37 protein-coding genes (1 of these 37 running past the window's edge) are annotated in these 57,671 nt (G+C 42.2%); 23 read left to right on the top strand and 14 right to left on the bottom strand.

Features of this window, described 5'->3' with window-relative positions; genetic code table 11:
• Positions 1-17 carry the 5' portion of a CHAD domain-containing protein gene (locus tag Q3A68_RS17925; RefSeq protein WP_302902496.1) on the bottom strand. The gene continues 772 nt to the left of window position 1, outside the view, so the window shows 17 of its 789 coding nt (coding positions 1-17); its start codon is at positions 15-17; the stop codon falls past the left edge of the window.
• 181 nt (positions 18-198) lie between these two features.
• On the opposite strand from Q3A68_RS17925, the gene Q3A68_RS17920 reads away from it, so the two are divergent.
• From Q3A68_RS17920 to Q3A68_RS17900, 5 genes are all read left to right on the top strand, one after another.
• Entirely contained in the window at positions 199-2,922 is a 2,724-nt protein-coding gene (locus tag Q3A68_RS17920) for an Ig-like domain-containing protein (protein ID WP_302902495.1), read from the top strand.
• Between the two features lie 52 nt (positions 2,923-2,974).
• The gene (locus Q3A68_RS17915; RefSeq protein ID WP_302902494.1) at positions 2,975-3,379 is read left to right on the top strand and encodes a DUF1761 domain-containing protein; all 405 of its coding nucleotides are present in this window, start codon (positions 2,975-2,977) and stop codon (positions 3,377-3,379) included.
• A gap of 202 nt (positions 3,380-3,581) precedes the next feature.
• Positions 3,582-5,453, top strand: coding sequence for a DUF6600 domain-containing protein (locus tag Q3A68_RS17910; RefSeq protein ID WP_302902493.1), 1,872 nt, complete (start codon positions 3,582-3,584; stop codon positions 5,451-5,453).
• Positions 5,454-5,627: 174 nt separating this feature from the next.
• Complete coding sequence (locus Q3A68_RS17905; RefSeq protein WP_302902492.1) at positions 5,628-6,491, top strand: aldo/keto reductase; 864 nt, start codon at positions 5,628-5,630, stop codon at positions 6,489-6,491.
• Positions 6,492-6,796: 305 nt separating this feature from the next.
• On the top strand, positions 6,797-7,582 hold the full coding sequence (locus Q3A68_RS17900; RefSeq protein WP_302902491.1) for a hypothetical protein: 786 nt from the start codon (positions 6,797-6,799) through the stop codon (positions 7,580-7,582).
• A 58-nt stretch (positions 7,583-7,640) separates the two neighbouring features.
• Here Q3A68_RS17900 and Q3A68_RS17895 read toward each other — a convergent pair whose 3' ends face one another.
• Complete coding sequence (locus Q3A68_RS17895) at positions 7,641-7,931, bottom strand: YciI family protein (protein ID WP_302902490.1); 291 nt, start codon at positions 7,929-7,931, stop codon at positions 7,641-7,643.
• Between the two features lie 135 nt (positions 7,932-8,066).
• Between Q3A68_RS17895 and Q3A68_RS17890 the strand changes: the two genes are divergently transcribed.
• The 3 genes from Q3A68_RS17890 (at position 8,067) to Q3A68_RS17880 (ending at position 10,670) form a co-directional block, all read left to right on the top strand.
• Complete coding sequence (locus tag Q3A68_RS17890) at positions 8,067-9,242, top strand: galactokinase (RefSeq protein ID WP_302902489.1); 1,176 nt, start codon at positions 8,067-8,069, stop codon at positions 9,240-9,242.
• 77 nt (positions 9,243-9,319) lie between these two features.
• Entirely contained in the window at positions 9,320-9,853 is a 534-nt protein-coding gene (locus Q3A68_RS17885; protein WP_302902488.1) for an RNA methyltransferase, read from the top strand.
• Between the two features lie 139 nt (positions 9,854-9,992).
• A complete protein-coding gene (locus tag Q3A68_RS17880) occupies positions 9,993-10,670 on the top strand; it encodes a YdeI/OmpD-associated family protein (RefSeq protein ID WP_302902487.1) in 678 nt (225 codons plus the stop codon).
• A 100-nt stretch (positions 10,671-10,770) separates the two neighbouring features.
• Here the strand turns inward: Q3A68_RS17880 and Q3A68_RS17875 are convergent, their stop codons facing one another.
• On the bottom strand, positions 10,771-12,249 hold the full coding sequence (locus Q3A68_RS17875) for a glutamate synthase subunit beta (RefSeq protein WP_302902486.1): 1,479 nt from the start codon (positions 12,247-12,249) through the stop codon (positions 10,771-10,773).
• 6 nt (positions 12,250-12,255) lie between these two features.
• Positions 12,256-16,779: a glutamate synthase large subunit gene (gltB, locus tag Q3A68_RS17870; RefSeq protein WP_302902556.1), complete on the bottom strand. Its 4,524-nt coding sequence runs from the start codon at positions 16,777-16,779 to the stop codon at positions 12,256-12,258.
• Positions 16,780-17,183: 404 nt separating this feature from the next.
• On the opposite strand from gltB, the gene Q3A68_RS17865 reads away from it, so the two are divergent.
• From Q3A68_RS17865 to Q3A68_RS17805, 13 genes are all read left to right on the top strand, one after another.
• Positions 17,184-17,687 (top strand): D-glycero-alpha-D-manno-heptose-1,7-bisphosphate 7-phosphatase, encoded by a 504-nt coding sequence (locus Q3A68_RS17865; protein ID WP_302902485.1) that lies wholly within the window; start codon positions 17,184-17,186, stop codon positions 17,685-17,687.
• 91 nt (positions 17,688-17,778) lie between these two features.
• Positions 17,779-19,293: a hypothetical protein gene (locus tag Q3A68_RS17860; RefSeq protein ID WP_302902484.1), complete on the top strand. Its 1,515-nt coding sequence runs from the start codon at positions 17,779-17,781 to the stop codon at positions 19,291-19,293.
• 34 nt (positions 19,294-19,327) lie between these two features.
• Positions 19,328-20,572, top strand: coding sequence for a DUF2264 domain-containing protein (locus Q3A68_RS17855; RefSeq protein WP_302902483.1), 1,245 nt, complete (start codon positions 19,328-19,330; stop codon positions 20,570-20,572).
• Between the two features lie 237 nt (positions 20,573-20,809).
• The gene (gene hisG / locus Q3A68_RS17850; protein ID WP_302902482.1) at positions 20,810-21,661 is read left to right on the top strand and encodes an ATP phosphoribosyltransferase; all 852 of its coding nucleotides are present in this window, start codon (positions 20,810-20,812) and stop codon (positions 21,659-21,661) included.
• A gap of 68 nt (positions 21,662-21,729) precedes the next feature.
• Positions 21,730-23,013, top strand: coding sequence for a histidinol dehydrogenase (hisD, locus tag Q3A68_RS17845; protein WP_302902481.1), 1,284 nt, complete (start codon positions 21,730-21,732; stop codon positions 23,011-23,013).
• Between the two features lie 4 nt (positions 23,014-23,017).
• Positions 23,018-24,064: a histidinol-phosphate transaminase gene (gene hisC / locus Q3A68_RS17840; RefSeq protein WP_302902480.1), complete on the top strand. Its 1,047-nt coding sequence runs from the start codon at positions 23,018-23,020 to the stop codon at positions 24,062-24,064.
• The gene (gene hisB / locus Q3A68_RS17835; protein ID WP_302902479.1) at positions 24,061-25,209 is read left to right on the top strand and encodes a bifunctional histidinol-phosphatase/imidazoleglycerol-phosphate dehydratase HisB; all 1,149 of its coding nucleotides are present in this window, start codon (positions 24,061-24,063) and stop codon (positions 25,207-25,209) included. The genes hisC and hisB overlap by 4 nt, the downstream gene beginning before the upstream one ends.
• Before the next feature lie 84 nt (positions 25,210-25,293).
• On the top strand, positions 25,294-25,884 hold the full coding sequence (gene hisH / locus Q3A68_RS17830; RefSeq protein ID WP_302902478.1) for an imidazole glycerol phosphate synthase subunit HisH: 591 nt from the start codon (positions 25,294-25,296) through the stop codon (positions 25,882-25,884).
• Between the two features lie 4 nt (positions 25,885-25,888).
• Complete coding sequence (locus Q3A68_RS17825; protein WP_302902477.1) at positions 25,889-26,638, top strand: 1-(5-phosphoribosyl)-5-[(5-phosphoribosylamino)methylideneamino]imidazole-4-carboxamide isomerase; 750 nt, start codon at positions 25,889-25,891, stop codon at positions 26,636-26,638.
• A complete protein-coding gene (gene hisF, locus Q3A68_RS17820) occupies positions 26,635-27,399 on the top strand; it encodes an imidazole glycerol phosphate synthase subunit HisF (RefSeq protein WP_302902476.1) in 765 nt (254 codons plus the stop codon). The genes Q3A68_RS17825 and hisF overlap by 4 nt, the downstream gene beginning before the upstream one ends.
• Before the next feature lie 20 nt (positions 27,400-27,419).
• Positions 27,420-28,007: a bifunctional phosphoribosyl-AMP cyclohydrolase/phosphoribosyl-ATP diphosphatase HisIE gene (hisIE, locus tag Q3A68_RS17815; RefSeq protein ID WP_302902475.1), complete on the top strand. Its 588-nt coding sequence runs from the start codon at positions 27,420-27,422 to the stop codon at positions 28,005-28,007.
• 59 nt (positions 28,008-28,066) lie between these two features.
• Complete coding sequence (locus Q3A68_RS17810; protein WP_302902474.1) at positions 28,067-28,978, top strand: WD40 repeat domain-containing protein; 912 nt, start codon at positions 28,067-28,069, stop codon at positions 28,976-28,978.
• A 91-nt stretch (positions 28,979-29,069) separates the two neighbouring features.
• The gene (locus Q3A68_RS17805) at positions 29,070-31,403 is read left to right on the top strand and encodes a S9 family peptidase (protein WP_302902473.1); all 2,334 of its coding nucleotides are present in this window, start codon (positions 29,070-29,072) and stop codon (positions 31,401-31,403) included.
• A gap of 141 nt (positions 31,404-31,544) precedes the next feature.
• On the opposite strand, the gene Q3A68_RS17800 is transcribed toward Q3A68_RS17805, so the two are convergent.
• The 4 genes from Q3A68_RS17800 to Q3A68_RS17785 all read right to left on the bottom strand — a co-directional run bounded on the left by Q3A68_RS17800 (position 31,545) and on the right by Q3A68_RS17785 (position 39,499).
• Positions 31,545-32,717, bottom strand: coding sequence for a glycoside hydrolase family 130 protein (locus Q3A68_RS17800; RefSeq protein ID WP_302902472.1), 1,173 nt, complete (start codon positions 32,715-32,717; stop codon positions 31,545-31,547).
• 85 nt (positions 32,718-32,802) lie between these two features.
• Entirely contained in the window at positions 32,803-34,131 is a 1,329-nt protein-coding gene (locus Q3A68_RS17795; RefSeq protein WP_302902471.1) for a vanadium-dependent haloperoxidase, read from the bottom strand.
• 20 nt (positions 34,132-34,151) lie between these two features.
• The gene (locus tag Q3A68_RS17790; RefSeq protein WP_302902470.1) at positions 34,152-36,185 is read right to left on the bottom strand and encodes a kojibiose hydrolase; all 2,034 of its coding nucleotides are present in this window, start codon (positions 36,183-36,185) and stop codon (positions 34,152-34,154) included.
• A 2-nt stretch (positions 36,186-36,187) separates the two neighbouring features.
• Positions 36,188-39,499, bottom strand: a complete 3,312-nt coding sequence (locus Q3A68_RS17785; protein ID WP_302902469.1) for a VCBS repeat-containing protein — start codon at positions 39,497-39,499, stop codon at positions 36,188-36,190.
• A 253-nt stretch (positions 39,500-39,752) separates the two neighbouring features.
• Here Q3A68_RS17785 and Q3A68_RS17780 point away from each other — a divergent pair, with 253 nt between their 5' ends.
• Entirely contained in the window at positions 39,753-40,697 is a 945-nt protein-coding gene (locus tag Q3A68_RS17780) for a GyrI-like domain-containing protein (RefSeq protein ID WP_302902468.1), read from the top strand.
• A 41-nt stretch (positions 40,698-40,738) separates the two neighbouring features.
• Here the strand turns inward: Q3A68_RS17780 and Q3A68_RS17775 are convergent, their stop codons facing one another.
• From Q3A68_RS17775 to susR, 4 genes are all read right to left on the bottom strand, one after another.
• Positions 40,739-44,044 carry a VCBS repeat-containing protein gene (locus Q3A68_RS17775; protein ID WP_302902467.1) on the bottom strand — a complete coding sequence of 1,102 codons (3,306 nt, stop codon included), beginning with the start codon at positions 44,042-44,044 and terminating at the stop codon, positions 40,739-40,741.
• Between the two features lie 81 nt (positions 44,045-44,125).
• Positions 44,126-45,661: a RagB/SusD family nutrient uptake outer membrane protein gene (locus Q3A68_RS17770; protein ID WP_302902466.1), complete on the bottom strand. Its 1,536-nt coding sequence runs from the start codon at positions 45,659-45,661 to the stop codon at positions 44,126-44,128.
• Between the two features lie 19 nt (positions 45,662-45,680).
• Positions 45,681-48,692 (bottom strand): SusC/RagA family TonB-linked outer membrane protein, encoded by a 3,012-nt coding sequence (locus Q3A68_RS17765; protein WP_302902465.1) that lies wholly within the window; start codon positions 48,690-48,692, stop codon positions 45,681-45,683.
• Between the two features lie 680 nt (positions 48,693-49,372).
• Entirely contained in the window at positions 49,373-51,001 is a 1,629-nt protein-coding gene (susR, locus tag Q3A68_RS17760) for a SusR family glycan utilization regulator (protein ID WP_302902464.1), read from the bottom strand.
• Positions 51,002-51,273: 272 nt separating this feature from the next.
• On the opposite strand from susR, the gene treA reads away from it, so the two are divergent.
• On the top strand, positions 51,274-52,839 hold the full coding sequence (gene treA, locus Q3A68_RS17755) for an alpha,alpha-trehalase TreA (protein WP_302902463.1): 1,566 nt from the start codon (positions 51,274-51,276) through the stop codon (positions 52,837-52,839).
• 23 nt (positions 52,840-52,862) lie between these two features.
• Here the strand turns inward: treA and Q3A68_RS17750 are convergent, their stop codons facing one another.
• Positions 52,863-53,831, bottom strand: a complete 969-nt coding sequence (locus Q3A68_RS17750; RefSeq protein WP_302902462.1) for a PorP/SprF family type IX secretion system membrane protein — start codon at positions 53,829-53,831, stop codon at positions 52,863-52,865.
• A gap of 36 nt (positions 53,832-53,867) precedes the next feature.
• Positions 53,868-57,671 (bottom strand): cadherin-like beta sandwich domain-containing protein (locus Q3A68_RS17745; RefSeq protein WP_302902461.1); only part of this gene is annotated, 3,804 nt, incomplete at its 5' end.

Raw genomic sequence — 57,671 nt, 5'->3', positions numbered from 1 at the left:
TCTTTTTTCTTCTTCATTTATCCAAAATCCTCAACGTAACATTTCTACTGCGTCTACACTTTATTTTTGAGGTATACGTTAGATTTTCCGTACTGTTACCGGTAACAATTGTAAAAAAATGTTAAACCCGGGCCTTATTTCATGGCCTCTTGCCTGAAATAGCTATATTTAGCCGGCACCTTTGATACACCAATTTTGATGAATTTAAGAAAATTTTTACTTGTTCTGTTAACGTCACTTACTATCATGCATTTTGCGGCTTTTGCACAGCGCGATAGTATTCCACTGACTACCATTATAGCCAAAACCCAAAAACTAACTAACGATCGTCCTGTCGAAAAGGTTTATATCCATTTTGATAAACCTTATTACGCCGTAAACGATACGATCTGGTTTAAAGCTTATGTCACCGTTGACTTGCATCAGCCAACTACACTAAGCAAGATTTTATATGTGGATTTTATTAACGAAGGACAGTTACCCAGAGAATTAAAACTGCAAATTGTAAATGGTATAGCAATCGGTTCTCTTATCCTGACACCTGATTTTGCTAAGCGTGGAAATTTTCATGTAAGAGCTTATACGCGCTGGATGCGCAATGCTGATCAGGCTTACTTTTTTAACAAAACGATCACCGTTGGAGCCAATAATCCTGGCCTGGTATTACCGCGTATTACTTTCAAAAACTCGATATCCGAAAAAGTTGATAAAATAAACGCAGAAATAGTTTACAAAGACGAAGATGGCAAACCCTATGCGAATAAAAAGGTGAGTTGGAAGGCACTAAATGATGATGGCACAATAAGCAAAGGGAAAGGCGAAACCAATCAAAACGGAGTGGTGAGTATCAGTTTCACGAGTGAAAAGCCCGCTGAATTAAATTCAAGCACCATCAGCGCAGATCTCGAGCTGGAAGACAAGAAGACCGTCACAAAGGTCTTCCCGATACAATTAACTCCACCGGGCATTGATGCCCAGTTCTTTCCTGAAGGAGGTTATCTGATCAGTGGCATCAGATCAAGAGTAGCATTTAAGGCAATCAAACCTGATGGCCTGGGGATTGATTCAAAAGGGACCATTGTTGATAATAATGGTACTGTGGTGGCTAATTTTGAATCGCAGCATTTGGGTATGGGGGCATTTGCCCTGACACCGGAGAATGGCAAAACCTACAAAGCCAATTTTACCTTTGCCGATGGCTCGCAGAGCAGTTTTGATCTGCCCAACGTGCGCGCTGAAGGAATTAACCTGTCTGTAAACAACAATGCGAAGGATAGCCTAAGTATAAAAATAACGACCAACGAGGGATTTTTTCAGAAGAACCGGGGCCGGACATTTTATGTTATGGCTCAAAGCGGCGGCGTGGTATGTTATGCAGCACAAACAGTATTACAAAATATCAGTTATTCAGCTACCATAGCAAAAAGTAAATTCCCGACAGGTATTTTACAGATCACTATTTTCTCGTACAAAGGTTCGCCATTAGGCGAGCGGGTAGTTTTTATTCAGAATAATGATCAGCTTAATCTTAGCATGAAAACCGATCAGTCTGCGTATTCACGCAGGCAAAAAACGCGGGTGCTTGTATCAGCTAAAAATAAAGTATTACCTTCTGAGGGAAACTTTTCAGTATCAGTAATCAATGAGTCAATTGTACCTTATGACGATGACGATGCCCCTAATATATTAAGCCAGCTGCTTTTATCATCTGACCTAAGGGGCTATATCGAAAAACCCGGCTATTATTTTAATCATCATGATGACAATAGTATAAATGATCTTGACGTCCTAATGCTAACACAAGGCTATCGTCGCTTTACCTATAAAAATTTATTGGCAGACAAAATTCCCCCGATAGCCTTTTTACCAGAGCAAGGTATAGCGATCTCAGGTATCCTCCGTAATAATACGGGCTTACCCATAGCCCGGGGCAATATTCGCTTATTTATTCCTGATAAGGCTTACTCTACACAAACCGTTACCGATGCGAATGGCGCATTCAGGTTTCCGAATGTCCTTGTTTCTGATACATCAAGCATAAAAATCACAGCACGCGATAATCCAAACAGTAGCAGCCTGATGCTTAGTATAGATCCATTAGTCGCCCCGCCTTCTACAGTATACATTAATCCGGTCGGCGAGATAACCAATATCGACAGTACCCTTCGCCCCTATTTACAAAATAATAAAAAACAACTAAATGTACCACGAGTACTGGAGGGCGTGGTTATCAAGGCCAAACCGAACATTAAAAAAGTCAGTCATGCAGATTATAGTAGTTTAACCGGATTAAGCATGCTGGCTGATCACGAAATTCCCGGCGATAGGTTTAAAGATTGCAACTCTTTTAGCGATTGCCTGGTAGGCGCTGGCCTTGGATTAACTTATGACAACAATAATTTTTACATTACAAGAGAATACAATGGTGGTAAAAGAACTCCGGTTGCCTATTATGTTAATGGTATGCCGGTAGATTTTAGTTATTTGTACAATGTTGACCCGAAAATGGTGGAGTCTGTTGAAATATTTAACAATGACGGCTTTACAAACATTAATAGAACTACAGGAACAAGTGGCGTTTTAGTGGTGAATATTAAAAAAATACCTAAAGGCGAAAAAATATCGAAGGATGAGCTATTGGCTATGCTGCCAAAAAACAATGAAATAGAGTTTATACCTGGTGGCTATAGCACTGCCCGTACATTTTATTCGCCAAAATATGAAAGTACTTCAACCAATTCGGCAGGTAGTGATTTCCGCAGCACCATATACTGGAACCCTGTTATAGTAACAGACAAAGCTGGTAATGCAGCCTTTGAGTTCTTCAACTCTGACGGAACAGGAACCTACAAGGCCATTATCGAAGGCATTGATAAAGACGGCAATATTGGCCGCTATGTTTACCGTTATAAGGTTCAATAGTTTAGATAAATTTTCATAAATTTATTTAAACTTAAATTAAACCTTTAAACAAATGAACTTCTCTCTGATCAACTGGCTCGCAGTGATTGTTGCGGGCCTCTCCGCTTTTGCGGTAGGTGGTGTCTGGTATTCGCGCCCAATTTTTGGTAATGCCTGGATGGTAGACAGCAACCTATCTGAGGAACAAATAAAGCAGGGTAACAAAGGCAAGATATTCGGTTTCACTCTTATTTTCTCACTGCTTATGGCTGTAAATCTTGCTATGTTCCTGGCTGACGCGAAGACGACAGCCTCATGGGGTGCTACCGCAGGTTTCCTTGCCGGGATATGGACGTTTTGCGCCATTGCCATTCACAGTTTATTTGAGCTCAAAGGCTGGCGCCATATTTTCATTAACGGCGGGTACAGCATTGTTTCGCTAACACTAATGGGGCTTATTATTGGCGCCTGGAGGTAAACGCGATATTATATTCAATTGATATTCAAGAAGCTATATGGCACCTAATGCTATATGGCTTTTTTTTGCTCCAAGCTAAATATCTATGCGTAAATTATATATTAAAATATCTTGTTAATATTGTTGGCATATAGCTTAAACTAATTGAACCAGCAATTGTCATACTTATAAATTTCATAAGTATATTTTAGCAATTACAATCATGAAAAAGATATTATATATAGTAATACCGGCTGCCATATCACTGGCGGGCTGTTCGGCAATGGTGCAAACCAGTGCCTATTCGCCTCCACCGCAACCGGTATACAACGACAATTTTGATAATACAAACTATCAAACGGACCAGGTATTTTATGATGAACTCGCTCCTTACGGTACCTGGGTAAATTACCCTGACTATGGCTACGTATGGGTTCCGGATGCAGGACCTGATTTCAGGCCCTATGCTACCAATGGCTACTGGGTATACAGCGACTACGGCTGGACCTGGGTTTCAAACTATATCTGGGGCTGGGCTCCATTCCACTATGGGCGCTGGTTTTATGACGACTATTATGGCTGGGCATGGTTACCCGGTCACGAATGGGCACCTGCATGGGTTACCTGGGGTAATTACAATGATAATTTTTGCTGGGCGCCTATTGCCCCGCGCGTAAGCATGAACGTAGTAGCAAGCGGCCAGTGGATGCCTGCCGCCAATAGTTGGAACGTCGTACAAGGTAGACATATGACCCAGGTAAACGTGAACAACTATATTCAGCACAATACTACAATCATCAACAACATTACCATTGTTAATAATGTAAACAATTACAATGCTAATAATAACCGCCCCGGTAACAATAATGGAGGTTACCGATATAACCGTGGGCCGCAGGTAGGCATGGTAGAAAACGCAGCGCACACTAACATACAAGCAGTAAGGATAACCAATAATACAAGGCCTGGTGCACAGGTTTTGTCAAACAACCAGCTTTCAGTTTACCGTCCGGCTATTCAGCAGATCCCTGCGCAGGGAAATAATAATAATAATAATAATAATAATTACAGTAGACCTGCACCAAGACATGTAGAAGCTTACAGGCCTGGTAATGACCCTAACAAGATGAACAAGGACGAAAGGTTTAACAGGGGTAATGGTAACCAGAACCCGCAACAGAACCCTAATCAGCAGCCGAACAGTCCGCAGCAGGATCCAAGGTTTAACAGAGGTAATGGCAACCAGAACCCTCAACAGAACCCTAATCAGCAGCCAAACAATCCGCAGCAGGATCCAAGGTTTAACAGAGGTAATGGTAACCAGAACCCGCAACAAAACCCTAATCAACAGCCGAACAGTCCGCAGCAGGATCCAAGGTTTAACAGAGGTAATGGTAACCAGAACCCTCAACAGAGCCCTAATCAGCAGCCGAACAATCCGCAGCAGGATCCAAGGTTTAACAGAAGTAATGGTAACCTGAACCCGCAACAGAACCCTAATCAGCAGCCGAACAATACGCAGCAGGATCCAAGGTTTAACAGAGGCAATGGCAACCAGAACCCGCAACAAAACCCTAATCAGCAGCCAAACAATCCGCAGCAGGACCCAAGGTTTAACAGAGGCAATGGCAACCAGAACCCTCAACAGAACCCTAATCAGCAACCAAACAATCCGCAGCAGGACCCAAGGTTTAACAGAGGCAATGGCAACCAGAACCCTCAACAAAACCCTAATCAGCAGCCGAACAATCCGCAGCAGGACCAAAGGTTTAACAGAGGCAATGGCAACCAGAATCCTCAACAAAACCCTAATCAGCAGCCAAACAATCCGCAGCAGGATCCAAGGTTTAACAGAGGTAATGGTAACCAGAACCCGCAACAGAACCCTAATCAGCAACCTAACAATCCTCAGCAGGATCAGAGGTTTAACAGGGGTAATGGCAACGGGCAACAGCCTGGACAGAATTTAAACCAGCGACCAGCAAATCAGAATACGATACCGGGCTTCAATCCGAATGCGCCCAGGAACCGTCAGCAACAAATTAAACCAGACACGGGTAAAAGAGGTCGGCCCGCACCAATAATAAAAAGCTAAATGCAAAAAAGAAACCCGGTTGATCAGCCGGGTTTCTTTTTTGTAATGAGATTTCTCAGAAATGTAATTTTTTTTATGGCACATCTAATCCTGAATTAGCAATGAGGAATTTCCACCTTTGTATCCGAACATTTGTGCATACTGGCTGTTAGAAATTTATAAAACCATTTAATCATGTCAGATACAGCAACAACATTCAGCAAAGAGTTTACCATTGGTGGAGATTTAACTGTCAATCGCCTTGGGTACGGAGCAATGCGGATCACCGGAAAAGGTATCTGGGGACCACCAAAAGACCACAACGAAGCTATAAAGGTTTTAAAAAGAGCCATTGAGCTTGGTGTTAATTTTATTGATACAGCGGATAGTTACGGGCCACATGTATCTGAAGAATTGATAGCAGAGGCCTTGTATCCTTATCCCAAAGGCCTGGTAATAGCGACCAAAGGCGGGTTGTTAAGGACCGGGCCGGATCAATGGCCGGTAAATTCACATCCCGAGCACTTAAAAGAAGCGTTGGAAGGAAGCCTGAAGCGTTTAAAAGTTGATCGCATCGACCTTTACCAATTACATCGCATCGATCCAAAAGTACCTGCCGAACAAACTTTCGAATTCCTGAAAAAAGTGCAACAGGAAGGTAAAGTAAAACACATTGGCTTATCAGAAGTTGGTATTAACGATATTAAAAAGGCACAGCAATATTTTGAAGTCGTATCGGTGCAAAACATGTACAGTGTTGACAATAGAAAATGGGAGGCCGTTTTAGAGTATTGTAAAGCCAATAACATTGCATTTATCCCATGGTACCCTTTAAGTGCAGGTAATGTAGATGCATCTGAAAAAATCAACCAGATTGCACAAAGGCATAATGCAACTGCGCACCAGGTAGCGCTGAGCTGGTTATTACATCATGCAGATAATATATTATTAATACCCGGCACCTCGAGCGTTGACCACCTGGAGAAAAACATGAAAACCGCGGAATTAGAATTATCCAGTGGGGATTTGCATGTGCTTGATAGCATATCGCAACACTGATTTTAACAAAATGTCTGGAATTTATTTCTCCTAAATTAACCACAGACGTAACTTTAAATCAACCTGTTACGTAAAACAGGTTGTGAATAATTTAGTTAAGTTTAGGTGTTAGGTTAATGTAAATTACGCCCTCGCTTTAAGCGGGGGTTTTTTGCTTAGCCCTATATCATCCCTAACGGGAAGAATATTATCAACTAAAAAAATATTAAGCCATATTAAACCTTTTTGTCAAACTCTCGTCATACTGGAAAACAAAACAAAACTGAAACAATTTTACAACTCCTAAAAAACAACCCCCTTATGTTATGAAAAATTTAAAATTATCATTAATTGTTCTATTAATGCTTGGTGCATTTTCGTGTAAAAAAGACAATAGCGCTTCATCAAGCAGCACAATTACTACTGATCAGGCAGCTGATATAGCAGCAAGCTCGTTAGCTGAAAACTCCAATGGTTTTGCCACTGTAACAGATGACGTAGCTGTAAATGCTCAGGGTATTAGCTCTGTAAACACCGGGCTTACTGTTAATTCAACACAGGCAACAGCTTCTGTTCACCAGGAATGCGGCACTACCCTTACCGACAGCGTGACCCGTAACATTACTGCTGACTCAGTTACTATCAATTACTTCTTCAAGTACTCGCACACTTTAAACTGTAATTCAAGCAATGTACCTGACAATTTGATCAATGCCTTAACTTACAAAGGAAGTTTTGATGGTCCGAGATTAACCTCTACAAATACCGGCAGCGCTAATGTTACTATTGCAGGTTTATCGCCAACTGCAACCAATTTTGTTTTGAACGGTGAATACAAGCGTGATGGTTCGTTCCAATCAAAAGTTGGCAACAAGGCGTCGGGCAACAGCCACATCGATATCGTTGGAACTAACATTATGCTTTCAAAACCTGGCCGTAAAATCCTAAGCGGCAGTGCTACTATTAGTATTAACGGAACCGGTCCGAAAGGAAACTCATTCAGTTATACAGGTACCATTGTATTTAATGGCGATAATACAGCTACTTTAACTATTACTGGTGGCGCGTCCTATACTATCAACCTGTTAACAGGCTGGAGAGCACGCCGATAAAAATACCTTTATTAGATATTTATTTAAAGCCGGTGGTCCTTACTACCGGCTTTTTCATTTACACATTAGCTACTTTAAACGGTTTTATATCCACTGTTTCCCAAACCTTCTGGGTAAGGTAAGGTTCGCTCTTCTTCCAGGCTTCCAATTCTTCATCGGTTTCAAACTGCAGTACCATTACTGAGCCTATCATTTTGCCTTCATCATTCAGCATAGCTCCGCCTAAAATAAAATTTCCATTTTCTTTCAACTCTCTTGCACCATCAAGATGACAAGGGCGGACATTCAAGCGGTTCTGTAGTGAATCTTCGTTGGTATAGTCATAAGCTGTGACCAGATACTGTTTCATTTGGATTTAATTTATTGGGGGTAATTTCACCGTCAAATTTAAGACTCTTACTGGCCTCAAAATAGCTTTATAATCAAAATAAAAAATAACTGTAAATTTTACATATATTTGTTTTGCCAATAATAGTACCTAAAAATGAAGCACAATCTATATCGCGAATTTCAAAATATATTTAACAAAGAGGCAGAAAAAGCATACTTCTCTCCGGGCCGTGTTAACCTGATAGGAGAACATATTGATTACAATGGTGGCCTGGTAATGCCGTGTGCTATTACTTTCGGCACATACGTGGTAGTGGCCCCTAACAACGACAATGTATTTCGTTTCAGAAGTCTGAATTTTAATGACAAACTAGATATTCCGTTAAAGGAAAACTATAAAAAATCAAAGGAAAGCTGGTTTAATTATCCTTTGGGTATTATAGATTACTTTTTGCACGACGGCCATCAGCTACAGGGTCTTGATATGTTGTATTATGGCGATATTCCGATCAGTTCGGGTTTATCATCATCAGCATCGATCGAGGTAGTAACCGCCTATATGCTGAACGACCTGTTTAATGGTGGCTATAATAAACTGGAACTTGTACAATTGGCCAAAAGGGTAGAGAATATTTTTATAGGGGTTAACTGCGGTATAATGGATCAGTTTGCCGTAGCCTTTGGCGAAAAAGACAAAGCGTTAATGCTGAATTGTGATACGCTTGAATACCAAGCTGTTAATACCAATTTGGGCGAATATGTTTTAGCGATCATCAATACAAACAAGCCACGTAAATTGGCCGAGTCAAAATATAACGAACGTGTTCAGGAATGCCAGACCGCGCTGAAGGCGCTACAACAAGAACTGGACATACAACACCTATGCGATATAGATAGCAATACCTTTAAACAACATCAACATTTAATAACCGATAGCATCGTTTTAAAACGTGCAAAACACGTTATTGAAGAAAATGACCGGGTAAAATTAGCTGCCAAAGCATTAGCTAATGGTGATCTTTTATCGTTCGGCCAATTGATGTACGACTCGCATGATTCTTTAAAAAACCAATATGAAGTAAGCGGAAAAGAATTGGATGCTGTTGTGGAGTACAGCCTGACAAACCCAAATGTTGCGGGTGCACGCATGACAGGTGCCGGTTTTGGAGGGTGCGCTATTGCATTGGTAAAAGAAAGCGCTTTCGACACTTTTAGTAAAGAGGCTACTGCCTATTATACCGCAAAGATCGGTTATGCGCCTTCTGTGTATAGCTCATTAATTGGTGATGGAGTGGGGTTATTAAAAGAAACGCTAAGCACTAATATTTAAATTCTAATTTCGGAAGATCATTAACTTTGCGCAACTGATAACTCATCACTGATTTACAAATTAACTGATCTACAAACTTGCGCAAACTTAAATTAGACGAATTAAATCGCACCTCAATCGAGGATTTTAAATCACAACAAAAACTACCCATTGCAGTAGTACTGGATAATGTACGCAGTATGCACAATGTAGGTTCTATATTCCGCACCAGTGATGGCTTTGCAGTGGAGCAGGTTTGTCTTTGCGGCATAACAGGACAGCCTCCACACCGCGAAATAGAAAAAACTGCCTTAGGTGCCACACAATCTGTTAGCTGGACTTATTATGCTGAACCTTTACAGGCCATTGAGCGCCTACGCAAAGACGGCTATAAAATAATAGCTGTAGAGCAGGCCGAAAAAAGCATCATGCTTAATCAATTTGAGACTACTGAAGGGGAAAAATACGCGCTGATATTCGGCAATGAAGTGAATGGGGTAAGTGATGAAGTAATGAAAATAATAGATGCTTGTATCGAGATCCCCCAGTTTGGCACCAAGCATTCTTTTAATATCGTGGTATCGGCAGGTATAGTATTATGGGACTTTTTCACCAAATTGGTTGATAAATAATTCTATCCCATTAATCAAAATAGCAATTTTCAATAACTTCTTTTCGCTCAAACCGGCCATATTTGTTGCGGGTAAAATATCCGAGTCACCGATATTTTATTATTAGATTAGATTCTATTTTAACCAGCAGCGACTAACCATGATCAATCAAGTCACAATTAGCCCACTAGCTAAAAAACTGCAGATAAAGCAAGGCAAGCAATGGCTGCTCTTTCATGCACCCGCAAATTACCTGACACTACTAGAGCCACTGCCTGAAGGTGCTTCCGTTTCATATGAAGCCAAAGGCAGTTTTGACGGTGTACAGCTATTCGTAAAGAACAGCATAGAACTTATCGAAAGTCTAAAAGTGGTTGTTCCCGTATTGCGGCCGGATAGTGTATTCTGGGTGATGTATCCTAAAAAGACCTCGGGCATTGAGAGCGATCTGGAGATGATGAGCAGTTGGGATGAACTGGGTAAATACGGCTTTGGTGGCGTCGCTGCAGCAGCAGTTGACGAAACGTGGACGGCATTGCGTTTCAGACCCAAAGAGCAAACCAAAACCTCAGATACCTGTAACGAGGAGATCAAGCAGAACGAATATAGCCAATGGATTGACGTAGATAATCGCATAGTCAGACTACCGGACGAGATCAAGGTAGTGCTGGAAAAAAATCAGCAGGCGTTGGCCAATTATGAGAAACTCTCCTACTCCAACCGCAAAGAATATGTGCTATGGGTCATTACGGCCAAACAGGATAAAACACGTTACGCAAGAAAAATCAGTTTGATCGAAAAACTGGAAGCTGGTAAGAAGAATCCGTCGGAGAAATAACAAAAAAGCCGGCAAGTACTTCAAACTTGCGCGGCCTAACTTGGGTTTATTAACTGATTGTATTAGAAATGCACTTTAATAACTCACTAATCCACTATCCTTAAAACACTTGTTCAAACTGGTTCACGGCGTCTTTACTTTCCAGTATAGAGTGTCCCATTAAAAATTCGTCAACTTTGCGGGCGCATTCGCGGCCTTCGGAGATGGCCCAAACAACCAGGGATTGTCCGCGGCGCATATCGCCTGCTGCAAATACTTTGCCGATATTAGTGCGGTAAACACCTTCTTTAGCTTTTACATTTTTGCGCTCATCCAGGTGAACATTCAGGTTGTTTAGCATACCCTCATGCTGCGGATGAACAAAGCCCATCGCCAAGAATACACGCTGGCATTCTATCTCGCGCTCAGAACCTTCCACTTCAACAAATTTGATCGGTCTGCCCATTATGTCCGTTTCCCAGGTTACGTCAGTCACCTTTAAAGCTCTCAAATTGCCGTCAGCGTCACCTAAAAACTCTTTGGTATTGATACCCCAATATCTTTGGCAACCTTCCTCATGACTAGAGGTTGTTTTCAATACCATTGGGTACGAAGGCCATGGCATACTATCAGTACGGTCGACAGGTGGCTTCATCATCACTTCAAACTGATGGATAGATTTTGCACCGTGCCTGTTAGAAGTTCCTACGCAGTCAGAACCGGTATCACCACCACCGATGATCACTACGTCTTTACCTGTTGCCAGTATATCTTCGCCATCAAAACCTATATTACTTACACGTTTGTTTTGTTGTTTCAGGAAATCCATAGCAAAATGGATTCCTTTCAATTCACGCCCTGGGATAGGCAGATTACGCGGAATAGTTGATCCCCCTGCCAATACCACTGCATCGTTATTACGTACCAGTTCATCAGCCGGAATATCTTTGCCCACCTCTACGTTGCATTTAAAAACAACACCATCTTCTTCCATTACCTGTACACGGCGTTCAACCACCCATTTTTCCAGTTTGAAATCAGGGATACCGTAACGCAGCAAGCCTCCTGGTTTGTCATCGCGTTCGTAAACAGTCACTGAGTGACCCGCTTTGGCTAACTGAGCAGCAGCAGCCAACCCCGCAGGGCCAGAACCTACTACAGCTACTTTCTTGCCTGTTTTCACAAGCGGTGCGGTACGCTTAACTAAATTCTTTTCGTAAGCGATCTCGATAATATGTTTTTCAATCTCCTCGATCGCTACCGGCGGTTTATTGATACCCAATACGCATGCTGATTCACATGGTGCAGGGCAAATCCTCCCTGTAAATTCAGGAAAATTGTTAGTCGATGATAATATCTGGTAAGCTTCTTCCCAGTTTTTACGATACACTGCATCGTTAAACTCAGGAATGATATTACCCAGCGGGCAGCCTGAATGGCAGAATGGAATACCGCAATTCATGCAGCGTGCCGACTGCTCGTTCAGCTTTTGCTCCGAATACAGTCCCTCAAACTCCTTGTAGTTCTTTACGCGTTCTGCCGGAGATACTTTATCGGGAAGTTCCCTGTTATACTCTTTAAATCCTGTTGCTTTTCCCATAAAATATTAGCTGATAGTTTGATACTCTGCTTTTAGTAAAACTGCTTTATAATCCTTCGGAAACACCTTCACGAATTTGGTTGAAGCCTCATTCCAGTTTTTCAATAGATTCTGAGCTACCTTACTTCCGGTCAGGCTTACATGTTTCTTCAATAAGACAATAATTTGTTCTGAATCTTTTTCAGTCAGCGGATCAAGGTCAACCATTTCTCTATTGCAGTTGTCGGCGAATGTATTTTCAGGATCGTAAACCCATGCAATACCACCGCTCATACCTGCAGCAAAGTTGCGTCCGGTACCGCCCAATATCAGGGCACGTCCGCCTGTCATATACTCACAACCATGATCGCCTACACCTTCAACAACTGCCGTTGCACCTGAGTTACGTACGGCAAAACGTTCGCCGGCCATACCACGGATGAATACTTCACCGGCAGTTGCACCATAAAGCGCCACGTTACCGATAATGATATTTTCTTCAGGAGTAAACTTGGCCTCAGCAGAAGGATAGATAGCTAACTGCGCTCCTGAAAGGCCTTTACCCACGTAGTCATTGGCTTCGCCTTCCAACTCAAAAGAAATACCTTTTGTATTGAATGCACCAAAGCTTTGCCCGGCTGAACCTTTGAATTTATAGTTGATGGTATTGTCCGGCAAACCGGCAGAACCATATTTCTTGGAAATCTCGTTAGATAATAGCGTACCAATTGTACGGTCAGTATTCTTCACATCGAATGATGCAAATACTGGTGTTTTATCTTCCAACGCAGCCTTAGCGCATTCCAGTAATCTCCAGTCGATGATCGCATCCATACCATGATCCTGTTTTTCGCTGTTATACAGCGTCATTCCTTTTGGATTATTAACAGGATGCAGTATGCCCGACAGGTCGATATGATTTACTTTCCAGTTTTTCAATCCGTCCTTCACTTTCAGGAACTGAACACGACCAACCATTTCATTAATGGTACGGAAGCCCAGTTCAGCCATTATCTCACGCAACTCTTCAGCCATAAAGCGGAACAGGTTTACTACGTGCTCAGGTTTTCCTGTGAACAGTTTCCTTAATTCAGGATCTTGCGTAGCCACACCTACCGGGCAGGTATTCAGATGGCATTTGCGCATCATGATGCAGCCGCCTGCAACCAGGGCAGCAGTAGCTACGCCCCACTCTTCGGCACCCATTAAGGCTGCTATAGCAAGGTCGCGACCAGTTTTAAGCTGACCGTCTGTTTGCAGTACCACACGGCTGCGCAATTTGTTGCGAACCAGTGTCTGGTGTGCTTCGGCAAGACCAAGCTCCCAGGGCAAGCCTGCATGTTTTATTGAGCTGATTGGTGATGCACCTGTACCACCGTCGTACCCTGCAATCAGGATCACATCGGCGTGTGCTTTGGCAACACCTGCAGCAATTGTACCCACACCTGCCTTTGATACCAATTTCACATTGATACGTGCAGCACGGTTGGCATTTTTTAAGTCAAAAATTAATTGGGCCAAATCCTCGATAGAATAAATATCGTGGTGCGGCGGAGGAGAGATCAAACCAACACCCGGAGTCGAGTGACGCACTTTAGCGATCCAATCATCTACCTTATGACCCGGCAGCTGACCACCTTCGCCCGGTTTTGCACCCTGGGCCATTTTTATTTGCAGTTCATCAGCATTGGTCAGGTAATTTGAGGTTACGCCAAAACGTGCCGAAGCAACCTGCTTGATAGCTGATCGCATCGAGTCGCCATTTGGCAATAACTCGTAGCGCATCTCGTCTTCGCCGCCTTCGCCGGTATTACTCTTACCGCCAATGCGGTTCATTGCAATAGCTAAAGTACTATGGGCTTCATGCGAAATCGAACCGAAAGACATAGCCCCTGTTGCAAAACGCTTCATGATGCTTTCTGCTGGTTCTACTTCTTCCAGTTTTACTGATTCACGGTGATGTGCAAAGTCCAGTAAGCCGCGTATAGTGAAGTGCTTTTCTCCCTGTTCGTTGATCTGCTTTGCATAGTTTTTGTAAACCGAGTAATCATTTGTGCGGGTAGCATGTTGCAATAAGTGCACTGTAGTTGGATTGAACAAATGCTCCTCGCCTCTGCGTTTCCACTGATAGATACCGCCCTCAGGCAATAAAAGATTATCGTTTTTACTGTTGCCGAAACCGATCTTATGCTTGCACAGCGATTCGCGTGCTATTTCATCCAGACCCAAACCACCAATACGGGTTATACCACCTGCGAAATAACGGTCTACAACTTGCTTATTGATACCCAATATCTCGAATATCTGCGATCCATGATAAGACTGCAGCGTGGAGATGCCCATTTTAGAGAATATCTTTAATAAACCATCACAGATGGCTTTTACATAGTTCTTGATCAGCGTTTTATTATCCAGGCTGGTTTCCAGGCTACCATTATTTTTGATAGTTTCAATAGTAGAAAGTGCCAAATATGGGTTGATAGCTGTAGCGCCAAATGCTAATAAAGTAGCAAAATGGTGTACTTCCCAAGCGTCCCCGGCCTCAACAACCAAACCTACTGCACCACGCAATCCCTTACGCACCAAATGGTGGTGTACAGCAGAAACCGCTAACAATGACGGAATCGGCGCATGCTCTGAATCAATCGCACGGTCTGAAAGGATTAATACTTCAAATCCCTCATCAACAGCGTCTTCCGCATAGCGGCAAAGCCTTGCAATACCTTTTTCAAGCGAACCCGGCATGCCGTCTGCTACAAAATAGCATTGCAGCGTTTTTGCGTGGAACATACCGGTATCGATACTTCTCAGTTTTTCCAGGTCATGGTCAACCAGGATCGGATGTTTCAAAGCCACACAATGGCAATGCATTTTATCTTCATCCAACAGGTTACCGTTGTTACCTATAAAAGTGGCAAGACTCATCACCAAACGTTCACGGATGGGGTCGATCGGCGGGTTGGTTACCTGTGCAAAGAATTGCTTGAAGTAGCTTGATAAATGCTGCGGTTTATCAGACAATATTGCCAAAGGCACATCGGTACCCATTGAACCTACAGGCTCCTTGCCATCAACAGCCATTGGCTTGATGATGGTCTCGATATCTTCGCGGCTATAGCCAAACACCTGCTGATAACGGAACACTGCGCTCGGCGACAATGACGCGAAAGCCAAACGAGGCTCGGCCAGGTCTTCCATGCGTATTTTGTAGTTCTCAAGCCATTGCCCATAAGGTTGACGTGAGGCTATTTGTTTCTTTATTTCTTCATCGGTGATGATCTTCCCCTTATCAGTGTCGATCAGCAACATTTTGCCTGGCTGTAAACGGCCTTTTCGTAAAACGGTCTTATCGTCGATGGTCAATACACCGGCTTCTGAGGCAGCAATAACGCGGCCGTCGCTGGTGATCACAAAACGCAACGGACGTAAGCCATTTCTGTCCAGTAATGCGCCTATCAGCTTGCCATCAGTGAAGGTAATAGCTGCCGGGCCATCCCATGGTTCCATCAAAGTAGCATGGTATTCATAGAATGCTTTTTTGATCGGATCCATCTGTTCGTTGCCGTCCCACGCTTCGGGGATCAGCATCATCATTACATGTGGCAATGAACGGCCGGTATGAAGTAAAACTTCAATTATATTATCTAAACAGGCTGAGTCTGACTGGTTATTGTCAATTACTGGCAATAACATCTCCATCTCTTCACTGGTGAAGTAAGACGAAACATATGACTTTAAGCCTGAGTAAAACCAGTTCAGGTTACCTGTTAAAGTATTGATCTCACCATTATGGGCGATCAGCCTGAATGGCTGTGCCAGCTTCCACGAAGGGAAAGTATTAGTTGAGAAACGCGAGTGAATCATGGCCAGTCCTGAGGCAATACGCGGGTCCCGAAGATCTGCAAAATACTTACGCAACTGGTAAGTAGTCAGCTGACCTTTGTAAATAATGGTTTTGCAGGAAAATGAGGTGAAATAAAAGTGCTCACCTGCACCTGGAATGGTTTCAGTGATGGTTTTATTTATATATCTTCTTAAAACGTAAAGCTTACGTTCAAAGTCGTTTACATTGGTGATGTGATGTGGCCTTAAAACAAATAATTGCTCGACATCCGGCTCAGCCAGGTGAGCGGTCTCTCCTATTACAGATGAATCCACAGTCAGTTTCCGGTAGCCCAGCTTTTGCAACCCTAATTTATCGAGTGCATTGGCTATCACCATTCTGCAAGCCTTTTTCAGGGACGAATCTTTAGGGAAAAATATCATCCCTACACCATACTCTCCCGGTTCAGGCAGGCTGATTTCCAGGTTTGAGCATTCATCCATAAAAAACTCATGTGGCAGTTGTATCAATATACCTGCTCCATCTCCGGTCTCAGGATCACAGCCGCAGGCGCCGCGGTGTTCCATATTCTCCAGCATGGTAAGGGCATCATCTATTATCTGGTTAGACTTATGGCCGTGTATATTAGCTATAAATCCAGTACCGCACGAATCGTGTTCAAATTCTGGCCTGTAAAGGCCCTGCTGGGGGCTATCGGTTTGATCCATCTTCAATCGCTCTGTTATATTTAAGTATTTCACTTAGGTCCGTATTTACGAAATTACGAATTAATAATCTTTTTTGTAATATAGTTAGTGATTTTTCAGATTATGTTAAAAAATATTATCTATATCATATAAAAATTTAAATTATGTTAATAATTTGAGTTTCATTATAACATTTTCGCAATCGCATATTAACATTTAGTATGTCAGCATAGTAATAAAAATCCCCTCGTTTACACAAAATGTTACAAAATGAGAGGGTTTTTTGCCCTTCAATTACAAAATTTATAAAATCAAGGCAGCTATTTTAAAATTATTCTACTTTTAGGGTATAGTCCGTGATATGCAAGTTCTTAGCCTTGCATTCTAAAAATAGGAGTTTTCCAGAATTGTTACCTTTGCGGCTAATGAATACTATAATTGTTAAAAATAAAGCCGTGTTTCTGGACCGCGACGGGGTTCTGAACCAGGAAATGGGTGATTACGTATGCCGCCTGGAAGATTTCCATGTTTTGGAGCATAATATTGAACCATTAAAAATCTTACAAGAGAGAGGATACTTATTAATAGTTGCCACCAACCAGGGAGGATTAGCCAAAGGCTGGTATACGGAGGAAGAACTTGGTAAAATGCACGCACAGCTAAGGGAAGTATATGGCAAGCATGGCGTGGAATTTACCGATATATTTTATTGTCCCCATCACCCCAATTTTACCGGCGAATGTGATTGCCGTAAACCTAAACCGGGCCTACTGTTGCGCGGAATAGAAAAATATAACATTGACCCTGCTAAATCTTACTTTATAGGCGACCGTGAGCGGGATGTTGAAGCCGGCACAGCAGCGGGAGTAAAAGGAATACTGATTAACAGCGACCAGCCGATAAGTGATGTACTGGATTTGATTGAATAGTTTCAATAGCTTATTAAAACTTTTTCAGCTAACTTACATTTACAACCAATAAACAATCATCACGACCTTTTTAAGGACTATAAACAAACGCATGAAATTAAGCCCTTATCTCAAAAACCTGGATTCGCTTATAGCTGCCATTATAGGTTATTATGCCATTTATCTGTTCACATCGTACAGTGGCGTGGGCCTTTCACCTGATTCGATCATGTATGCCAGCACGGCCACCAACTTACAGGCGCATGCATCGATCTTAACATTCAACAAAACTCCACTTGTATTTTTTCCGGTATTCTATCCTTTCTTTTTAGGAGTTATACAGTTTATAAGCCGAGTTGATCCTATTACCGCCGGGGCAACGATCAATAGTTGTTTGTTTGCCGCTGTGGTATTCACTACAGGCTGGATACTGGAGAACTTCACTTCACACGCAAGGGTCTACAAATGGCTGATATTGGCAGCAATCATTCTAAGTCCAGGATTATTGGAGATCTACAGCTTCCTGTGGTCTGAGACCTTATTTATTTTCGAATCACTTATTTTTATTATAGCCTATCGGCATTATTTGCAGACACATACCACTAAAGCGCTCCTGTTCGCTGCTTTTATTACTGCGATTACCTGTATAACACGGTATGCCGGTATTACCATAGTCGGTACAGGCGGTTTAATGCTCCTGATGGATAACGAGCTGCCGATTAAGAAAAAGATAAAACATATCCTGATCTATGGTTTTGTATCGATTTCGCTACTGGCCGGCAACCTGTTCATGAACCGCATTAATACAGGCCTAAGTACGGGCACCCGTGAGCCATCAATTACGCCGTTTGTTGACAATTTACATTACTTCGGCACGGTAATATGCGATTGGGCCGCTTTCAGGACAGATGCAGCCGACCCATATGCTGCACTGATCACTTCTATTATATTTATATGTCTTATTGGCATCCTTGCCTGGAAAACTTATAAACGCAGCATAGATCATGTTGAAAATATTGTAATAGCATTTGCAGTGGTATATGGCTTGTTTATCGTAGTATCAGCCAGTATTTCGCGCTATGAACGTATCAACAGCAGGCTGATCGCCCCTATGTTTATTCCGTTATTGATAGCCTGTACCAGTTGGGTTCCAGACGTATTAAGGCTTATCCAAAACAAAGCTTCAAAATATGTTTTATCGGTGGTAGCTGTTTTATTAATGCTTGCCTTTGAATATTCAGCCTACCAGGTAGATTACCAGCGTTATGATGATGAATGTGATTTTGGCGTCCCCGGATATAGTGATGATAGTTGGAACAAATCGGAGTTTGTTCAATACCTGAGAAAACATCAGCATCAGTTCAAGCCTGGCATTCCTATTTATACAGACGCCGACGAGGCGGTTTATTTGTTCACCGGCATGTCATCAACTTTGATACCGCACAAACTGCAAACCAACCTGGTGCAAAAGATGTACGCTGAAAAACGCTTTTATCTCATCTGGTTTGATAATTTGTATAACTCTGAATTGATCAGTCTGCAGGACATCATGGCGCATAAAAAGCTGGTGAAAATAGGCAGTGCCAAAGAGGGTGAGATCTATTATTCCGACGAGTCGGCAAAATAACCTTTGCACACGTATATTTTTTTAGCGATCTATCATGAAAAGGCGAAGTTTCTTAAGAAATGCCGGTATTCTTGGCGCTACTCCCCTGATAACATCTATGGCTACCGCCGACCGGGTAGCACTGGATATTCCATCCGTCGGCACCAGGATGCTGTGGTTAAACTATCTTGAAAAATTGGCTGCTCCCGTGCTGAGCGCATTGGCCACGGATCAGCTTAAAGAAAAGATGCCTGCTGAGGCCAAAAGCCCAGACCTGCTCAAAGAAAGAATCAAATATACCCACCTTGAAGCATTTGCACGCTTATTATCCGGCATTTCTCCCTGGCTGCAGGCAGAACAATTAAACACGGAGGAAAAACACCTCCAAGACAAATATTTCAAGCTGGTGGTAAAGAGTATTGAAAATGCTGTTGATCCAAAAGCTAAGGACTACATGAACTGGGGTGATGAGGGTGGGCAGCCACTGGTGGATGCATCCTTTTTTGCCTATGCTCTTTTGCGGTGCCCCAAATTATGGCATGGTTTAAATCAGCAAACTCAAAGCAACATACTTACCTGTCTGAAAAAGACACGCAGCATTAAGCCCCCTGAAAGTAACTGGCTCTTATTTGCGGCTATGATCGAGGCGTTTTTTATTACGGTGAATGAACCTTGTGATAAAAACAAAATTGATTATGCTATACAGCGGCACATCCAGTGGTATAAGGGTGACGGTATGTATGGTGATGGCTCTGAATTTCATTGGGACTATTATAACAGCTATGTAATACACCCTTACTTGTTCGATATTTTAAAAATCGCATCGGCTAAATACTCCGAATTTGAACCTGTCAGACAGCAGGTGCTGGAACATAATTTAAGATATGCCATAATCCAGGAACGCCTGATAGCCCACGACGGAACTTACCCGCCAATTGGCAGATCGATTACCTACCGCACCGGCACTTTTCACCACCTGGCTAATATGGCACTTCAACAGCAATTACCCCAGCAATTGAGTGCGCCACAGGTGAGATGTGCTTTGACCGCCGTGATTGAAAAAACAACCTCATCGACAGAAATGTTTGATCGGAACGGATGGCTCCGAATTGGGCTATACGGCCATCAGCCTTCGTTGGCCGAGACCTATATATCGACAGGCAGCCTTTATTTATGTTCGGTTGTTCTGCTGCCTTTGGGTTTACCGGAATCTAATCCGTTCTGGAGTACACCAAACGAGGATTGGACTTCAAAAAAGATTTGGAGAGGCTTAAATATGCCTGCCGATCATAGTATTTGATCTTTATAGACGTTTTATTGCTTGAATAAAATGATTCAGGCTATTTTATTATTTTGATTTTACAAACATCTCCCTATATTTGCAACACTTCATCTATAGCATTACTATACTAAAATGAACGGGCTTAACTTACATCATCTCCATCTGCATCATCGCCATCATACGGCGACAAGATAATGTTTGTTTCTACGAGAAATATCACCCCCTGTTTATTTATAATACCTTTAAATTTAATTTGTGAAAACACTTAAAATAGCCATCCAGAAATCAGGAAGGCTCAACGAAAAATCCGTTGAATTGTTAAAAAATTGCGGCCTGGACTTCGACAATTACAAAAGCTCGCTTATTTCAGGTGTCTCTAATTTCCCGCTCGAGATCCTTTTCCTTCGCGATGATGATATTCCTGAATATGTTCAGGATGGCATTGCCGACCTGGGTATTGTGGGCGAAAACGTGATACAGGAAACTGAGGTGGAAGTCGTATATCTGCAGCGCCTGGGTTTTGGCAAGTGCTCATTAAAAATTGCGATACCAAACTCTCTTGATTTAAACGATGTTACCGAATTGAGCGGTAAATCAATTGCAACTACCTATCCTGTAATATTGCGTAAATATTTAAAAGCAAAAGAAATCAATGCAGAGATACGCACCATATCAGGTTCGGTTGAAATTTCACCTGGCCTGGGATTAAGTGATGCTATTTGTGACCTTGTCTCTACAGGTGGCACCCTTAAAAGCAACGGATTGAAGCCTTTCTGCAATGTAATGTCGTCAGAAGCTATTCTGATAGGCAAAGCCGGAATAGAGAATCACGAGCATGTACAGGAATTATTACAACGCGTTCAATCGGTATTGAGAGCTAAAGAAACCAAGTACGTGGTATTGAATATCCACAAAGACAACCTGAATAAGGCCATCGAATTGCTTCCCGGGGTGAAGAGCCCATCGGTAGTACCACTTGCAGACGAAGGCTGGGTTGCGGTACATACCGTCATACCTGAAAGTGATTTCTGGGACAGGATCAACCTTTTGAGACAGGCCGGTGCACAGGGCATTACCGTAATGCCTATTGAAAAGATTATATTTTAAGTTGAAAGTTGATGGTTTGCAGTTCGCTAAAAAAACTGCAAACTGTCTACTGTAAACTGCAAACTGACATGAGGACATACAACTATTCAGATTTAAGCAAACCCGATATTCAAAAGCTGGTTCAGCGCAACGTTGACCCGGCTGATGAGATACGCAATGTTGTGGAAGAGATCATCAATAATGTCCGAACTCATGGCGACCGCGCTTTACTGGATTATGCTGCCAAATTTGATAAGGTTGAATTAAAAAGTCTATCCATTGGAAAAGATGAGTTAGCTGCCTTTGCTTCTGAATTACAACCAGAGCAAAAAAAAGCATTAGATATAGCCTACGCTAACATCCGCAAGTTTCACGAAACACAGTTGCATGCTGAATCGAAAGTAGAAACTATGCCGGGTGTAACCTGCTGGCGCGAATTGAGGCCGATTGAAAGAGTTGGTCTTTACATTCCCGGCGGAACGGCGGTTTTGCCGAGTACTTTTTTGATGTTAGGTATACCTGCCCGCCTTGCAGGTTGTCATGAAATTGTGGTATGCTCCCCTCCTCAAAAAGATGGTAAGATCAATGCCTACATCGCTTATGTTGCTCAACTGCTTGGGGTAGAAAAAGTATACCTAACAGGTGGCGCACAAGCCGTTGCGGCTATGGCCTTCGGCACTGAAAGTATTACTAAAGTTGATAAGATATTCGGCCCAGGTAATCAGTATGTTACCAAGGCAAAAACGATAGTCCAATCTACTACCAATACAGCCATCGATATGCCAGCCGGGCCATCAGAAGTATTGGTAATTGCCGATGACAGCGCTGTCCCGGCTTATGTAGCAGCCGACTTACTTGCTCAGGCAGAACATGGTATAGATAGTCAATCAGTATTGGTAACCGCCTCTGAGCAATTTGCTGAAAGGGTTATGACAGAACTTAACAAGCAATTGCCCGCATTACCCCGTGCCGCCATTGCAGGCAAGGCAATTGATAACTCTTACATCGTAGTGGTGAATAATCTGGAAGAAGCTATGCAATTCAGCAATGAATATGCACCGGAACACTTGATACTGGCCACTGATCATTGGCAGCAAATTACCGGGAACATCGTCAATGCCGGCTCAGTATTCTTAGGAAACCTGACGCCAGAAAGCGCGGGTGACTATGCCTCAGGAACCAATCATACCTTACCTACAAGCGCTTATGCACGAGCTTACTCAGGTGTTTCAGTTGACTCTTTTGTTAAGAAAATCACTTTTCAGCATATCAGTCCCGAAGGGATACAAAGTATCGGTCGCACGGTGGAAATTTTGGCTGAGCTGGAAGGTTTACAGGCACACAAGAACGCCGTAAGTGTTAGAATGAAATAAGACAATGTTTGACATTAATAACATATTAAGAGAAAATATAAAAAACCTGACCCCCTACTCATCCGCACGTGATGAATTTCAGGGTGAGGCGAGTGTTTACCTGGATGCTAATGAAAATGCATTCGGTTCACCGTTGGATCAGAATTATAACCGCTACCCAGATCCTTTACAATTTGAGGTAAAAAAACGTTTGAGCGAAATCAAAGGCGTTCCGCCGCGCAATATCTTTTTAGGTAATGGCAGCGATGAAGCCATCGATATATTGGTGAGAGCATTCTGTAATCCAGGGGTGGATAATGTGATCCTGGTGCCACCAACTTATGGCATGTATGAGGTTTCGGCTAATATCAATGACATCCAGATCAAAAAAGTACCGCTTACAGAAGAATTCCAATTAAACCTTGAAGGCATTGCAGAGGCTGTCGACCCTCATACCAAAATAATCTTCGTTTGTTCGCCGAATAATCCTACAGGCAACTCTATGAACCGTGAAGACGTGGAAACACTCCTGGCCAATTTCAGCGGAATAGTAGTTGTTGACGAAGCTTATATCAACTTCAGCAGGCAAAAAACTTTCATTCAGGAACTTACCGAATATGCCAACCTGGTAGTGTTACAAACGCTGTCGAAGGCATGGGGATTGGCAGGCCTTCGGGTAGGTATGGCCTTTGCCAGTGAAGAGATCATCGAAGTGATGAATAAGGTGAAACCACCTTATAATATTAATGATGCGTCGCAGCAATTGGCTCTGAAAGCGCTTGAAAACATTGATCAGGTAAACTCCTGGATAAAAGAAACTTTGGTGCAGCGTGATAAACTTGTACTTGAATTAAAAGATTACGATTTCGTGGTCGATATTTATCCTTCGGATGCTAATTTTATCCTGGTGAAAACAACTGATCCGAAAGGGATTTATAATTTCCTGGTGCAACAGGGAATCATTGTTCGGGACCGTTCAAAAGTGACCCTTTGTGAAGGCTGCTTAAGGATAACTGTGGGTACTCCCGAGGAAAACAACATTTTACTACAAGCTTTAAAAAACTATAAATGAGCGCACCAAAAAAAATACTATTTATAGACCGTGATGGTACGCTGATACTGGAAACTGCGGACGAGCAAATAGACTCATTTGCTAAACTGGAATTTTACCCTGGAGCATTGCCCTGGTTATCAAAAATTGCGAAGGAACTGGATTTTGAATTGGTAATGGTGACTAATCAGGATGGGTTAGGTACCTCATCTTACCCTGAAGATACCTTTTGGCCGATACAAAATTTCGTACTAAAGGCTTTCGAAAATGAAGGTGTCAAGTTTTCGGGCTTTGCCATCGACAGCACTTTTCCGAGGGACAATGCCCCTACCCGTAAGCCAGGTACAGCATTGCTTACCAAATATATCGGCAATGATGCATATGACTTGAAAGGATCATTTACCATCGGTGATCGTAAAAACGATATCTTATTAGCTAAAAATTTAGGTGCAAAAGCCATCTGGCTAAACAATGGCTCCAACCTTGGCGGCACGGAATTTACACAGGAACAGCACGATGCTCTGGAAGATGTTATCGCTTTGGAAACCACCGATTGGCAAAAAGTGTACGAATTCCTGAAAGTAGGCGAACGTGTTGCTGAACATCGCCGCACAACAAAGGAAACGGATATTTATATAAAGCTTAATCTTGACGGGAAAGGCACAGCCAAAGTATCTACAGGCATACATTTCTTTGATCATATGCTGGATCAGATTGCTCGTCATGGCAACATTGACCTGGAAATTGAAGCAAAAGGCGATCTGCATATCGACGAGCATCATACCATTGAAGATACTGGCATTGCATTGGGCGAGGTATTTGCTGCTACCTTAGGCGATAAACGCGGGATTGAGCGTTATGGATTCTGTCTGCCAATGGATGATTGCCTTGCACAGGTGGCCATCGATTTTGGGGGGAGAAACTGGTTGGTTTGGGATGCGGAGTTCAAACGCGAGAAAATCGGCGAAATGCCAACGGAGATGTTTTATCATTTCTTCAAATCATTCTCAGATGCGGCCAAATGCAACCTGAATATTAAGGCTGAAGGACAAAACGAACATCATAAAATAGAAGCCATATTTAAAGCGTTCGCCAAAGCAATAAAAATGGCCGTTAAGCGTGATGTGAATAACATGGTGTTACCATCAACTAAAGGAGTTCTTTAAGTTGACAGTTGATGGTTTGCAGTTGGCATAAAATTGCTAACTACAGACCCAAATGCCAACCGCAAACTGATAACTGCAAACTGAATGATTGGAATAATAAGATACGGTGCCGGAAATATTTTCTCTCTAACTGCTGCTTTAGACAGGTTAGGCATAAAATATGGTATGGTGCATAGTGAAGCAGATTTTGAACAATTTGACCGTTATATCATACCCGGCGTGGGGCATGCCGGCGCTGCCATGAACAAGCTGCAGCAAAGTGGAATGGTCGAAAAAATCAAGGCCATACAAAAACCTACACTTGGTATTTGCGTCGGTATGCAGCTGCTCACTGCGCATTCGGAAGAGGGTGACGCTAATATGCTGGACATCTTTCCGATAAAAACCAAACGGTTTACTGATAGTGCCGAATACAAAGTACCACACACCGGTTGGAACCAGGTCTATAGCGAAAAAGAGAACCCGCTGTTTAAAAATATTCCAATCGGATCACATTTTTACTTTGTACATTCATATTTTATTGAGTTCAACCCGACATATACGTTGGCCTCAACTGATTATAGTATAAAATTTTCGGCATCAATTTGGAGGGATAACTTTTTCGCGGTGCAATTTCACCCCGAAAAATCGGGCAAATTTGGCGAAGTATTACTAACTAACTTTTCAAACTTATAAAGCGATGTATATAATTCCGGCGATAGATATTTTAAATAAACGTGTTGTAAGGCTGCGTGAGGGCGACTATGAGCAAGTAACTGAATATGATGTTACCCTCGAAGAAATGATCGAAAAGTACAAGTCGCATGGTACCGATTTCATCCACATCATCGACTTAAACGGTGCAAAAAACGACTTTAGTAATCAACAATATCTTTTTGATGTGATCCGCAAAACGGATATGAAGGTGCAATATGGCGGCGGTATCCGCAGTATTGAGAAAGTGAAAGAATTGATAGATGCAGGTGTGCACAGGGTAATTGTCGGAACACAAGCCATCACTAACCCGAGTTTTTTACCTGAGTTGAGTAAAGAGGTCTGCGGAAAAGACAAATGTTCTGATCAGGTGATCGTGGCGATAGATGTACTGGACGAAGTGATTAAATACTCAGGATGGATGGAAAGCTCTCCAATCAAACTGATGGATTATGTCGACAGATGCCTTCAGCTGGGCTTTTTCCGCTTCTTGTGTACCGATATTAATAAAGATGGCAAACTAGCCGGCGCAGGTATTGATTTGTATCAAAAATTGCTTGATCATTCCCCGTTTATTAAGCTCATCGCATCGGGCGGTATCAGCTCAATGAAAGATATTGAGGACCTGAGCAAAATAAAGGTAGAATCGGTTGTAGTTGGTAAAGCCATTTACGAGGGACGTATCAACATCGACGAGATCAAAAATTGGAATTTGAAATCTTTAATTTCAATATGAGTCTGGCCAAACGAATTATCCCCTGTCTGGATGTTAAAGATGGCCGCACGGTAAAGGGTGTAAACTTCGTCGATCTGCGTGATGCCGGTGACCCGGTCGAATTGGCTTGGAATTACTCCAACCAGGGCGCTGACGAGTTGGTATTCTTAGACATAACAGCAACTCACGAACGCCGCAAAACAATGGTGGAGTTGGTAAAGGCAGTAGCCCGACAAATCAATATCCCCTTCACCATAGGTGGCGGCATCAACGAAATAGCTGATGCAGATGCTCTTTTAAATGCTGGCGCCGATAAAATATCGATCAACTCGGCGGCAGTACGGAATCCGGCTTTGATAGACGAATTAGCCAAAGCATTCGGCGTTCAGTTTGTTGTGGTAGCGGTTGATACCCGCCGCCTTGATGGTAAAAATATTGTTCACCTCAATGGCGGACGCATACCCACCGAAAAAGAAACTTTTGATTGGATATTAGAAGCCGAAAAACGTGGTGCCGGTGAGATATTACTCACATCAATGGATCATGACGGCACTAAGGGCGGCTTTGATAATCTATTTTTAAAACAAGTAAATGAGGCTGTTCATATTCCGGTAATTGCCTCCGGCGGAGCAGGTAGCATCCAGGATTTTGTTGATGTATTTGAAAAAGCGAATGTTGATGCGGCACTAGCCGCTTCGGTATTTCACTATGGAGAAATACTGATCCCCGACCTGAAAGAAGTTTTGAAACAGCATCATATTGAAATAAGAACTACTCATTAATCCGTAAAGGAAAATATACAATGGCTATTGATTTTAACAAAAGCGACGGTTTAGTCCCGGTAATTATACAAGACGAGCAAACACTTGAAGTGCTTATGCTGGGCTATATGAACCAGGAAGCCTACGATAAAACTGTGAAGGAAAATATTGTTACCTTCTTTTCACGCTCAAAAAATCGTTTGTGGACAAAAGGCGAAACCAGTAACAACTTCCTGCATGTAAAAAGCATAGCGCAGGATTGTGACAATGATACTTTACTGATAAAAGTTAAAGCTGATGGCCCGACTTGTCATACCGGAGCCCGTAGCTGTTTTAATACAGCATACAATCAGAATTTCATTCTTCAGCTGGAGCAGATAATTAATGACCGCTACGAGCATCCGAAGGAGGGCTCCTACGTAAATAAACTGCGCGAGAAAGGGCTAAACAAAATAGCGCAAAAGGTAGGTGAAGAAGCAGTGGAGACTGTTATAGCAGCCTTAGCGCAAACCGAAACGGATATGATCAATGAATCCTCCGATCTGGTTTTTCATTTGATCGTCCTTTTGCGCGAAAAGGGCATCAATCTGGAAACTGTTGCAAAGAACCTCGAAAGCAGACATAAATAAGTTGGCAGTTGGCAGTAGACTTGATTGCAGACTGTCAACTGCCAACTGCCAACTGAAGAATGATTACCGCCACCAAGATAGCAGAACTCACCGGCCATGGTAACCCAATATTTTCATTGGCGTTGTCCCAAAAGCCAGGCATACTATTTACTGGTGGTAATGATAAGGGGCTGGTAGAATGGAGCCTGAAGGACAACGCTTTTATCAAGGTGATGTTCCCAGTAAAAGCCTCTGTGTATGCGATTTACTGCCCCCAGGGCTATCCCCTCCTGTTTGCTGGTTTACGAAGCGGCCATGTATTGGTATTCAATTTTCTCGAACAAAAGATCACACACGTTTTACATGGCCATCAGGCACCTGTTTTCGATATTAAATCTGTGCAGCGAAAAAATGAGCTGCTCGTGGCTTCTGAGGATGGTACTGTAACGGTATGGAGCCTAAACGACCTGGAAAAAATTTATACTATCCCGGTATCCAAAGACACCGTTCGCAGTATCAGCGTTTCTCCGGATGAGAAACAGGTTGCCTTTGGTTGCCGGGACAATTCCATCAAAATATATGATGTAGAGGATTATTCCCTGATCAAAAGTCTTCATGGTCATACTATGGCAGTATTTGCTGTGCAGTATGCTCCGGATGGGAGTTATTTAGTCTCCGGATCACGCGATGCTCAAATCAAAATATGGGATTCCCTCACCTTCGAGCTGATCAAAAATATCCCTGCTCATCTTTTTGCTGTCAACCATATTGCATTTCATCCGTCACTACCCTACTTTGCGACAGCTAGCATGGATAAAAGCATTAAAATATGGGGTGCAGATGATTTTAAATTATACAAAATTATCAGCCGCGAAAAGGGATACCCGGGCCATGTGCTGTCGATAAATAAACTCGGATGGAATGGCAGTCAGCTCATTTCCGTAAGCGATGATAAGCGCATCTTGATATGGGATATACAGTTTGATGCTTAGGCACTGTCTTTGTTTTTGCCACAAACTTATTACACATACCAATTGAGTGAAAAAAACACTAATTTGCATCTGATAATTTTAACTGATCATCATGAATAAATTACTCCTCGCTATGCCATTCCTGGTATTAGCGTCAATAGTTAATGCCCAGCAAGGGCCTCAATTAACCGCAAAAGATTACGAACACGCCGAAAAATTTCTAAATTATAATACTGCACCACTTATCGATCACGAGAACGTGAATGCGGTATGGTTTGACGGGGATAAGTTTTGGTACCGTGTATTGACTGCTAAAGGGAGCGAGTTTATACTGGTTGATCCTGTTAAAAAAACACGTGCAGCGGCATTTGATCAGCAGAAATTAGCTGCTTCCCTTTCAAAAGCTACCGGTAAACAATATCAAGCAGCTATGCTGCCCTTTAGCTCTATCAGCTTTTCGCCAGATGGCAAATCGGTAATTTTTGAAGCTGATGGCAAACAATGGAATTGTAATCTGCAGACCTATGACTGTCAGTCTGATAATTCACATGCAAATGCAGGCAAAGAAAAGGGTCGCGGCCGGAAAAGAGCCGAATTAGAAGTAACATCGCCAGATGGTAAAAAAGTAGCTTATATAAAAGATTATAACTTATGGGTGCGCGATGTAGCCAGTCATAAGGAAATCCAGTTAACCACCGACGGCGAAAAAGACTTCGGTTATGCCACCGATAATGCAGGCTGGAAAAGCAGCGATGCGGCCATTCTGCGTTGGTCGCCTGATTCGAAGAAGATAGCGACGTTTAAGCAGGATCAGCGTAATACAAGTGAGATGTACCTGGTTTCGACCAATGTAGGCCAACCAAAATTGAAAGCCTGGAAATATCCGTTACCTGGCGATAAAGAGGTCGCTATGATACATCGCGTTATCATCAATATTGACGAGCCTAAAGTAATCAATCTACAGATAGCCCCTGATCCGCATAGGGCAACATTGAGCGACGACATAGCCAGTAGCGGTACTTTTGATGACGTAGACTGGAGCCCGGATGCTAGCCAACTGGCTTTTGTATCCACCTCACGCGATCATAAAGTAGAGAAAATGCGTATTGCAGACGCTGCTACCGGAAAGGTCCGTGAAGTATTTGAGGAATCGGTACCAACTCAATATGAATCGGGGTGGGGTACCATCAATTGGCGTTATCTTCCAAAAAGCAGGGAGATTATCTGGTTCTCGGAGCGTGACAACTGGGGACATCTGTATCTGTATGACGCTGCTACAGGCAAATTAAAAAATCAAATCACCAAAGGCGAATGGGTGGTTACACAATTATTAAAAGTGGACGAGAAAAATCGCGTTTTATATTTCCTAGTCGACGGACGCGAAGCCGAGAACCCATACTTCAGTCAACTATGCAAAATCGGCTTTGATGGTAAACATTTCGCTGTACTTACTCCTGATGCCGGTAATCACCAGATAACATTCTCGCCATCCGAGAATTATTTTATCGACAGCTATTCAAAACCAAATGTACCACCAATTACTGTTTTAAGGGACCTGAATGGTAAAATAATTACTGATCTGGAGCAGTCAGATGTATCAAGACTTGAAGCAACCGGCTGGCATGCACCAACTCCGGTTAAATTGATCGCGCATGATGGCAAGACTGACATTTATGGTTTAATGTTCACTCCTACCAATCTTGATCCAAATAAAAAGTATCCTGTTGTTGACTATATATACCCTGGGCCACAGGGCGGCAGTGTAGGCAGCTGGTCATTCTCTGCTTCAAGAGGTGACAACCAGGCTTTGGCTGAATTAGGTTTTGTGGTTATAGCTATAGAAGGGACAAGCAATCCTTTGCGTTCAAAAAGCTTTCATGATATGAGTTATGGTAACATGGCCGAAAATACTATTCCAGACCAGATAGCAGGAATTAAGCAATTAGCTGAAAAATATGGCTACTTAGATACTACCCGCGTAGGCATTTGGGGGCACTCAGGCGGTGGTTTTGCCACAGCAACCGCTATGTTCCGTTATCCTGATTTCTTTAAAGTAGGCATATCCGAATCAGGCAACCACGATAACCGCAACTATGAAGATGATTGGGGCGAGCGTTATGATGGCCTGGCGAGCAATTCCAACTATGAGGCACAAGCGACCGAGAATTATGCAAAAAATCTGAAGGGCAAACTAATGCTGGCCCACGGTTTAATGGACGATAATGTTCCTCCTCAAAACACTTTATTGGTGGTTGAGGCTTTGGAAAAGGCAAATAAAGACTACGATTTGGTAGTTTTCCCAAATGCAGCACATGGTTACGGTGGTTTTTCCCCGTACATGATGCGCCGTCGCTGGGACTATTTTGTGAAGAACTTATTGGGTGCAACCCCACCTGAAGAGTACCAGTTGAAATTTAAACCTGATCCACGTACTTCTTCGAGATAATCAAATAATATACGATAACGAAAGACTACTTTCCTGGGGAAAGTAGTCTTTTTATTTGGGGTTAAGTTAAAACCTTATTGCCATCCAGTGAATGACCTCCTTGCTCAGGGATAGATATATTAACAAAAAAATCGCCTGTTATCACCTGCTGGCAGCTACTGCTATTTTCGAATCGCCCGTACCGTAGTACAAATACCACACATTTCTAAACTGGGTTAACCCTTCCAGGAAACAAACCTGGTTCACTTGTCCGGTGATCTCATAGGGCTTTTCAGGACGCATAAACCAGGTATTCATCCGTTTGATGATCTTGGTCGGATCATTTTTATCAAATAACACCTGCGCGGCGGTATAAGTCCCATCAGGCAGCGATTTATCGCCATACTCCCGCATATTACGGCTGTTATAGATCAACCTTATTCCTTTATCTGTCAGCATAGCCGGAGGCCCCGACTCAACGAGGTCGCTGTCAAACTTACCTTCGCGGGTTGGCAATACAATTTTCAAATCAGGCATATCCAATGCTTGTGACCTGAGTTTTACGGGCGAATGTTCACCCGCTTTCATTTCAACAGGCGTCCAATCCAACAAATTATCAGAATAAGCGCACCAAATTTGTGTATCGCCCCAGTACATCCAGTATTTTCCATTGATCTTTACTGCGATAGGTTGCCCGTCTTTATAAGCTGAAACAATCGATCCGGATTTACTCCATAGCTTTGCATATTTACCATTATAGGCTTTTGCAAACACACTACCATGCTTTGTCCAATGCTGCAGGTCTTTCGATGTGGCTTCCAGCAGACGGGCTATTTGCCCATCGAAAGCCGTATAAGTCATATAATAAGTCCCAAGGCTATCTTCAACCACCCGTGGATCTTCGCAACCACCCTCCCATTCCAGTTTTTTATATAAGTCATTATCAGGATACAATACCGGCGCAGGCATTCGGGTAAAATGAACTGCATCTGTGCTCACTGCCAAACCTATCCGCGAGGTGCCTCCTGGTTTTCCTATTTTGTCCTGAGCACGGTAAAGCATGTATATTTTACCATCTTTCTGAACTATCGCCGGATTGAACACGTCCTTTTCTTCCCACAAAGTTTTTGTTTTGCGAATAGGATCGGTGAAGTTTCCGTTACCTGGCTGCAAAATAGGATTTACACTATCCAATTTTTTAAAAGGGAGCAGCGCCCAATCAGTTGTTGAATCTGTTTTCGTTATCGATTGAGGTGCCTTATCAGAACGGCTCTGATTATTATTACATCCGCAGACGATTAATACTCCAAATGCAAGCAGTAAGATATGACGCATAATATGGCAGGTTAAATTGGTTTAACAAAATAAAAAAAGCAGTCGCTTATACAGCTGCCTTTGGGAAAATCTATCACGCAAAGCGCTATTTTTTCATTACGAGCTTTTTCACTACCGAATCTCCTACAACAGTACCGAAACCGTTCGACACGATACACGAGTTGTGAAAGTGTATACCGCCGTAAAACCTGGCCAGAACATTCTCTGCAGCGGCGTCTTTGAACGATTTATAGGAGCGATTTTTAATACCGAATTCTAACTCTGAGGTATCGGTGTAAGCAACGTTTTCTCCCAAAACACTGGTAAGCGCTTCGGCGGCTGCTGCCGAAATGGTGCAATGACCGCAGGTATACTCCGGGAACGGCGGCGTTTGCAGATGTGGTCTCCAGTTTTTGTCAAAAAACTTATTGATAATGGTCTCAGGGCGGGCTGTTTTGTAAACATATTTAGCTGTCCACGACTCGATAAAGGCATCAAACAACGCAATGGCAGTCTTCGCATAAGCGCATACCGTAGTATTAAAATCGGCGTTAACTTTTTGAGCACCGATACCCACAATACTCATCCAGTGCCCTGGAGGTGAAAACTTTTTAGTCACAAACATCACGTGTCCGGAAACATTTAACTTACCCGGGTTATCGTCCCAAAAGTCGGCAATATGGGTTTGTTCTGCATTTAAGCTATCAACGGTATTTTTTATATAGATTACCTCTTTATAGTACTTGCTGCTCGGGTCGGTAACATTGAAAGTTGGTGGTGGTGGAACCCGGTACTGTTTGGCGTCGTGCATTACCATCGTTCTGATCTCGCTCCAATGCGGCTCAACAGCCTCGGTGTAAGCCGGTGGAGTTGGCACCCACCGCCATGCTGAATCGTTCACAGCAAACTTCGGGGCGCTTCTTGTTTTGGCGTAGTTGTCCTTTTTACTCCAGGCCATGATTGAAGCAGCAACGGCCTTAGCATAATTCTCTGAGTTGGTAATTATTTCAGAAGGCATGCCATGTGTAACTGCAATCTGATGAAGACTATCTGTATAATCTCTCATGCTGCCTTCCGGAAAGGTCACTGCCTCACCTACTTTACAAAATGCAAGAATAGCGGCATATTCATAATCTATTTTTCTCCCGGCGGTAGGTTTGGCAACTTTTGTAAGCCCGTTTACCTGGCCAACCAACGAGTGGTATTTATCAGGATACCCTGCTGCAATTACTTCATAGCCTGCAATAGAAGCATAGGCATAGTTTCGCGATGCTACCACGGGCGTAAAGTTATTACCCATTACCACAGCATTCAGTTCATGCACAGTCCTGCTGTATAAGGTTGGATCGTGCAGTATTTTCTCATAATCTGGTTTTTTACACGATGTAAAAAACACGGCAGTTATCAGCACAAAAAATAAAAAACGTTTCATCATGTATTTAATAATTAAATTGGTCATTTGATCGTATAGGTCTTCTTATCCACCCCGACACCGGTAATGGTTACCGATTTCCATTTTGATGGCAAGGTGCTCTTGACCTGAATAATACCCTGCGGTGTAATGTCCAGACCCCCAAAACCCATCAGCAAGCTTTGCACTATACCTCCGGCGCCGGTAGCAAAATATGGATTGGTTCCGCCTTTTGTTTCAGCAATCACCCTGAATGGCGGATTCAGGTTTGGCTCATAAGCGTCTTTAAAGAAGTGCAAGGCTTTATCACCATTACCTATTCTTGAATACAGCAATGTAAATATACCCTGTGTCATTGCTGGTGTACCCTCATTTGGCACCCGTGTTTCATAGTATTCCAGGTCCTTTTTTATCTGATTTTGATCTGTAATGGTTTTAAGCGGGTAAGCAAGGAGATTAACATCAGCCTGTTTTATGCCTTCGCCCTTGTATGATGCGAACTCTTTGGTTACGCCGTTATCCATTTTCAGGATCGGAATATTTTGGGCAACTACCTCCCAATCCGGGTCAGCCTTGAGTCCTAATATCTTAGCAGCTTCAGTAGCGTTTTTCAGGTTCGCTATAGCGGCAGCGTTGGTGAAGGCGTCATTATCAATATTTTCCGCCCATTCGTCGGCAGCGACCACGTCTTTGATATCATAATGTCCCGGGCCGTTTCTTTCCACGCGGCTTGCCCAAAAATCGGCAGTGGCTGAGAGTATCGGCCAGCCTTTTTCCTGCAGCCATTGTTTATCCTGGGTAACGCAATAGTAGTTCCAGGCAGCAAAGGCCACACAAGCTGTTATATGATGCTCAAAAGGGCCGCTCAGCGCCCAAACTGGTGTTTCCTCCACGCCGCTGTCCGCACTCTCCCAGGGGAACATAGCGCCTTTATAACCATGTGAAAACGCATTCTGCTTGGCGACAGCCAAACGCTGGTAACGGTATTCAACTAATGATTTGGCAATTTCAGGATGTAAGACGAGCAGAGCAGGATACATCCACAAATCGGCATCCCAAAAAACATGGCCATTGTAACCTAAGCCGGAAAGGCCCATCGGCGAAGGGGAGTAAGCTGTACCGGCACGCGAAAATGAATACAGATGATATAGCATACTATGAATATCTTGCTGGGATTGAGCGTCGCCTTCAATTTTTATGTCGCTCTTCCAAAGCTCATCCCATGCTTTTTCATGGTACTGAACCAAACGGTCTCGGCCTTCCAGTTTTGCAAACATGGTTAAACGCTCGGCCTGATTCAACGGATCGGCGTCGTGCGCTGAAGTAATAGATGATCCGGCAACAGCATATTTATAAGTTTGCCCTGACTCAATCTTTTTGCTGAACTTCATCAGGTGCATATTATTGTCCCACATCTCATGGATCACGCGGGGCTCTTGCCCGTGAGCTTCATTAAACAGGAAAGTATTGGAAGCACATAATAAGAGTTTACCTGTAGGGCTTTTTGCAGTCGATGTCAGCAAACTGATGGTTACATGCGGACGATCGATCTCGTTATAATAATTCTGCACATCTTTTAGAGCATCAGGGGCTTCCATTATGCTGGCAGCTGTTATATTGACCGGTTTTTTAGCGGTGACAGAGATATCCATCAAAACGGTAAAAGGCAGATGGCGTAAGGAATAATAAGTGTATTTGATGGAAGCCTCATCGCCATAATCAAAAGTAGTGGTAAAAGCGGCATGCTGCATATCCAGTTCCTGCTTAAAATTGCGGATATTCTTGGCTTCAACCCGGCGGTTATTGATTTCCAGGTACATATTAAGCAGATTAAAGCTATTCAGGAAATTGCTTACCCTGCCACGGCCATAAAGGTCATAAGCGCCTGCCAGCACCACATTTTTCACTTTAAAAGGCTCCGGCGATGACACTATACCAATCATTCCATTGGCAACAGTAACCCCATAGTAATTTGCCGGATCAATTTTATCGGCCTTTATTACCCACTCATCCTGGGCATAGGCAGCCGAACTGAAAAGAACAGCTAAGCCGGCCAGTAACCTGTATACTTTATGCATTTCTAATAATTTGGTTTGAAAAACTCTATTGGTTTGTTGTTTATCGCCACCGCATAGATCATCCCTTTTGCAGTATGGATTGCTTTAATATCCCGCACTTCCCCTCTTACCAGAAATCCAGACTCAATTGGTGAAATAAATTTATGATTTCTTGCTTTATCTATCAGTAAAACATCGCCGTAATCAGCGTCATACCTACCTTCATATGGCACCACACCCGAATAATTACCCCCTGTTATTAATCCCTTCCCCTGCAATACTGCTAAACCAAAAAGCGGTGCTACCTGCATGTTCGATGGCAATGCTTTAAATTGGAAACTGCCTTGTCCTTTGTTATAAAATACTCCTGAGGAAAAGCAATTGGCTATCCATGGAGACTTGCTTAATGAATCTCCAAAGATTTCCTGCACCGTTTTACCGGCAAAGTTGTGATAGTATAAAAACTTCTTTTTCAGGATTGGCACTTGTTTCTCAATATCGCCCTTACCTAAAAAGGTGTAGTCCTTCTTATCAATACTATAAGTGAGTATCGGATCTACAGTACCATTTTTGTCCAGATCGGATAAAAACAGTTTTACCGGGTCCTCTGCTGTTGGTTTCAATTTGGAGTTCCAGCCATAATTGCTTGCTATAATATCTGTTTTACCATCGCCGTCTACATCAGTCAATACAATCCGCTGCCACCAGCCCGATAGCTTATCCAGTTCGTCACCATGCTCCTGAATAAATTTCCCTTTTCGGTTCATAAAGACTTTTACGGGCATCCACTCACCCGCCACAACCAAATCGGGCCAGCCATCGCCATCCATATCAGCGAAAGCTGCCGATCTTATTAAACCGGCATATTTCAACTCATCCGGTATTTGAGCTTTCTGATAATGGCCACGGCCATCGTTTATCAATAGATAAGACTCCGGAATTTTTCCGTAATGCAGTGACGCAGGGGCTCCTGCAACAAAAATATCTGAGTAACCATCATGGTTTACGTCAGCAACAGCCACCGCTGATTTGTTCAATTTGATTGAAGGAATATCATTTGATTCTTTAAAGTTTCCTTTACCATCATTAATGTATAAATGATCAGCTAAAGCTGCATCCCCATCAGGTAATTCATTGCCGCCGCTAACGGCATACAAATCGGGGTAATCATCATGATTTACATCCAGAAAAACAGCATCTACACCTTCGCCAGCAGCATCGCGAACCAAATCAGGCTGTTGAGATTCTTTAAACCTGCCATCAGTTTGCTGAATAAACAGGGCGCCTGGTTGTCCCTTACCACCGCATACATAAAAATCATCCAACCCATCATGATTCACATCGGCAACCGCGATTCTTGGCCCTTCCTGCGATAGCATATGTGGTATAAGCGGTTGAAAATTAAAATCTACAAAACTATCTTCTACATGCTGCCATTTAATGTTTACTTGCTTAGTGATATTCGTAAACATTGGCGCTTTGGGTGGGAAAAAGCTGGCATAATTAAAATGGCCGCCGGCATTTTTTTGATTGGTTATTAAAGTTTGGTCGGGTTTTACATTCCGGACAATTTGATAGGTTTGATTGGGCCAAACTATCAGTAGGCTATCTATTTTTTGTGCACTGCCGAATCCAAAATGCAGTTTGGGTTCTACCGATGATTGGAAACCTCGTGTCAGCATCAATTGCTCGTACTGCAGTTTCCCACCCGAAAAAGCATAGGCTTTGGCCCCTATGCCAAACTTATTGTCTTCCTTGCCGTTAAATTTTAGACTAAGATAATGTGTACCCTTTGACTCATTTCTGTAGATACAGGCCTCGTGATTCATGTTATTAGTCACCAGGTCGAGATGCCCGTCATTATTCAGATCGGCGTAGGCAGCACCGTTGGATATCATGGCATCTTTAATACCCCATAATAAACTTTTATCAATAAATTTCTCATCCGGTGTGCCTTTAAAAATATAGCTATGCGACTCGCCACCAGGCATTTTATCGATGGCTGTGCTATCCATCTGATGTGATGAAGCCAACATCAATTGTGTAGACATATTGGAAATAAAACTGACGTAGTCCATGTCCATCGGCCTGCGTTTGATTCCATTGGCAATAAACAAGTCTTTTATGCCATCATTGTCAAAATCGGCCAGCAGCGGACTCCAGCTCCAGTCCGTCGCATAAATGCCATCCATTAAACCAACCTCACTGAAAGCTTCCCCATTTCCGAGATTTTTTTGCAGGCAATTTCGTGAGTATTGGTATTGGAATCCCCCGTTTAGTATTTTAACCTTATACTGATCATAAGATTCATCCCCAATGTAACTTTTTAGTATTTTTTCTTCTCCTGGCAGCATGTCGGCCGTCACAATATCCAATTGGCCGTCATTATTAAAGTCAGCCATATCATTACCCATACTAAACCGGCTGTAATGATTAAAATGTTTGCCTCCCGACTCCGTAAATGTGCCATCATGATTATTGATATAGTAATAATCATTCTCGTGGAAATCGTTACCAACATAGATATCGTCCCATCCATCATTATTCAGATCGCCTACGGCTACCCCTAAACCATAGCCCAATGCGCTGCTATAAATACCTGATTGCAAGGTAACATCAACAAAATGGCCATTTTTATTCAGATACAGCTTACTGCCGGCCAGCTTGTTAACTTTTCTGCGCAAACTGGTATCACCATAGGTCTCGACAGAGTGGTTGGATTGATTTAGCAGAAAACAATCCAGTTTACCATCATGATTGTAATCAAAAAAAGCCGCCTGGGTTGAATAACCGGAAAAATCGAGGCCATATTCGGCTGACTGTTCTGTAAATGTCCCGTCATGGTTATTGATATAGAGCAAATTGTGACCTTTCAGGTCGAGCTTTCCTGCAACTGCGCAAACATAAATATCCAGATAGCCATCATTGTTTACATCGGCCATTGTAACACCAGTGCACCAATCGGCAGTGCCTGCAACGCCTGCTTTATCCGTAATGTCTTCAAACTTATAGTTACCTTTATTCAGATAAAGTTTGTTACCGCTCTTTTTATTTGAAGTAAAGTAGATGTCAGGCAAACCGTCATTGTTAATGTCGCCTATGGCAACACCTCCGCCATTATAGAAATACAGATATTTCAAAATACCGGGCTCATCGCTGTCGTTTAATTTATTTGCAAAATGAACATTGGTTTGTGATGACGGTAATAGCTCGAATAAAGGTGCTTGCAATTCCTTCTTTTTACATGAAAGAAAAACACTGGTAAACAGCAAAAGAACAGGTATCAAATACAAAACTTTCCGTCCGTGGCTCGCCCGAATAAAATTGATCATCATTGATTATACCGCTATTTTTGAAGGAGCCTGAATAAACTGAAGGTACTAAGAGTAGTCGTATTAGAATAGCTTTTAGGTTTCATTGGTGCAAATTTTCAGGTGCTCAATGCTATAAAAGTATTAATTAATACCTGTGAAACCAAGCTGGCCACGGATAAAAATGGGTTAAAAAATTTCACCTAAATATGGCTCTTATGCTGTCAAAAACGGTTTTTTTTCTATACTTTCGGCACTGCCACTTTGATAAATTTAAATGAAGAAGAGAATTATTGCACTATCAGTACTATTGTTAATTATTGCTGCCTGCTTTATCCCGGTTACCCAACAAAAAACGATCACTATAAAATCTTCTTATTTGAACATATTTATTCATCTCTCAAATCCATCAACCTGGAGAAAATGGAGATCTGATATGAATACCATCGCAGATGCCGACTCAAGTAAAGTTTTAGTCAAAAAGGATTCTAATTCATTCAGTTTAAATTATAGAGAAAAGAAATTAGATGTTAAATCAGGGGGATATTTGTTTGAAATTGAAGATAGCTGGAATAACAAATTCATTAATTATAGCTACGTTATTGTTCCAGATAAGGTACCTACCAAAACGGTCATAGTCGTAACTAAAAAAACTTCAGCTGTCAATTACCTGATCGGAAAGCTCAGCAAAACTTCTTTTGACGATACGCATATTGATGATCTAAAAAAGTTCATGGAAACAGATAGTCTTCTTTATGGCTACAACATTTTTAAAACAAAGGTACCTGATGAAAATCTCATTGAGATAAAAAGAAAGGTATCATCAAAAGACAAATTCACTGCCGCGGCCCGTATGCAGGTTGTGTTGCAAGAATACCTTAAAAAGCACAATGTAAAAAAGGTGCAGCCATTAATTGCACAGTTTTTTCCGCGCGATAAAGATTCCACCCAGGTTAATTTAGGCTTTTATGTTGATAGGAAGGTTAAAAGTGAAAACGAAGTAATCTATTCGGAAATGCCTAAAGGGGGCTCACTTTATGCTGTAAAATATGTAGGGAGTTTTAAACAAAAGCAGAAAGTTTATGCAAGCTTACATCAATATTTTGTAGACCATTCCTATCAATTGGCTGTTTCGCCGTTCGATAGCTATCTCGACGACAAGCTTCCTACATCCGATACAAGTAAAGTAAATATTCAGATAAACTTTAGTAGTTATCTTTAATCATTCAGCCTGAATACATTCATTCAGGCTGAATGATTATTTCAATTTCCTTTAAATAACTGTAAAGCATCGTTATTCCTGGCAACAATGATGGCTTTTCCACTTCTTGTATTTATAACAGCCGCATCCCGGGCTTCTCCTGTTACAAATAATCCACTTTGTGTTGGCGGCGAATAATCGAACCCATGTTTGTTGTTGCCCAGATAAGTAACACCGTAATTAGCGTCGTAGCGTCCTATCTCAGGCTTTAAGCCATAAAAATTACCGCCCAAAAACAAGTCGTTTATACCATCATGGTTGATGTCAGTTACCAATATGCTAAACACTGGTGAGAATTGAGCCCTGATCGGTAGCGGTTTCATATCAAAATCACCCTTGCCTTTATTATAAAAAACACAGGTTTGGGCTTGATTTACAGTCAAAACCGATGCTTTTGTCAACTGCTCTTCGGAAAAAATTCCTTCAATGCCTTTCCCTGCATATGCGTCATACCTCAAAAATCTCTTTTTCAAGAGCGGTAGCTGTTTGATCATATCATCGTGCAGATTAATGGGATAAGCCTTCCCATCTGTTTTATAATAAACCGGTATACATTCTGTTTGACCGTTCTCATCAAAATCCGACACATATAACTTAGCTGGGTGATCAACATCAGCTTTTATTTTTGAATTTAATCCACTATTGCCTGCGATAAGGTCAGGTTTACCATCCCCATTCAGATCAGCAACTGTCAGGCAATTCCACCAACCTGCTGAATTGTTTAGCTCTTTAGTCTTTTGAAGTTTGCCATTAACGTATTGAAGAATAGTCACCGGCATCCAATCGCCTACCACAATTAATGAGTTTTTTCCTGAACCATCTATATCTGCCCATTGCGCATCGGTTACCATTCCTAATTTCTCCAATTCAGGCGCTATGCTAGCTGTAACATCCTTAAAATTCCCGTGTCCATCATTCCTTAATAGCTTGCTTGATGGTATTACGCCATAAGATCCCGGCACACTCCGACCTCCGATGAATAAATCATCGTTATTATTGTTCAATCGTACACATGAGGCATTAACAGAAACAATTGGCCAGCCTGAAAATTTACGGGTAAAATTGCCTTTGCCATCGTTAACGTACAACCGTGCCAGCAAATTAAGTGAGCCTTGTTTTTCCATATTTCCGCCAGAAACAACTGCAAGGTCCATATCCCCGTCGTGATCAGCATCAAAAAACAATGCGCTAATATCCTCGCTGTTTTTGTCCTGCTCGAACACAAACTCTCTGTTTTGTGCAAACCTCCCATCGGGCTGCTGAATAAAAAGCTTTGCGGTATCACCGGTAGCGCTTCCCATAAAAAAATCCTCCAACCCATCCCCGTTAACGTCGGCAACAGCAAGCTTCGGTCCTTCGGTTGATATCATTTTAGGGATCAATCTTTCAACATCAAAATCTTTAAAGTCATTTTCCCTATGATGTATATTACCGGTTATCTGTTGAGAAGTTACATTTTTATAATAGGGTCTCGCCCTGTCAATATTCACAGGTTGGAATACCTGATGAGCGTCTTTTTGAGAAAGAGTTATGGTGGTGTTACATTTAACATCTTTCAGTGTTTGCATTTTTAAGTCGGGCCATACAACACGCAAACTATCTACTTTTTTGAAAGCGCCGGTACCAAAATTGAGCAGGGGTTCCATACTGCTTTCAAAACCACGGGTTGGCATCTGTTCAATCAGTTGCTGCATACCACCTGTGTAAATAGTGACCTTTGCGCCTATGCCAAAAGTATTCATACCACTACCTTTCAGACTAACTTTAAGATAATGCGCGTGCGTCCTTTCAGAAGTCATGTTCCGGTAGATAAAAGCTTCACCGTTCTCATTATTCACAACAAGGTCCAGGTCCCCGTCCCCATCCAGGTCACCATATGCAGCCCCATTGCTGAATGATGGCACAGAAAGCCCCAATCGTTCAGTAGCATCCTTAAATTGAAGATTTTTCTGATTTACAAACCCATAATTACTGATCGGGGTTTTGGGCATTTTATTAAGAAAGGTTTTCGATTTAAAACCTCCATTCTTTACCTCATTCATCACTTCTTCACTGCCAAAATAGGCCAGGAAATCCTGATTTGTAAGGTCCCGGCTTATACCATTACTCACAAAAATGTCCTTCCACCCATCATTATTAAAATCAAAGCACAGCGCACCCCAACTCCAGTCAGTAGCATCAATTCCTGCCAAATCGGCTATTTCGCTAAAAGTTCCGTCGCCATTATTTAACTGCAGACAGTTTTTGGTAAATTGATGATGAAAGCTATTTTTAAGCTTGGCATTATAAATATCATATTCATCAAACTTGGTCGTTGTTTTCAGCCGGTAATCATTTTCCGGGAGCATATCGGTAGTAAATACATCAAGGAGACCGTCGTTGTTTACATCAGCCATATCTGATCCCATAGAGGATAGGCTCATATGCCCCATAGCATTGTCACTGATCTCCTTAAATCTACTGTTATGCAGATTCTGATAGAGATAATCGTGTTCAAAAAAATCATTAGAGATATACATATCATCCCATCCGGTATTGAACAAATCTCCCACCTCTACCCCTAAACCAAACCCAATCTCGCTTCCATAAATGCCTGCCTGTTCACTTATATCTACAAACTTCCCGTTGTCATTTCTATATAACCGGTCGCCGTTTTGAGGGTCCCGTGTGTTCCTGAGATCACGGTTATAACCAAAGCTTCCTATTGGCCTATAGCTATTATTTAAAACAAAGCAATCCAGATCGCCATCATGATCAAAATCAAAAAATATCGCCTGTGTAGATAAGCCTTTGTCTGCCAGACCATACTGAACGGCCTCTTCTATGAAAGTACCATCTTTTTGATTAATGTATAATTCATTGGCCCTATCTGCATCTTTCATGCCCCCACTGTTTGAAACATATATATCCAGCCAGCCGTCGCCATTAATATCCACCATGGTAACACCGGTATGCCACCGTTTGAATCCCTTTACGCCGGCCTTTGCTGTCACATCATCAAATTTCCAGTTGCCTTTGTTGAGGTACAATTTATTTTCACCCTGGTTAGAAGTGAAGAAGATATCCGGTTTCCCATCGTTGTTTACATCACCAATTGCCACTCCTCCGCCATTATAAAAATTGCGGTAGTTAAACACGTTGAACTCACCATCTTCTTCAACTTTATTGTTGAAGATTATACCCGTTGATGAAGCGGGCAACAATTGAAATAAGTCATCTTTAGGATCAGACTCCGTTTTGTTGTGTTTACAGGAAATATTGAGAGAAGAGTATACAAAGGCAAGGATTAGTATATGACGGAATCTCATGATGGAATTAAATATACATAACTAAAAATGGAGTAGCAATCAGGCTACTCCATTTCCAATACTTGTTTTTATTCAAAGTAATTAATAACCTGGGTTTTGGTGCAGGTTAGAGTTTGAAATCAATTCAGGTGCAGGGATCGGGAATATAAAAGTATGCTGATCACCGTCATCTGTTTTTGCCGGGGTACGCGCTCCGGTAAAGTAATGCGTACCGGTAGCCACTTCGTAACGGATCAAATCCTGTCTTCTCCAGCCTTCCCACATTAATTCACGGCTTCTTTCGTCCAATAAATTAGGAAGAGTCACGTTAGCCGATGTCCAGGCAGTTACGCCAGCACGTGCGCGCACCTTGTTAACATCTGCAAGAGCAGTGGCAATGTCACCTGTTTGCAGTGATGCTTCAGCCCTCATTAAATAAGCATCGGCCAAACGGAAAATCACCATATCATTGCTTTGGTTACCGGCTGTTCCGGCTTCCGGGTGATATTTTACGTTACGTGCACCCGCTAAACGGAAAGCATCGGCAGCTGATGATAGTGTGGTTACATTAGGGTTAAAAGCCAATGGTAAACCGGTCTGTTTGTCTGTGAGTGGTGTGACACCATCAGCTTTATATTGCTGTCCAACCAGGAATTGAGCCCGGCGTGCATCAGCGGCATCGTATTTATTATACACATCAGCTGTTGAGCAGAAGCCGTTCCATGGTGAGCCTGTTAACCCATACGTATCCTGTGATTGATAGTGTAGAGTCTGCATCTCCCAGTTCATGTTACCAATATTAATTTTATCATATGGCACCACAAAGATATTTTCAGCCGATCCATCATTTGCTATCGAAAAGTTATCAAAATAGTTAGGCTGTAAAATATACTTACCCGAGCTGATAACCGTGTTTAATGCAGTAATTGCTTTGGCCCACTGTGCCGTTCCGGTGTAAACCTGTGCGTTCATGTACAATTTTGCAAGCAGCATATAGCCGGCATATTGAGTCAACCTACCATAAGTAGTTTTATCAACGTTATTGGATAGCAGTGGAACATTGGCAGTCAATTCACTTTCCAGGAAAGCATAAACAGCTGCGCGGTTTTGCTGGGTTACCTTGCTCGGGTCTGTATTGTAATCAATTACTACAGGTATGTTCCCAAACATATCCATTAACTGATAAATAAAATAAGCGCGCAAAACTTTCAGCTCGGCCACTACAGCATCGTAATTTGATGGTTTGCTTGCCAAGCCATTCAGGATATTTAAAGTAAAATTTACTTTACCTATACCATTGTTGAGATCACTCCACCCGCCATCAACAAAAACGTCCGGTTTAAATTTATGAAGCCATAGTCCCTGCCATTGACCACCGTCGTACCAGTCATTACCTCTGGTTGGAACAATGATTTCGTCTGATGTTATTTCATTCATCTGATTTACGTTTCCGTCAGGAATGTTTTGCAATGCTATATATGCCGGGGCCACACCTGCTGCTAACTGGGCAGGGGTTTGGTAAAAATTACCTACAGGCTCAACACTATAGATCTTTTTGTCGAGCTTGGTACATGATGGCATTATACTGCCTGCCAGAATCACTGTACAGACAATAAACAAATATTTTTTTCTTTTCATCACTATTTTCTTTAATATTTTATTTCAATGTGACATTTACACCCAATGAAAATGTTCTAACTCTAGGATAGTAAGCCTCGCCACCATAGTTGGCATCAATATATGCCTGGTTGTTTGAACCGTTAAGGTTTTGGCCGAACAATATATTTGTGCCTGATGAATTTTCTGTTTTCACCTCAGGGTCAAGACCTTTGTATTTGGTTATTACAAAAACATTGTTTGATGAAATAAATACCCGGAGGTTGCTTGCGAAGCTTATATTTTTGAAAGAGTAACTTAAGGTCGCATTATCCATGCGCAGGAATGAGGCGTTTTCAAGCCACAGGTCAGACGCAACAGGTGCATCCTTTATGCCATTGGTTAGCGCTTCTCTTGTTACGTTGTTCCCAGGTAAGCGGGTAACGGTTTGAACGTCAAGCAATGTATTATTAAAGATTTTTTGTCCGTATACACCTCTTAAAGCAAAGTTCAAGTTCCAGTTGCCGTAATCGAAGCTATTAGAAAAACCATAGTTGAATTTCGGAGCCGGATCAATGTAATGTCCTGCGGGGCTTGCATTTTGATCAATGGTTTGACCATCAAAAGTTTGGTTACCACTCGCATCAACACCCGTATAATGTGGCAGGTAAAATACATAAGGACTATACCCTGGTTTCAGGAAAGTGATCGGGTTTGAACTTAAACCACGGCCTCGTGCATATCCTACCGGTATTTGCGATGCTGTTAACGGATAAGTTTTTCCTGCATAGGCAAAGCTTCCTGACAGGTTGTCGATCTTGGTATTAACAAATGATATCTGCCCGCTTGCGGTCCACCTTAATTTAGGGCCAGTAAGTATTTGACCTGTCAACGATAACTCGAAACCTTTATTAGTCATGGTTCCTACGTTGGCCAGCAATGTATTTACTACGAATGGTGGGGTTGGTACGGTGTAATCGTAAAGCAGGTTTTTGGTTTTATCATTAAAGTAGTTCATACTTCCAGATAACCTGCCATTGAACAAGTCAAAGTCCAAACCAACGTTCTTACCTTGTCTTTCTTCCCATTTTAATAATGGGTTTGCATTCTGATTTGTTGAATAAGCACTTAAATATGACCCTGACGATGCGTCGAAATATTTACCGACTGAGTTAACGGTTTCCAGTGTACCATACGGAGAAATTGCATCAGCGTTACCGGTAACACCATAGCCCGCTCTTAATTTCAAATCGGTTATCCAATCCACATTCGCTAAGAGATCTTTTTTGAAGCGGTATGCCAAGTCAAATGATGGGAAAGTACCCCACTGGTTTTGCGAACCAAATTTTGAAGAACCATCACGGCGTAAAGTTGCAGTTACGTAAATACGTCCGTCATAGTTGTAAGCTGCACGGGCAAAATAAGATATCAGAGTGTATTCGTTCTTATAAGAAAAAATCCTATTAAACTGGCTGTTGCCGGCACCCAGGTTATTGTCCAGTTGCTCCGGAATAATATACTGCTGGCCCGCGGCTACGAAGTTATCGTATAAGTAGTCATTATACTCGTATGCCGCAATAAAATTCAAGGTGCTCTTGCCAAAGGTCTTGTCAAAATTTAAATGCAGGTTACCTTTGTAAGAATTGGTATTTTCCTGTGCCTGGCCTCCCTGGTTCACATTACCCTCAACTGGGAAAGACGGAACAAAGCCATGCGTCTGTACATTATTACGGGAAATAGCTCCATTACCTCCTATTTTTAACTCGTGTGTGATATTATAATCTACCGAGCCGTTGATGAGTGTAAGATATTCGTAAGCTTTTGCAGTAGTCTGGTTAATGTGCTCAACAGGGTTTGCTTCGTTAAAATCAGTGTAAGCAAAATAACTGCCATCAGGATTCTTAACAGGAAAAGTTGGCGGCGAGTTATACATATAGCTGAAGTTCGAGTAGTCAAGGAAACTACGAACTGTGCTAATGTTTTGAATACCAGCTTTAATATCCAATTTATCATCCAATGCCTTTGTTTCACCACTGAAACGCAAACCTAATTGTTGTTTACCAGTGTTAATAACGATACCCTGTTGGTTTGAATAGTTGGCCGAAGCAATGTAGTTTGAACTGCTGTTGCCACCGGAAAGTGATACACTATGCCTTTGCTGATATGCCGTACGGGTAATCGCTCTTTGCCAGTCGGTAACACCACCCTTGGCATAAGTAGCTACTTTAATGGCGGTGTCTTGTGAAGCAAGAAGGTTAAGCTCTGCAAGATATTCGCTTGGCGTTAACAGGTCATAGTATTTGCTTTGCTTGCTGAAGCCAGCGATACCATCATAAGAAATAACGGCCTTCCCTGATGCTCCTTTTTTGGTAGTAACGATAATTACGCCGTTTGCACCACGGGAACCGTAAATAGCAGCGGCAGAAGCATCTTTCAAAACGTCATACGAGGCGATATCGTCCGGAGGAATGTTTTGAAATTGGCTAGGATCGTCCAGGATCACACCATCGACAACAAACAATGGTGACAAACCACCTGAAAGCGATGACTGCCCCCTTAAACGAACTGAAGCAACCTGGTTAGGGTCACCACCCGGCTGGGTAATAGTCAAACCCGCAACTTTACCTGATAACTGATCAATAGGGTTAATGATAGCTCCCTGGTTAAAGTTTTTGGCCGAAATGTTTTCCACTGCTCCGGTTACATCCTTTTTGCGGGCCGAGCCGTAACCAACACTTACAACAAGTACTTCGTTAAGTGCAGTGCTTGTGGCATCCAATGTAATGTTAAGAGGGCCGCCTGTTAAAGCCACATCCTTTTTTACATAGCCTACAAAGGATACTGAAAGTGCTTTTACTGAAGAAGGCACAGATAATTTGAAATTACCATTTGCATCGGTTACTGTGCCCGATGTTGAGCCTTTTGCCACGATGGATACACCCGGAATAGGCGAGCCATCTTTTGAGTCTGTTACTTTACCTGATACTACTACGTTTTGAGCCAAAGCTGGTAACGCAAATAAGCAAAGCAGGATAAAGTAGCAACTTACTTTGAGTAAATTTTTAAAATGCATAAAATTTGGGTTGAACGGTTTATTGATTAGTTAGTTATTTATAGCCTTCGTAAACCTATTGTTATAAATATTTTGAGATGAAATATTATAATATAACTAGTTTACGTTCAGCCAGTTGCTATGGCGGATTATTACTGTCCTTTCTATTTTTCATTAGCTGATTGGTTTACAAATTGGTTGATAAAAATATTGCCACGGTATAGCTGGTATACTCCCTGGTTTACTTAAATTCTTAAAATCAAAACTGCAAGCAAAAAGCATTACAATAAATGAATTAAGTGATGCGCACTTCTGTGCCGGTAAATTATTTTATTTGGTTAATTGGTTATTAGGGGAAATCCGATATAATCTAAGTTACTAATTTTTAAAATTACAAGCAACTTTTTCATTACATCACCTACCCATCTAGAGCAAAGTAATACATACGCTCTAAGATTACCTATTTGTTTTTGGAGAATATAAGAAAAATCTGCATTTTTTAAATACAAATACCTAATATTAAGGAACTTACAAATAAAACTATTGGAGAAAATATAAACTAAATTTAGTGAGAAAAGGTATTTAATAACCCATCTCAATATTAATTTAACAAAATATCAATTGGCTATCACGAGGTAAACTGCCGTTCAGCGCACTAAAAGATATTAAAATCACACGATTATTCTTTTTTAAAGAAGAGCTTATTCCTGTCCCTTGCCGGGCACCTCAATAGCCTTAATATCCATGATCCGGTGATCGAATTCATCACTTGGCACAAGCGCCTTGGCTTTAATGCGCATCTTGTAAACGTAGATGGTATTTACGGAGTATTCCAGAATATTGGCAATTGTTTCTACGTCACTTATACCAAGTCGCATCAATGCGAATATTCGCAAATCAGTATTTAATACCTCGTTATCTTTCGGCCAAATCTGGTCTTCTTTTTTAAAAAGCGAATTAAACGCACTGATAAAATTGGGGAAGATTTTAAGAAATATATGATCGAAGGTATAAAATAGAGTTTCCCGCTCTTTTTTTATATTTATCTCATTTACAGACAATAAAACATCATCATACTTTTTAATAGTGATCTTTCGCTCGACATTTCGTTTGAGCTTTTCAAGCTTCAATATGTATCCGGATATTACATTAAAGAAGTAGCCTATATATTCTTCTTTGATATGAGTGTCTTCTATCAGTTTTTCATTTATCTTTTCAAGTAGTGTATTCTTTTCCTCGATTATCTTTTCTTTAACCTTCAACCGTTTCAGCTGGATAAATACAATAAATGACACAAGAGAAATTAAAATGGCCACCACTGCAATGGACAAGAAATAAACCAGGAACTTATTCTTCTCCTTTTCGGTGGCGATATTGATTTGCGCTGAAACAACGGGTAATACGGCTCCAATCTTTATTTTGCGCAATCTGGCCCCGTAAAACTGGGCATCGTCCATGGCCTGCTTAATAAAAGTATAGGCGTCCTGAACATTGCCATTTTGGTACAACTCCTGACCTAGTTTAAATAATGCCAATGTTTCTTTAGTTGATGACCGAATGTCATTTATAGCCCCGACTGCCATCAAATAGACCCGTTGATCATATTGGTTCGGCTTATTATAGAAAAAACTCAGACCGGTTGATACCATCGCTCTGTGATGTTCGCTTATGGTATAGCTATCCAGCAACTTGATAAAATATGGTGAGGGTTGTTGCAACTGTGACAAAATCACCTGTTTATCGCCCTGACTATAGAGCCAATCAAAAGAATTTGGCTTGGAAAGGGCGATGGCTGAATCTATATATTTAATTGCCTGAGCTTTATCCGATGGCGAATAGTTTTTATCACTATTATATTCAGCAAGATCAGAGAATGCCCGTGATTTTATGCTATAGTATTCACGTTTAGAGCTATCATGAAGAGAGCTCACATTGATATGGTTTAAACAATCGAAACTCTCTTTGAACATTCCGGCAGACACCAGGAGAAAACCAACTTTTATTCGAGTTTCATTCTCTTTTGACACATTTTTTATACTCCTGCTTATGTCAAGAAGCTTCTGCGTATAAAAATATGCTGAATCGAACTGGTAAACTTTATACTCTTCATATAATTTATCACAAAGATCATATTGGGTATTAAAACTAGTTTGAGGCGTGCTTTCTAATTTGGCTTTCAGTGCCTTGATCCGGAGCTCTTTTTTATCATCATATATATTTTTCCGGGATAATTCAACTTTTAATTGAGCTAAAATGCTATCTATTTTTGTGGATGAGTATGCTGAATATCCGAGAAATGACAGGAACAGGGTTAATAAAAGTATTCTCATGTCGAGACCAATGGTTTTTAGATGCCTAAATCTATATTTAAAAAATGAGTTTCTGCTTAAAAATGATAAAAAGTATTTTAAATTTTATCAATCAAAAACATGAATAGTGCACTAGGAAGGTCGTTTTTATTCATATTTTTTTTATAAAAAACATACTTCAAACTCTTAATTAGAAATTCTTTATACCTTGCTCATTAGTAATATTTTACCAATTTCTGACCCGGAATAAATAGTTTCCAATCCTAACACCTAATTACAATACGATTATAAGTATGAAAAAACTGTTATTAACGCTATTTCTATTTGTTGTTTTTGGCATTTCATATGCTCAGATAAATACGCCCCGTCAATTTTTTCCGGGTTTATTTGAGGCCGTGCAGCTATCGGACATCTTTCCAGATAATAAAACCTTTGTTGATGCCACTCCACGACGTGACCCGGAACTAATAATAAAGGATTATAAAGACCAAAAGGATAAGCCAGGCTTTGATTTAAAACAGTTTGTTATTGAAAACTTCATAATTCCAGGCGGTAATTCAGCTGTTTTCAAAACAGATGTATCGCTTGGCATCCGAAAACATATCGATACGCTGTGGCACGTGCTTTACCGTAAGCATGACACTGTTTCTAAATGGTCCTCTTTAATACCATTACCAAATGATTTTGTGGTGCCTGGCGGGCGCTTCAGAGAAACCTACTATTGGGACTCTTATTTTACCATGCTTGGTTTGCAAGAAAGCCATCAAACAGAGATTATCCATAACATGATAGGCAATTTTGCCTATATGCTTGATAAATACGGTTTTATACCTAACGGAACCCGTACCTATTATCTGACACGTTCACAACCGCCGTTCTTTTCAATGATGCTTGATCTGCTGGCCAAAGATGAGGGCGATGGGGTATTCGTAAAATATCAGCCTGAGTTGATAAAGGAATATCATTTCTGGATGAATGGCGCTGAAAAAGTGAAACCCGGCGAGGCCTATCGAATGGTGGTGCGCATGAAGGACGGGGAATTATTGAATCGATATTGGGACGATTCGGATCTGCCGCGAGAAGAATCCTATAAAAAAGATGTAGACGCGGGTAAGTTGACTAAACAAAAATTGAGTGACTTCTACCGGAATATCCGCGCTGCAGCGGAATCAGGGTGGGATTTTAGTACGCGTTGGATGGACACCACAGGCAAGCTGGAAACCATTCAAACCACATTTATTGTGCCTGTTGATCTAAACTGTTTGCTTTATCATTTGGAGCTCTCAATCGCAAACTCATACCACCTGCAGGGTAATGGCCTTAAATACAGGGAATATACGACTAAAGCTCTTTTGCGCAAAAAGGCCATCTTAAAGTACAGTTGGAATGAAAAACTTGGCTGGTTTATGGATTATAACTGGAAAACCAGGCAAATCACACCGCACCAAACACTCGCGGGGACATTCCCTCTTGAATTTAAAATTGCAGATGCCAGACAAGCTGCAAAAGTAGCCTCAGCGCTAAGGACAAAATTTCTAAAACCAGGCGGATTGGTTACCACATTTAGGCGCTCCGGCCAGCAATGGGACAGCCCGAACGCCTGGGCTCCATTACAATATATGGCTATCGACGGCTTAAATAAATATAGTTATTCGGGACTTGCACGCTCGGTAGCCGAATCATGGATAGGTACCAATATCCGGGTTTTTAACTCAACGGGCAAGCTGATGGAAAAATATAACGTACTGGACACTGATGTAAAAGCGGGTGGTGGCGAATACCCTTTACAGGATGGTTTCGGGTGGACAAACGGCGTACTACTGAATCTGTTGAACAAATATCACATGGATAATTTATAAGCGAACAGTTTTCTTTGTAAGTCTTAAAGGGTTGCCTTTTTAAACAGTTTCAAACTGATACCCAATTCAAAGGTATTGTTGGCATAGCTGCTTAGTTGACCGGTATTATAAGTATACGTGAACAACAACCCCAGTGTGTGATAATCGATCCCGAAACCCCATGAAAGGCTGTTATCGCTATGATATATTCCCTGAAGGTTTAACTGGTAGTTGTCTTCAAAAGTTGTTCTGTATAAATTAAAACCGACGTCAAAAACATTACTGTACCCCATTACACCACGATAGGCAACTTTCGGTTCGATACTAAAAATACTGTAGTTGTTAGCATAAGTTAATTGTATCTTATAACTCATTGCCGCATAAAAAGTAGATGCTTCAACATCTACCGCATCTGCCTGGTTCTGAAAGAACGCTCTCTTGAGGTTAGGTAATGAAAACTGCGCATTAAACTTTGGACTGGTATAAGCCATCCCCAAATCGCCGTCCGCATAAACACCATGGCTGTTAAACTGGGATACTGCCAAATCCCCCTGGTCGCCTACAACATTGCTTTCGTTGATATGGGCATCACTGAAACCAATCGATAAGCCCAGGCTCAATTTAGCTCCTTTATCATTTAAAGGTATGTGATAAGCATAAGTACCCATTACCCGGGTCCTGTTAATCAAACCTGAGCTATTACCATAAACGTTTAAACCCAATCCTACTTTATTACCCGAGTTAAAATCAGCTGTAAAGGTCGTTAATGTGGGGCTTCCAGGTACCCCTATCCACTGCTGGTGGTAATCCATATTCAGGTTTAGCTGCTTTTCTATGCCGGCCATGGCCGGGTTGGCCAAATATTGATTCTGAAAATAGATCGACTGGATATTGGTCAATTGCGCGTAAGCACTATTGCCGGCCAATGTAATTACCACTAGGCAGGTGACCGCCAATGCCCTGATCGTTTTATAAGTTCTCTTATTATTATAAATATTATGATGATTCAGCATCTTGTCGTTTAAAGTTTGGTCTTACCCCTATTCCATTTACCGCCTTTTTATTACTGTAATATATCCCTTAATCTTTTTGTCACCCGGTCCCAGATCAATTACATAATAATAGGTGTCCTCTTTCAATGGTTGTCCGTTATAATTTCCATCCCAATCATTGCTGTATCCCTTTTTAGTGTACAACACTTTGCCTGAGTGGTCGAATACAGTAACCGTATTATTGGGAAACAGATCAATATTTTTAATAAACCAGGTATCATTTTTACCATCCCCGTTAGGAGTCAGCAGGTTATTTGCTATTACATCATTCTGTGGCACATTCCTGGTCACAACAACTGTATAGGTTACTGTTGTGATACCATCCTGAGCCAGCACATCAACCGTAATGGTATTTTCACCCGGTGAGAGATCAATTACCTGGCTTGGCTGGCCGTTATTAGCTACAACACCATCTACCTTAATCGTGGCGCCTGCATCAGTTGTAGTTGGAGTTACAGTGATTGAACTTACGCCGTAATCAACATCGGCGGTATAGCTCCTGGTGCTGCTCGAGAATGTGGGCTTTAACGTTCCGTGGCTTAGTGACAGGTTACTGAGCGTTGCGATAGTTGTTCCCGCCCTGGCAACCGTTATAGTATACGATGTAGATGCACCACCTGCTGACACAATAACTGTAATTACATTGGCCCCAATGTTTAACGATATAGGTGCTGAGGGTGTGCCGGAACCCGTTTGGACGCCATTAATAGTAATGGTATTTGTTGGATCGCTTGTTGTAGCAGTCACCGTTAAACTGGTAGTAGTATTCGCTACCGCGGATGCATAGCTGAAAACAGTGCCTGAGAAATCAGGTGCAAGCGAGCCGGAACTAATGGTCAGGTTGGCCAATACCACAGCGTTTGCCGGCGTACGCGACACAGTAATTGTATAAGTAACTGTAGTACCATCCTGAGCTGTTACCACCACATTAACAATATTACTACCTACCTGCAACGGAATAGAACCTGAAGGGCTCCCCGATGCTACGGCACTACCATTTACAGTTATGGTCGCGTTAGGGTCAGTCGCTGTAGGCGTTACGGTAACGCTGCTCACCGTGTTAGGCACGCTTACTGCATAGCTGGTAACTGAGGTATTAAAATTAGGTGCGAGCGTACCCGAGCTTATTGTCAGATTATTCAAGGTAGCCGTAGATGATGCTGTGCGGGTAACCACTACAGTATAAGTAGTTTTTGTAGTGCCGTCCTGTGCAGTTACTAAAACGGTAACTGTATTGGGTCCGATTGCCAAAGGAATAGATCCGGATGCTGAACCGCTTGCTACCGCTGCGCCGTTGACAGTCACTGTTGCTGTCGGATCTGTTACCGTGGGTGTTACCGTGATACTTGTGGTTGTGTTGCTTACCCCTGCTACATAGCTGAGCGTGGCACTTGAGAATACCGGTGTCAACGACCCAGAGCTTAAAGTAAGATTACTTAGTGATGCAGTAGATGATGGCGCCCTGTTAACTACTATTGTATAAGTATCGGTGGTTGTGCCATCCTGTGCAGTGACAATCGTTGTGATTGTATTAGCACCGACATTCAGGTTAACAGCATTTGAGGCTGTTCCGCTCGTCACTGCTGTCCCATTAACTGTTACGGTTGCAGTTGCATCTGTTGTTGTTGGCGTTACCGTGATACTGGTGATTGTATTTGCTACGCTTGCGCTATAACTGGTTGTGCCGCTAGCAAAGGCTGGAACCAATGTGCCCGAACTGAGCGTCAGGTTGCTTAAAGTAGCTATTGACGACGGCGCGCGTGTTACGGTAACTGTGTAAGTACCCGATGTGACACCGTCCTGTGCAGTAACTATTACTGTTAAGGTATTCGGCCCAACAACCAAAGGAATAGCACCGGATGCTGTACCGCTTATTACAGGTGTTCCATTTACGGTCACAGTAGCTGTGGAAACAGTCGTCGTTGGTGTTACAGTAATACTGGTTGTTGCATTGGTGACATTAGCCGTATAAGTTGTGGTTCCGCTCGCAAAAGCAGGTGTTAACGTACCTGAACTGATGGTTAAGTTGGACAATGTAGCTATAGAAGACTGTGCACGGGTGACAGTAACCAAATAGGTATTTTTTGTAATACCGTCCTGAGCCGTAACGACCACCGTTATCAGATTCGGGCCCACTATTAATGGAATCGGGCCCGATGCAGAACCAGAAGAAACCGCAGCGCCGTTAACTGTTATTGTAGCTGTTGCATCCGAGGCAGTTGGTGTCAGGGTGATGCTGGCAATCGTATTAGCCACACTTGATGTGTAAACATTAGTTCCACTTGCAAAAGCCGGATTAAGTGTACCTGAACTGAGCGTCAGGTTAGATAATGTTGCATTGGATGAAGGCGCGCGCGTAACAACAATTGTGTATGTATCAGTAGTTGTACCATCCTGAGCTGTCACAATTGTGGTAATTGTATTAGTTCCCACATTGAGGCCAACCGCTGCGGACGCTGTTCCACTTGTTACAGGCACACCATTTACTGTTACTGTTGCATTAGCATTGTTAGCAGTTGGCGTTACAGTGATACTTGATGTTGCGTTGGGCACAACTGCTGTGTAATTGGTAATAGCACTTACAAATACAGGTATAAGCGTACCGCTGCTTATCGTCAGGTTTGATAGTGTTGCATCTGGTGAAGGCCCTCTTGTTACAGTAATTGAATAAGTAGTTGTTGATCCATTCTGCGCCGTAACCAATATACTGATCACATTTGACCCGACATTTAGTGGTATCGGTAACGATGGATTTCCAGAGATAACCGGCAGGCTATTTACTGCGATAATCTCCGTAACATCAGACGCTGTTGGGGTGACAGTAACACTGGTTGTTGCATTGCTCACGCTGGCTACATAGCTTAATGTCGAATTATTAAAAACAGGTATCAGCGTACCTGAACTAATGGTCAGGTTACTTAACGTTACGATTGAGGATGGTGCTCTTGATACCGCTATTGTATAGGTATCGGTTGTTATTCCGTCCTGTGCCGTCACTACAACGGAAATTACATTATTCCCTACACTTAATGCAATAGGTGCCGATGCGTTACCTGATACTACCCCTGTGCCATTGACTGTTATTGTCGAAATTGCATCTGTCGCTGTTGGAGTAACAGTTATACTGGCCGTTGCATTGCTCACACTGGCAGCATAACTGGTGGTACCGCTGGCAAAGGGTGGAGCAAGTGTGCCCGTGCTTATAGTTAAGTTGGACAAAGTCGCTACTGCCGATGCCGCACGGGTTACTGTAACCGTGTAGGTTGTTTGGGTTGTTCCGTCCTGGGCCGTCACAACGGTTGTGATGGTATTGGCGCCGACACTCAGAGCGATTGGTCCGGACGGAGTTCCCGATGTTACCAGATTGCCATTCACGGTTACTGTCGCATTGGCATCCGAGGTGGTTGGGGTGACGGTAATGCTCGTGGTTGCATTGCTCACACTGGCCGTATAACTGGTCGTTCCGCTGGCAAATGCCGGGGTCAGCGTTCCTGCGCTAAGCGTCAGGTTCGATAACGTTGCTGTTGCCGAGGCTGCACGGGTCACTGTAACCGAATAGGTTGTTTGGGTTGTTCCGTCCTGAGCCGTCACAACGGTTGTGATGGTATTGGTGCCAACATTTAAAGTGACCGGTCCGGACGCCGTTCCCGATGTTACTGCATTGCCATTTACCGTTACTGTCGCATTGGCGTCTGTGGTGGTTGGGGTAACGGTAATGCTCGTCGTTGCATTGCTCACACTGGCCGTATAACTGGTCGTTCCGCTGGCAAATGCCGGGGTCAGCGTTCCTGCGCTAAGCGT

The sequence above is a fragment of the Mucilaginibacter tolerans genome (assembly GCF_030519375.1).
GTDB lineage: Bacteria > Bacteroidota > Bacteroidia > Sphingobacteriales > Sphingobacteriaceae > Mucilaginibacter.
The sequence above is the reverse complement of the archived record's forward strand: the minus strand, read 5'-3'. Positions and strand labels throughout refer to the sequence as shown.

What these genes read in the sequence shown, in the direction of transcription:
- hisD (WP_302902481.1), top strand. Translation starts at nt 21,730, where the DNA reads ATGAGGACATACAACTATTCAGATTTAAGCAAACCCGATATTCAAAAG.
- Q3A68_RS17920 (WP_302902495.1), top strand. Translation starts at nt 199, where the DNA reads ATGAATTTAAGAAAATTTTTACTTGTTCTGTTAACGTCACTTACTATC.
- hisIE (WP_302902475.1), top strand. Translation starts at nt 27,420, where the DNA reads ATGGCTATTGATTTTAACAAAAGCGACGGTTTAGTCCCGGTAATTATA.
- Q3A68_RS17805 (WP_302902473.1), top strand. Translation starts at nt 29,070, where the DNA reads ATGAATAAATTACTCCTCGCTATGCCATTCCTGGTATTAGCGTCAATA.
- treA (WP_302902463.1), top strand. Translation starts at nt 51,274, where the DNA reads ATGAAAAAACTGTTATTAACGCTATTTCTATTTGTTGTTTTTGGCATT.
- Q3A68_RS17795 (WP_302902471.1), bottom strand. Translation starts at nt 34,131, where the DNA reads ATGATGAAACGTTTTTTATTTTTTGTGCTGATAACTGCCGTGTTTTTT.
- Q3A68_RS17895 (WP_302902490.1), bottom strand. Translation starts at nt 7,931, where the DNA reads ATGAAACAGTATCTGGTCACAGCTTATGACTATACCAACGAAGATTCA.
- Q3A68_RS17770 (WP_302902466.1), bottom strand. Translation starts at nt 45,661, where the DNA reads ATGAAAAGAAAAAAATATTTGTTTATTGTCTGTACAGTGATTCTGGCA.
- hisB (WP_302902479.1), top strand. Translation starts at nt 24,061, where the DNA reads ATGAGCGCACCAAAAAAAATACTATTTATAGACCGTGATGGTACGCTG.
- Q3A68_RS17765 (WP_302902465.1), bottom strand. Translation starts at nt 48,692, where the DNA reads ATGCATTTTAAAAATTTACTCAAAGTAAGTTGCTACTTTATCCTGCTT.
- Q3A68_RS17905 (WP_302902492.1), top strand. Translation starts at nt 5,628, where the DNA reads ATGTCAGATACAGCAACAACATTCAGCAAAGAGTTTACCATTGGTGGA.
- hisC (WP_302902480.1), top strand. Translation starts at nt 23,018, where the DNA reads ATGTTTGACATTAATAACATATTAAGAGAAAATATAAAAAACCTGACC.
- Q3A68_RS17880 (WP_302902487.1), top strand. Translation starts at nt 9,993, where the DNA reads ATGATCAATCAAGTCACAATTAGCCCACTAGCTAAAAAACTGCAGATA.
- hisF (WP_302902476.1), top strand. Translation starts at nt 26,635, where the DNA reads ATGAGTCTGGCCAAACGAATTATCCCCTGTCTGGATGTTAAAGATGGC.
- Q3A68_RS17890 (WP_302902489.1), top strand. Translation starts at nt 8,067, where the DNA reads ATGAAGCACAATCTATATCGCGAATTTCAAAATATATTTAACAAAGAG.
- Q3A68_RS17915 (WP_302902494.1), top strand. Translation starts at nt 2,975, where the DNA reads ATGAACTTCTCTCTGATCAACTGGCTCGCAGTGATTGTTGCGGGCCTC.
- Q3A68_RS17790 (WP_302902470.1), bottom strand. Translation starts at nt 36,185, where the DNA reads ATGCATAAAGTATACAGGTTACTGGCCGGCTTAGCTGTTCTTTTCAGT.
- Q3A68_RS17865 (WP_302902485.1), top strand. Translation starts at nt 17,184, where the DNA reads ATGAATACTATAATTGTTAAAAATAAAGCCGTGTTTCTGGACCGCGAC.
- gltB (WP_302902556.1), bottom strand. Translation starts at nt 16,779, where the DNA reads ATGGATCAAACCGATAGCCCCCAGCAGGGCCTTTACAGGCCAGAATTT.
- Q3A68_RS17910 (WP_302902493.1), top strand. Translation starts at nt 3,582, where the DNA reads ATGAAAAAGATATTATATATAGTAATACCGGCTGCCATATCACTGGCG.
- Q3A68_RS17775 (WP_302902467.1), bottom strand. Translation starts at nt 44,044, where the DNA reads ATGAGATTCCGTCATATACTAATCCTTGCCTTTGTATACTCTTCTCTC.
- Q3A68_RS17810 (WP_302902474.1), top strand. Translation starts at nt 28,067, where the DNA reads ATGATTACCGCCACCAAGATAGCAGAACTCACCGGCCATGGTAACCCA.
- Q3A68_RS17800 (WP_302902472.1), bottom strand. Translation starts at nt 32,717, where the DNA reads ATGCGTCATATCTTACTGCTTGCATTTGGAGTATTAATCGTCTGCGGA.
- Q3A68_RS17860 (WP_302902484.1), top strand. Translation starts at nt 17,779, where the DNA reads ATGAAATTAAGCCCTTATCTCAAAAACCTGGATTCGCTTATAGCTGCC.
- Q3A68_RS17825 (WP_302902477.1), top strand. Translation starts at nt 25,889, where the DNA reads ATGTATATAATTCCGGCGATAGATATTTTAAATAAACGTGTTGTAAGG.
- Q3A68_RS17855 (WP_302902483.1), top strand. Translation starts at nt 19,328, where the DNA reads ATGAAAAGGCGAAGTTTCTTAAGAAATGCCGGTATTCTTGGCGCTACT.
- Q3A68_RS17900 (WP_302902491.1), top strand. Translation starts at nt 6,797, where the DNA reads ATGAAAAATTTAAAATTATCATTAATTGTTCTATTAATGCTTGGTGCA.
- hisH (WP_302902478.1), top strand. Translation starts at nt 25,294, where the DNA reads ATGATTGGAATAATAAGATACGGTGCCGGAAATATTTTCTCTCTAACT.
- Q3A68_RS17785 (WP_302902469.1), bottom strand. Translation starts at nt 39,499, where the DNA reads ATGATGATCAATTTTATTCGGGCGAGCCACGGACGGAAAGTTTTGTAT.
- Q3A68_RS17780 (WP_302902468.1), top strand. Translation starts at nt 39,753, where the DNA reads ATGAAGAAGAGAATTATTGCACTATCAGTACTATTGTTAATTATTGCT.
- Q3A68_RS17875 (WP_302902486.1), bottom strand. Translation starts at nt 12,249, where the DNA reads ATGGGAAAAGCAACAGGATTTAAAGAGTATAACAGGGAACTTCCCGAT.
- Q3A68_RS17750 (WP_302902462.1), bottom strand. Translation starts at nt 53,831, where the DNA reads ATGCTGAATCATCATAATATTTATAATAATAAGAGAACTTATAAAACG.
- susR (WP_302902464.1), bottom strand. Translation starts at nt 51,001, where the DNA reads ATGAGAATACTTTTATTAACCCTGTTCCTGTCATTTCTCGGATATTCA.